Genomic DNA, 45,477 nt, shown 5'->3' on the forward strand with positions numbered 1-45,477 from the left:
GCCCGATTCCAAAGCTTCACTGGTGGCCTTCACGTTCTTGTTCGCGTGGTTCAGCCGCGATCGGGAGTTCTTGAGCCTGTTGCTGCTCTTGCGGATGTCATTTCTGTGCCCGGAGGCCACCCGCTTCTTGAATGTCGCGTTGTCCCGAAGGTATTGATTTCGCGCGACTTCCCTTTCCTGGATAGCCCAGTTGTTGGAAGTGCGCAGATAGGATTCCGTGATGTTCTGCCCGGCCGATGAAGCCAGGTTGGCGTTCGTCAGATTTGCCGTGCCCGAGCTGTCGAAAACCTGCGACTGTTCCTCATATCCCTCGTAATCCGTGAAATTGGTCGGCTGGTTCGCTGCGTAGGTGTAGGGGTTATCCCCTTCAGTGACGGCAGGATCCGGCGAAAGGAAGCGGCCGAGCCAGGGATCATAGGTCCGCAGTTGAATCCAATACTGGTCTCCGGGGGCCTCGAGAACGCCATGGCGGCCCGCGAAGGTGAGGCGATTGGGGACGGTCTCCGTCTCCGAGACAAGTTCACCGAACGGAAGGTATTCATAGCTGTTGACGGTATCGCCGTCGATGTCAGTGACCCGGAGAACGTTGCCGCTCCCATCATAGTGCAGGAAATAGGCACCCTCGCCTTCGCGCTCGAACCAGGAATAGCCGAACCGGCCATATCCGAAGTGGGTCGAGATGGCCCCCTCGTGCACAGCCAAGAGTGTATCCCTCATCAGGGGATTGGGCAGGTAGTCGCTGACCTCGCTGCCCCGGGTCTCCCGGATACGATAACCGAGCGCGTCGTAGTCATACCTGACGTCCACACCGGGTCCCGTCACCCGGGTCAGCTGGTTGAGGTCGTCATACACGTAGGTCCAGACCTCGGATCCAATCGTCTGCTTTGTCAGGTAACCATTGGCGTCGTATTCATACTGCCGCTCCCCGGCGCTGACATAGCGATTGAGGGCGTCCACGGCATAGGTTTGCCCCCCCCCGGGACCAGTAGTCGACTGCCGGCTGCCCACCGCGTCATAGGCGAACTCGTAGGCCGTGTCATCGCGTTCGAAACCCGTCAACCGGCTGAAGTCATCGTATTCGAACGCGTAAGCGGCATTGCCGAAATCGGCTCCGGTTCTCCGCCCCAGCGCATCGAAGGTATAGGTGACGCCCGCCAACGGCGACGCGTCGGGTTTGAGGTGGGTGACTCCCGCCACACGCTGGCCGGCGTCGAACGTGTAGCTCGACTCGGTTCCATTGGCTCGGCTCTCGGTCTGAAGCTGGCCCAGTGAATTGATCGAATATTCGGTCAGGACGTTCCCGTCTTCGTCCAGAAGCGCCCTAAGGTCGCCCCTGTCGTCGAAGGCGTAGCGGACGACATAGCCGGAATCGTCTTCAACCTGCGTGATCCGCCCGGTCTCGTCGTAGGTATAGGAGACCGAGTGTCCGTTCGGAAACGAAACCTCCTTTACCAAGCCATTCGTGGTGTAGTCCAGGGACGTCGTACCCGCCGCATTCCGGGCGGAGACCAGCCAACCCTTCTCATTGTAGGTAAACTCGTCCTTGAGCCCCCCTCCGTAGGAACGCTCCACGAGCCGGTCGTTTTCGTCGTAGACAAACGTAATGACCTTCCCGGCCCGGTCCTCGACCCTTGTGACACGTCCATCATCATCATAGTCGGCCTCGGACCGTTCCCCCAGGGCATCGACTCGGGCAATCCGATTGCCGGAGTCGTCATATTCATAGGTTGTCGACCGTCCAAGCGGGTCGGTGATCTGTGTCAGTTCGAGCGCGTCGTTCAATGTGACATTCGTGACCGATCCAAGCGGATCGACGAAGCGGGTCACCGTGTCGTCTTCGTTGAAGAAGGTTGTCCGGGAAAGCCCTCCGGACACGATGAAGCGCTCGGAGCCGGCGCCATCCTTGAGGTCGGACCGAAAGATCTGCTTTCCGTTCAGCAACACCTCGACCAGTTGCGCGAGCGTGCCGAAACGCTTCTCCATGACGTCGCCTGAATCGGACGAGATCACCTCCAATCCCACTCCAGGATAGGCAAAGGAGACGGCTGCTCCGTTGGAGTCTGCGTCGACCAGTCGGCCAATATCGTCGTAAAGGAAATCGTGGACTTCCCCGTTGTTGCCCTTGAGGGATCTGACCCGTCCCGATCGATAGCCGGTTTCGAAATAATCCAGATCCGCAGTCAGGCCGGTCGGGGCAACCACCCGGGTCAGATTGCCGGCGGCGTCATGGGTCAGAGTCGTGTCCAAGCCATCGGGACCAGTGATCGAATTCACCATGCCATTGCCGTCGTAACCGATCATGACCAGGTTGCGGTCACCGTCGCGCACCGCGACGAGCCGTCCGCTGTTGTATGCAAAATCCAGCCGACCCGTTGCCGGATCGCTGAAGAAAGCAAGGTCTCCGTCGGGCTTGAAGACGTAGGCCGCCCCGGTCACCGTGGTGAGTTCGAAGTGGTCGCCCTTGAAGCGCAGCCGGCTCCGGTTCTCCACCATGGGGACCCAGACGGAATCGTCCAGAGTCGGCTGATAGGTCGCGCGTTTGCCCCAGATCCAGACGGCGACATGGTCCCGCTCGACCCGGTAGGCGCGGTTTCGTGTGATGTCCGGAAGGAAATCGCCGATTCGCGTCGGGCGTCCCTGTTCGATCGTCCAGCCGTTGGGATCAACCGCACGGATGCTCTGCATGAGCAGGAAGGCGAAGCGACGCTCCCTTTCGCCCACCCGGCTCAGCTGGGTGGCGTTGCGGGCCGCCGTCGCGTTGACCTCGCCGAAAGTCTCCCCGGCTTCGGATCGGAGCAGTTCGAAGACGTTGTTCCATCCTTCGTCCGGGAGATCGGGCAGGCGCAGGGCGTCCTTGAAGTCATCCCAGCGGAAGGGGCTTCCGGCGAAGTTCGCCGTCTGCCAGAGAAGATCGATGGTCAGGGAGTTGCGGTCGACCGGTGCCTCGAAACTGAGGACATGGGTCTCCGTCTTCGAGTCAGGACGCAGGATGCCGGCGGGTCCGTCGCTGCTGATGCCGAGGAAGTTGTCGATGAAGAGCGGCTCGTCCGCGGCAACCGGGGGACCGTCCGGCGCCGACCGGCTGCGCAAACCCGCCGAGGCGAATCGCACCGGCGGTTCGACCCGCACGGCGGCGTTCAGTTGCATCAGCGGGGCAACCAGATCCACGTTGCCGGTATTACGGTAAAGAACCGTGGCGCCGCCCTTGCGGCCGGCCCGGACCTGTGTGTCGCCGATTAGCCGGACATCCAGCTCGGCGGGCCGGGTCGCGCCTACGGAGACGGTCTGGACCGAGTCGACCGAGGCCCCGTCACGCGCCGCCCGGACCCGGTAGGTCCCGTGGGGAACGCCGTCCAGCGGGAAAGTCGGGTAGGCCAGGTTGGTGACGGTCGAGTAGGTCGCGGTTCCCGGGTAGGCCTGTCCGGTTGCGACCGAGACGAGGGAAAACGCCAGTTGGTCATCCAGGAGGGCGCCGGCGACCTCGAGCGTGGCTGTGCCGCTGTCGCCGATGCTGCGCGGCGAAACCCCGGAGATGCGGAAGTCCACCGCTTCGGCCGAAAGGCTCAAAGCGACATCGGGCTGGGTCAACCCGGATACGTTGACCAGGATGTAGGCCAGACCCCCGCGCGGGGCAAAGAGGCTGACGTCATCCTGTCCAAATTCCTGGTTGCGGCCGTCGAAGTCGGTCGGTGACGGCAACCGGTCGAAAGCCCAGTAGAGTTCCGGGAGGGCGAGGCCATTGCCGGCTGTGATGGCTTGCAGGATGGCCCCTTCCTTGCGGGTATCGATTACGAAGACGAACTGGTCGCCAGTTTCCCGCAGGAAGACGGACTGAGGCTCGCCTCCGATCGCGACGGCGGGAACATCAATCCGCGTAGTCCCGGCCGAGGTGCGGTCGTTGTTAGCGCGGTTGGCCCCCTCGAAGAGCGAGCCCGGCGCATTGGTCCGCACCTTCCAGCGGTGCAGGCCGACGGTCGATCCCGGAACCGCAATCTCCTCGGTGAAGGTGACTGATTCGCCCGGTTCCAGCCGCAGGTTGCTGCCGACCAGGACGGTGCGGGATTCGCGAAGAATCTCCGAACCAGTGTCCGGGTTGGCGACCAGCCAGACCTCGTCGACCCACGGGCCGGCCACGGTGACACTTCCGTCGTTGCGCACCGTCCAGGTGAGGACGGCGGATCCACCGACCGTTGCCTCAGCCGGGGCGGTGACGGCGGTCACCACCAGGTCGACTTCCGAAGCGGCGCCCTCGGCATACTCGTATGCCCCGATGTCGGCAATCACTCCTCCGGCACCCGCGACGCCCGTGTCGGCCACGGTGGGCTCGTTGAAGCGTGGCGCGCCGTTGCGATCGGAATCCGGCGCCACCGTCGTGTCGGCGGCATCGATGGCCGGGGAGTCGGCCTGAAGGCGGTACTCGCCCCCGGCCCCGTTGAGAAAGCCGGGGTCGGCGGCGATGTTGCCGTCCGTGCCGATGACGTCGGCCACCGAAGCGGTGTTGCCCTGAGCCGCCCGCGGATTGAAGAAGAGGTTGTGGCTCATCGTCTTCGTGTCGCCCCCGAAATCGCGGAGCAGCCCGGCGGTGAAGCTGTTCGAGATGATCGAATTCGCCACATCGAGTGTGCCGCCGTGGATGAGCAGGCCGATACGGTTGCGGTCAAAGGTCGAGTTGCGGATGGTGACCGCGGATCCGGGATGCGCCGAAACGGCCCGGTCGATATTCCGGAACACGCTGTTGCGGATCGTGACCGGGCCTCCCCAGGCGAGGACGCCGTCGAAGAACGAGTCCGAGACAAGGGAATTGTCGATCAGAACCTCGGAGCTGCCGGTCGTCCGGATGACGCCGGTCCCGGACCAGGAAGTGCCAGTCCCGCCACCGTAGAGGATCTTGACATGGTCAAAGGTCGCCGGTGAGCCGTTGACGTAGATCCAGCGCCAGTCTCCGGCCGCGGGAGCCGTGGTATTGCCGTCCTCGTTGGTGTCACCGCCGTGGGCGTCGTCCCGTTCCGACGTGAAGATGATCGGCTGGGCGAGCGTCCCTTCCGCCACCAGGGTCGACCCCGGCGAGAGGATGAGCCCTTTGTACTGGCCGAACTTGATGATTGCCCCCGGTTCGATGATCAGGGTCGCGCCGGTGGCCACCGTCACGTCTGCGGTCACCCACTGGAGGGTACCGGTTCGCCAGCGAACGGTGCCGTTGATCGTCTTGTCCGGCAGGTCGACGGCATAGAAGAAGGACACAAGTTCGTTGGTGTTAAGCTGGCTGCCCACGGCCAGGGCTATCCCGCGCCAGTCCCCGGCGCCGGGCACGGTTCGGTTGCCGTCGCGGTTGCTGTCGCCGACCCGGGCGTCGTCGAGGAATGAAGTGAAGACGATGGGAAGGGCCTCGGTTCCCTCGCCGTTGATGGACGCGCCCGGCCGCAGATCGATCCTGGACTTCGGGGTCACCTTGATGACCGTGCCCGGCTCGATCGTCACGGATACACCGTCCGCTATGACAAGGTTTCCGCGAACCACGTTGAGCCGGTCGGCCGGCCAGGACTCATCGGCCTCGATTGTGCCGCTGTGCCAGACATACTCGTTGGCCACGAAGACGTCGGCCTGCAACTCGCCCACCAGATCGCCGTCTCCGTTCACCACGGTGACCATCAGCGAATAGTCACCATCGGGCACCGAGGTCGTATCCCAGGCGAAGGAGGGAACGATCGACGAGGAATTCAGAAGGACGGTCTCACTCTCACCGTCGAGAAGTCGGAGCGTGGAGGTGACGGACAGGTCGGAGGAGAGGACCACCCAGGAAACATCGACCGCTCCAAAGATGATCGGCGGGAGGTCGGAGACCCACGAGACGGCTTCGATCGTCTCGAGATCCTGGATACGGACCGTGCCGGCTTCGGCCGAGTCGTCGGTTGGCCGTGCCTCGATCCGGTTCAGGTCCAGCTCCATCGCACCGGTCGTCCCGATGGCGATGCGACCGCCGGCGCTGCCCCGGTTGTTGCTGGCGGTCCCCTTGGCCGAGGCGTTGGCCTGGACCACCCCGTCGCCCGAGACGGATCCGGCCTGGATCCAGATCGAACCTCCGGTTGTGCCCGAATGATTCGCGCCCGAGACGACAATACCGTTGGCGGTGATGGCGCCGTCATGGGTCAGTTGCCCCGGCACCACCAGCCGGACCGCGCCGCCCGCCCGCAACTGGCTGCCGAAGACGCCTCCGGAGGAACCGAGATCAACCGGTTGCTCAGCGTTGCCGTAGACCGGCGCACTGGCTCCGCCCCCCTTCCCTCCGTGGCTGCCGCCGACAGAATTGGAGGTGGATCCGCCGGGTCCCTTGGACGAAGGGTAGCCAAACCCGTCGGCGGTGATCGTTGCTCCCGCCCCGATAGTCAGGTCCTTGGCCAGGATGGTGACGCCCCGTCCCGTGTAGACTCCCCCGCCCAGATCAACGGCATCGACCGACTGGGCCTCGAGAACGGCATTCCCGGCCAGTTCAAGCTCGCTGGCGACCGCCAGAATGGACCCGCCGCCCAGTTCGAGTTGTCCGTCGAGTTCGACCGTCACCCGGCCGAATGCCTCGGACGATCTCTCAGGGAAGGCCAGCCGGTCGAGCACGCGGAGCGCCAGATTGGGAACGGATCGGTCGATGAAGACGACTGATCCGTCCTCCGCCCCGGGACCGCCCGCGTCGGCCGACGTAGCGACGAAACCCTCGAAGTCATCCGCGGTGTCATAGTAGACGGCGATACGGCCGCCGGAGCTGTCGGAGTTTGAGCCCATGCCCTTGGTGGCCGCGTTGGCGCGGAAGAAGCCGGTGCCGCTCAGCGTGTCCGCATCCACCCAGATCGATCCGCCGGCGGCTCCGGAATGATTGGAACCCGAGGCGGTGCCGTTCGCGGAAATCGTGCCGTCGAGGTCGAGGTTGCCGTCGACCACGATGCGAATGACGCCGCCGCCGCGGGTCGTTGACGCAAAGACACCCCCGGCCGCACCCGCAGTGCTCGGCTCGAGCGGATCGCCGTACTCCCGATTGTTGCCGGAACCCCCTCCGTCGCCTCCGTGGCCGGCGCCGACGGTGTTCTGCCCGGCGGTCGGACCATCGGGACTCTCCCCGGGGCCGTAGCCGAGGCCGTCGGCCAAAATCGAGGCGTTTTCAGCCACAGTCAGGTTGCCGGCTTCGATCCGGCCACCGACGCCGTCCCATTCGACGAATATCCGGGCGGTTCCCGCCAGAGCCAGGGTGTCCGCGATACTCAGGACGGCCCCGGGGCGCATTTCGACACGCCCGTTGTTCACCTCCATTGACTGGACGGAAAAGGCGGGTCCGGGCTCAACGACCAGACGTTTCAAAACCGTAAGGTGCCTTCCCCCGACGCCATCCCGGGCCAGGTAAACCGTGCCGGCTTCGGCACTGCCCTGGCCGTTTGCCTGGATGTTGCCAAGGTTGGCAAACCCGGAGGCGTCCGCGTAGTAGACGGCGACCCGGCCGCCGCTGCTGTCATTGTTGCCTGAAGATCCCCCTGGCGCCGCGTTCGCGCGGATGGTTCCGGAGCCCGCCAGGGTATTGGTGGTGATCCAGATGGATCCGCCGGCCGCTCCGCTGTGGTTGGTGCCGGTAGAGGTGGCGTCGGCAGAGAGGGTCCCGTTAACTGTCAGGGTGCCCGAGACGGTCAGCCGGATGGCGCCGCCTCCCGCCGTGACCGAACCAAAGACTCCGCTGGCCGAGCCCAGATCGACCGGCTCTGTCATCGAGCCGTAGGCGGATTTGACCACGGAGGCACTGCCGGTGGCCCGGCCGCCATGGCTGGCTCCGACCGTGTTTGCGCCTTTGCCGGGTCCGCCCGGCCCAAGGCCGCTCGGGTAACCCTGCCCGTCGGCATCGACGTGGCCGTCGAGATCGACGGTGAGGGTTGTCGCGGTGATCGAAACCCCGGCACCGGCCCAGGCTTCATTGACCTGGGCGTCGCGGTTCTTGCCTTCGGCCAGGACCACGCCGCCACCCTTGACCCGCAGAGTCCCGGTCACCGTGAGGGAACTGCCCCCGCCCAGTTCGAGGACACCGCCATCCTCCACCGTGATCGCCGTTTGGGTCACGCTTGTGTCCGGATCGATGCGCACCCGACCGTGGACAATGAGCGATCCGTTCCCGGTCGTCGTGTCGCGCAGATAGACCGTCCCGTCCTGCGCGCTGCCCTGCCCCTTCGCCTGGATCGCGGACAGGTCGGTAAAACCCGAGGCGTCTCCATAGTAAAGGGCCACCCGGCCTCCGCTGCTGTCTTTGTTTCCTGAAAATCCCTTCGCCACCGCGTTGGCCTGAATGGTGCCGGAGCCGGCCAGGTTGACCGTGGTGATCCAGATGGATCCTCCGGCGGCCCCGCTGTGGTTGGTGCCCGTGGCGGTGCCGTCGGCGGATAGCGTCCCATTGACCGTCAACGTGCCCGACACGGTCAGCCGGATGGCGCCGCCTCCCGCCGTGACCGAAGCAAAGACTCCGCTGGCCGAGCCCAGGTCGACCGGCTCGACCATCGAACCGTAGGCGGATTTGACCACGGAGGTACTGCTGGTGGCCAGGCCGCCATGGCTGGCTCCGCTATTGTTTGCGCCGGCGCCGGGTCCGCCCGGCCCGAGGCCGCTCGAGTAACCCTGCCCATCGGCATGGACGCGGCCGTCGAGATCGACGGTGAGGGTAGCCGCGGTTATCGAAACCCCGGCACCGGCCCAGGCTTCATTGACCTGGGCGTCGCGGTTCTTGCCTTCGGCAAGGACCACGCCGCCACCCTTGACCCGCAGAGTCCCGGTCACCGTAAGGGAACTGCCGCCGCCAAGCTCGAGCAGACCGCCGCCCTCGACCGTGATCCCGGTGTAGGTTGGCGCCTCGTCCGGTTGGATGCGCACCCGACCGTGGACAATCAGCGAACCGTTCGAGGTCGTCGTGTCGCGCAGATAGACCGTCCCATCCTGAGCATCGCCCTGCCCGTTGGCCTGGATGGCGGACAGGTCGCCGAAACCCGAGGCATTCGCGTAGTAGACGGCCACCCGGCCGCCACCGCTGTCGTTGTTTGCTGAAAAACCCTTCACCGCCGCGTTGGCGCGGATGCTGCCGGAACCGACCAGGTTGGCTGTGGTGATCCAGAGGGAGCCTCCGGCGGCCCCGCTGTGGTTGGTGCCCGTGGCGGTGCCATCAGCGGAAAGGGTTCCATTGACCGTCAACGTGCCCGACACGACCAGCCGGATGGCGCCGCCTCCAGCCGTGGCTGAAGCAAAAACGCCGCTGGCCGAGCCCAAGTCTACCGGCTCTCTCATCGAACCGTAGACCGTTTTGAGCAGGGAGGCACTGCCGGTGGCACGGCCGCCGTGGCTGGCGCCGACCGTGTTTTGGCCGGCACCGGGACCACCCGGCCCCAAGCCGCTCAGGTAGCCCTGCCCGTCGGCATGGAGCCGGCCGTTGAGGTCGACGGTCAGGGTCGCCGCGGTGATGGATACACCGGCTCCAGCCCAGGCCTCGTTGACCTGGGCGCCGGTGTTCTTGCCTTCCGCCAGGACGACGCCACCGCCCTTGACCCTGAGGACGCCGGTCACGTTGAGGGACGTGCCGCCGCCCAGTTCGAGGATACCGCCATCCTCGACCGTGACTGCGGTGTGGGTCACGTCCGAGTCCGGTTCGAAGCGCACCCGACCGTGCACGATAAGGGACCCGTTCGAAGTCGAAGTGTCGCGCAGGTAGACCGTTCCGTCCTGTGCACCGCCCTGCCCCTTGGCTTCAATCGCGGACAGATCAGTGAATCCCGAGGCGTCTTCAAAGTAGACGGCCACCCGGCCGCCGCCGCTGTCGTTGTTTCCTGGAAAGCCCCTTACCGCCGCGTTGGCACGTATGCTGCCGGAGCCTGCCAGGTTGGCCGTGGTAATCCAGACGGAGCCTCCGGCCGCTCCGCTGTGGTTGGTGCCCGTGCCAATGCCGTCGGCGGAGAGGGTCCCGTTGACCGTCAACGTGCCCGACACGACCAGCCGGATGGCGCCGCCTCCGGCGGTGGTTGAGGCGTAAACGCCGGCGGCCGAGCCCAGATCCAGCGGTTGGCGCATCGATCCGTAGACCGGTTTGAGCAGGGAGGCGGTGCCGGTGGCACGCCCGCCGTGGCTGGCGCCCGTTGTGTTCGCGCCAACGCCGGGTCCGCCCGGCCCCAGACCGCTCAGGTAACCCTGACCGTCGGCATGGATCGTACTTCCGGAAGCAACGGTCACCGAGGCGGCGGTGAGGCTGGAGCCCTCCCCCAGCCACTCCCCACCGACCTGGGCATCCACGTTCTTGCCGGCAAAGACAATGGACGCGTTGCCCGTGACGGTGACCGCCCCGGTGACCGTGATGTCCGATCCCCCTCCAATGGTAAGGACCGCACCATTGGAAACTGAAATACTGTCGTAGCTCGCAGCCGAATCCTCAGGCAGATCGAGGTCTGTCGTCACGTTCAGAGGTGCCGCCAGAGTGTTCGTCGATCCAACCAGAGCCAATGCCAAGCTGAATGCGCAAAAATGGTGACGGGTAGAACGCTCGCGGGCCAACCGGGCGACCGCACCCAACGGGAAACGGAGAAATCGCATTGTGGGATTTTAGCAAATCCCCGACATCCCGTATATGGGCCAAAATGCGTAGGGGAAACCCTTACCGAACACTTCCCCAGCACCGCAGCTCAACTCCGGCAACGCTGATCCAGCTGGTGGCAGATGCGCTCGATGGCGGAATCCGCAAGGACCGGATCCTTGGAGGTCACGAAGTTCCGGATATTCCTGGGATTAAGGACGGCCGGGTCACCCCGGACCGACGCCTCCACAAACCATCCCGGCAACGCCACTATCGGTGAAACCGACACCGGTTCCCCGGTCGCACCGGAAAGGAATTCCGAAAGACCGGCGGCCTGCCGTTTGGCCTGCTCCAGGCAGCGCTTCTCGGTCCAGCGGGGAAAGACCAGCTTTTGTCCATCGTACCTGACCCGGTATTCCGGGGTCTGGCTGCCCAGCTTCGGCTTGCGCCTCGCCTTGGTCTCAACCGCGAAGGCTCCGGTCGGTCCGACAACGACGTGGTCGACATTGAACCCGCTCATCGGAACGTCATGGAAAACCTGATACCCATCGGCCAGCATTTGATTGAGTTCCTCACCCACGGCGCGTTCCCCGGCAAAGCCGAGGCGCATCCGCTGGAGGATCCGGATCAGCCGGACAAGCTTGCGTCCCTGAAGCATTGCCAGGGGGACTGCCAGGGCCAGGAGGAGAGCCCCCGTCACCACCATCTGGTGCGGCGGCATCATCCTCGTGGTGAGCCCAAAGACCAGGCTCATCCCGAGGGTCCAGAAAAGGAACTGGACAATGATGTCATCAAGTTCCTCCTCCAATTCCCCGATACGCAGACGCGTGCTCTCACCGGGCGGTCGCAGGAGCTGGTCGCGGAAGGGATCGGCATAGCGGCGGTTGAGTTTCACCTTCCGCTGCTTCAGGTCATAGACGTATCCAATGGCCGGCACGGCAAAGAGCAGGCTGACGCCGAAATGGGTGATCCAGTTCATTTCCAACGGGATCCATCGGCGATAGGGGCGGAAAATTGAGTGCCTGGCGCCCGACTACGACCATAGAAGTCAGGTCGGGACGAACCAATCCGGCTTCTCATGGCCACGCCGCGACAAGCCGGGCCGTCCGCCGAAGCAGGTGTAGACCCGGCAGTCTCTTGCCGGGCTCATTGCACAGCCTTTCGGGCCTCCGTCAGGAAGCGCCCCATCAGACCCACCTCTACTGGGCCGTTGATGGGATCAAAAGAAAACGCAGCGACTGTGCCGCCTCCATTACGAGCTAACTCTGACCCATGCTAAGTTGCCTGAAAACAATCAGTTGCATAAGTTTGTAACGTATTATGTGACAAACTGCCTTGACCAGGTGGGTCTGTGGTTTACTTGGGCAGGTCCGACGTCAATGGAGCGACGTCGCTCCATCTGAACGATACTCAACCTAGCCCAACCAGCGCCAGCTCCAGGCCACCGCCGCGCAGATGATGACGCCATAGACCACAGGAAGGATCGTGGCCACCGCCGTCCATTTCACGCTCTTCGTTTCCCTGTAGATGGTATAGATGGTCGTCGAACAGGGGTTGTGACAAAGCGAGAAGAGCAGCAGGCAGATCGCGGTCAAGGTGGTCCATCCACCGGCGACCAACAACTGGCGCAGAGCGCTGTTGCCTGTCTCGAACATGACGCCGGCGCCCTGCTCGCCCACTCCGGTCAGTCCCGTCACCAGCACCGTCAGCATGAGGATGGTGGGGATGACTATCTCGTTCGCCGGGATGGCCACGATATAGGCCACCAAAATCACGCCATTCAGGCCGAGAAACAGGCCGATCGGATCGAGTCCTCCAATCATCCAGACCGCCACTGATTGGTCGGCGATCGTGATATTTCCGATCAACCAGATGGCCGCGCCGGCCGGCAGGGCAAAGACGATGGCACGCCAGAGGACGAAGATCGTCCGGTCGATCAACGAGGTGTAGAGTGTGTTCAGGATCCGCGGCGGCCGATACGGGGGAAGTTCCAGACTGAAACTCGACGCCTGTCCCCGGAGAATCGTTCTGGAGAGCAACCAGGACGTCCCGAAGGTCAGCAGAATCCCAAGCATGGCCACTCCGAAGACCGTTCCGGTGGCCGCGATCCCCGAAAGTGCCGGCGGCACCAGGGCCCCCACGAAGACGGCGGCAATCAGGATCTGGGTGGGCCAGCGGCCGTTGCAGAGGGCGAAGTTGTTGGTGATGATCGCGATCAACCGCTCACGGGGAGAGTCGATCACCCGGGCGGCGATAACCCCGGCCGCATTGCATCCAAAACCCATGGACAGGGTCAGCGCCTGTTTGCCATGGGCACCAACTGACTGAAATACCCGGTCAAGATTGAAGGCCACCCGCGGCAGATACCCGAGATCCTCCAGGATGGTGAAGAGAGGGAAGAAAATCGCCATGGGCGGAAGCATGACGGAGACCACCCAGGCCGTGGTCAGGTACATCCCGTCGACCAGAACCCCGCCCAGCCACCAGGGGAAGTGCGCCCAGGTCACGAAATCCTTCAGTATGGGATGGAGTGTCTCGATCAGTAGCGAGGCCAGCATGGCCGACGGTTTGTTGGCCCCGATGATGGTGATCCAGAGCACGGCTGCGAAGATCAGCATCATGACCGGAAACCCTGTCCAGCGATTGGTCAGGATGCGGTCGACCCGTTGTTGCCAGCGAAGACGGGCCGAGTCGCCCGCGTCGCGGCTGTAGTCGCGGGCCAGTCCCGCCGACTGGCGATAGATATCCTCGACCGTCTTGTCATGGAATCCGCGGGGAACCCGCCAACGCAGGCGATCGGCCTCCTCGATCAGGGCCGGACCGGAGAGGGCGTCTTCGGAAACCGGACCGTCTCCTTCTTCGGCTGCGAGTGAGGTCAGACGACCGTCCATGACCGCTTCCTCGATCGAACGGTCGCCCTGAAGCAGGCGCAGGGCGATCCAATCGGGATGGCGGAGCCCCGGATAGGCCTTCCGGATATGGCCAACCAGGGGAGTCAGGGCTCCGTCCAGGCCCGGGATGTTTGGTGACCATCTCCGACCCTGCGGGCGGATCTCTCCGGCAGCGACCTGGTGAATGGTCTCGAGCAGTTTTGGAATGCCCACGCCCTGACGGGCGGCAGTCGGGACAACCGGCACCCCGAGAGCTTTGGAAAGACCCTCCACATCGATCTCGATTCCATGCATCCGCGCCTCGTCCATCAGGTTGAGACAGACCACCGGGCGCTCGGAAATCTGCAGGATCTGCAGGGTCAGGTTAAGATTGCGTTCGAGGGCGGTCGCGTCGACCACCACGAGGGTGACATCCGGTCGGCCGAAAAGGATGAAATCGCGGGCGACTTCCTCGTCCGGGGACGCGGAGAGCAGCGAGTAGGTACCCGGCAGGTCGACGACCTTGTAGCGACTTCCTCCAAAGGAGAAACCGCCTTCCGCCCGGGCAATGGTCTTCCCCGGCCAGTTGCCGGTATGCTGGCGCAATCCGGTCAGACGGTTGAAAATGGTGCTCTTCCCGGTATTGGGATTTCCGGCGAGGGCGATCACGAAATCAACCCCCTTGATGTCGATGCCGAGGCGTTCCATGGCTGCCGACGCGACCGGACAGGTGGCACAGGCGGGTGACGGCAGAGCACTCATATCGCGGTGTCGCGGGCGACGAAGATGTTCTCGGATTGATCGTGACGCAGGCCGACCAGGGTACCGCGAATCCGATAGCCACGGGGGGAGCTGAAGGGACCCGTCAGATCCACACGGACCCGACTCCCGGGAACGACACCCAGATCCAGCAGCCGCAGCCGCTCGGCACCCTGGCAGACGGCGGAAAGCGCGCGGATGGTGGCCCCCTCCCCATCCCGCAGTTCGGAAAGACGGATCCAGTCCGCCTGGATGGCATCCTCCTCGGCTTCCGCCACGACCTGGATATGGGCGGCCTCGACCCGACTCAGGCGATGAGTTCGACTCTCCGCCTCGATTTCGACATCCCGACCTCCAGATCGGCGGACCTTGAGAATGACGCCCGGGGCGAGGCCCATCGAGGCAATCTTGCGAAAGACGGTCGCGGGCTCATCCTCAATGTGGGTGATGCGAACGAGCGTGTCGGGATCCGCTTCGAGCAGGGCGATCTCACCCAGTTCCGGAAGGGTCAGGTGTCGGGTCGGGATGGGATCCCCGTGCGGGTCAAAACGTGGGTGACCGAGACTGGCCGAGAGTGCCTCGGTCTCTTCCGCAGAGAGAAGGTGTTCGGCCTGCTCGGCCTTCCTGTGCCACGAAGCCGCCTCGGTCCCGGTTTCCCGGGCCAGCCAGGTTTCAAAGAGCCGGTGGGCGCGGACGACCTGCAGGGCATAGCGGCGCCCGGACTCGGTCAAACGAAAGCCCCGTCCGGCCGGTTCAATGAATCCATCCTCCTGCAGACGGGCCAGCAGGATACCGGCTTCCTCCAGGTTCCGGACGACCGAACCCGAGAGCACATCCGCCACCACCATGCGCCCCTCATATTCGGCGCGGTGGAACTGCTTCAGCGCATCCTCAACTTTGAAGCGTTGCCTCATTCAAGTCCGGAACATTGCGGAGTTCAACGAAACATGCAACCCTCCATTGACTGTCGCAGGGCTCAGCCTTTCGGGATGGTGGCGGATGGCGATGAGAAACAGAATCGCTTCAGTCGGGTTATTCTGCTCTCTCGGACGTTCCGAATCTCCCTGAGACCCTGATCGTGACGGCCAAAACCCTCCACCCACACCGGCTGACCTGGCTCTGCTATGGCTCGATGATGGCCCTCGCCATCGGGCTCAACCTGCTGCCGGTCTTTCTGACTTCGATCAGCGCAACCTATGGGGGAAGCGAGGGGCTCAGCGGTGAAGAACTCGGGCGGCTGGGTGCGATGGCTTTCGCCGGGCTTGTTCTCGGCATCCTCATCACCGGCCCACTGGCCGACCGATACGGCGCCAAACTCTTCGCTCAATTGGGAAATCTGCTCACGATCCTGAGCCTGCTCCTGGCGGCGTGGGCGCCGACCTACCTCCTCCTCAGCCTGTCCCTCTTTCTCCTCGGAAGTGCCGCGGGTATGCTGGACATGATCCTGAGTCCGATCGTCGCGGCCCTCAATCCGGAGCGACGGACGGTCGCCATGAACTGGCTCCACTCCTTCTACTGCATTGGCGCCGTCGTGACCATTCTCGCCGGGATGCTCGTGCGACAGGCCGGAGGCGGATGGACCACCGCCTGCCTCGCCCTCATTCCACTGCCGCTCTTTCTCAGTCTGGCCTTCGCTCCATTGAGGTTTCCGTCGCTCCAGGCCGAAGGGGCGGTCCGCACCCGTTTGCGAACGTTGCTCAAAGGCCGATGGTTTGTTCTCGCTCTGGTCGCCATCTTCCTCGGTGGCGCAACCGAGCTCGGCATGGCGCAGTGGCTGCCGGCCTATGCGGAGACTGCCCTGGGCTTTCCAATCTGGATGGCGGGCGGTTCCCTCCTCGCCTTCTCCCTGGCCATGGCCGCCGGCCGGATATTCGTCGGCATCCTCGGCCACCGGGTCGGGCCCTTTCAGATCGTCTTCTGGGCCTGCGCGAGCTCAACGGTGCTCTTCGCGGGAGCATCCTTTCTCCCCTCCCCGGTGGGGGCCCTCGCCTGCTGCATCGGGGTCGGCTTCACCGGCAGTGCCCTCTGGCCGACCATCCTGGCCATGACGGCCGATCGGTATCCAAATGGTGGAGCCACCATGTACAGTGCCCTCGCCGCATTCGGAAACGCCGGGGGGATTTTCATGCCATGGGTCGTAGGCTGGGTCGCGGACCGGAGTGATCTTCACTGGGGCCTCTTCGTTTCGGCCCTCGCCCCATTTCTCATGCTTCCGCTCGTCGTCGCCATGAGCCGGGGATCGAGAACCTCCGGATAGTCCCCGTCCCGGGGGAAGCGGGCCATCCGTGCATGTCATGGACGGCGCCTTAGGTGGATTTCCTACCAAGGAACACCCACCGTTCCCTCAGGACACGATTCGGGTCCGGGGAACTTGCCAATCCGGTCAATGCCCCGGATAATCGTAAGGCTATGCGCCGTGCTGAAGACTCTTCGGGCCATCCGGCGGGGATTCCGCAGCGTCTCTCGCTGGTCCAGCAGACCCTCGAGATCCTCCGCCGCGATATCGCCCGGGGGAGATGGACCAATCGATTGCCGGGCGAGCGGCTGCTCTGCCAGACCCTGAGGATCAGTCGGCCCACCCTGCGCCAGGCGCTCCGGATTCTGCAGGCTGAAGGCCGGATTGAGTCGGTCCGTGGTGTCGGGCACCGGATCGTGTCTGCGGGACCGGGCACGAAACGGAAGGGACCAGCCGACCTGATAGTCCGGCTTCTCCTGCCCGATTTCAACAATCAGACGCTGGCCGAGCGCGACGGATGGATCGACGAACTCAAAACCCTGCTTTTTCAGTCGAACGCACGGCTCCACCTCCATCAGGGTTCGCATTTTCTGAGTAAAGACCCGACCCGGGCAGTGAGACACCTGGTCGATCAGAACCCGGGAAACGCCTGGATTCTCTGTCGCTGTCCTCCGGCCGTCCAGAGCTGGTTCGCTTCCCGCGCAGTGCCCTGCCTGGTCGTCGGCCACTCTGAGGATGCCATCCCCTTGCCCCGAGTTTTCATCGACGAGGCCGCCGCAGGGGTCGACGCTGTCAACCGGCTGGCCCGACTCGGACACCGCCGGATCGGCCTGATCCATCGTCCAACCAGTGACCGTTCTCACCCCCTGGTCAGCGGATTCAATTCGGCCATTGCGGATTCCGAGGCGCTCTCCGGACGAGTCGTCCAGGTCGGAGGCAACTATCAGGACCTATGCCGGTCGATCGGACAAATCCGGCAGAGGGAACCGTCCATGACCGCGATTCTGATCGGCGATGCCAGGACCTACGCCACGGTTTCCACTTTTCTCATCCGGGAGGGATCCGCCGTCCCCGGGGACATTTCGCTTGTGTCACTCCGGCACGAGCCCTTTCTCGACTCCCTCGTTCCCCGGCCGTCGTCCTATGCCTTCGAACCCGCCCGCCTCGGCCGCCTCATCCATGCCGCCGTCCTCGGCCTGATCGATGGCTCCCCGCTCCCGGCGGAAGGCCTCACGATGGGCCCCACCTACCGGCCCGGCGATTCGATCGGGCCGCGAAAGGGGTGAGGCAAGCGGCGCACCCTGGCTGAGAGCGTATCGGGAGGGACGGACCGCCGGGCCGTCGAAGCACAGCCGAGGCCCGACATGCTCCCCTCTACGTCTGAAGAACAAGCGCCATTCTTTTTGGCGACGGAGCCTCAATTTCGAGACGAGTTCTGCATGGGTCCGGAAAGGCGCGCCCGGCGGTCGCGCCCTACCTCAGGGCAAATAGGCAGGGACGGACCGGTAATCCGTCCGTCGACCTGTCCCGGCCCATGGGGATGTCGTCGGGAAGAGTCCTCTACCAACGGACCCACGGCAGAGCCATTCGGCGAGCTCATGGCAGAGCGTGGTCGCGCCATGAAACAAAACGTAGTATAGACGAATGGCGCTTAGTTAAGGGTGTTGATCGTTGTTATGTCCCGGACAATCGTTGCGGCTGGCCGGGGACGTCCAGCCCTATCCATGTATGCTCCGTTTTCAGGTGGTAGGGCGGGGCCTCTGGACCCGCCGTCGAAGAGCAAACAGAGCTTTGTTGGCTCATTGCGCCTTGGCGCTATCGAAGCGCCATTCCAGCATGGACGGGTTTGTTTTTCCTCAACAAACAAAACGTAGCATAGACCGTATTCTTTTTCACTTCGAAACAAAACGTAGCCAACTACGTATTGTTTGCATCTCAATCCGGGACTTCATAAACCTCGACCAGGGCGACGCCTTCGGTGCCTCCGGCCCCCGCGACCTTGACCGTGTAGCTGCCCGGTTCGAGGGTGACCAGGACGGCGGCGTCCTTGCTGCCGGCATCCAGGGCAAAAGCCCCGACCGTCTCGGCGGCCGCGGCCAGTTCCGCCGCGTTGGCCGCGTCGCTCCAATTGTCGTTGGTCAGCATCGGCGTGGCCTCGCCGGCGCGGAAGAGCCGCAGCGTGGGATCCTCGAGCACCCCGGTGACCTCATAATCGGCCAGTTTCGGCCCGACCCCGCGGATCAGGACCGTCTTGGCGCTCTCGCCGCCGATGACAAAGCCGGGAATCATGATGGCTGAGCCGACCCCGACCTGGCCTCGGTTGGAGATATTGACCAGCTTTGCGCCGGGATTGGCCGAGTCGTCGACATCGTAGACTTCGACCAGGGCCACCCCGGTGGTCTGCCCCACCCCGAGGGCCTTGACCGTATAGCTTCCGGGTACAAGGTCGAGCAGCGCCGCCGCGTCCTTCGAGCCGTTCTGCAGCGGAAAGGCGCCGACCTGGTTGGCCACCGTGGCGATTTCCGCCGCATTGGCCGCATCGGACCAATCGTTGTTGGTCGCGATGACCGTGCCGGCTGAGACCACCCTGAGTTCCGGATCCCCAAGGAAACCGGTGACGCTGTAGGTCTCCAGTTCCGGACCGACCGCACGCACCAGCACCTTCTTGGTCCCGGTGCCATTGATGACGAAGCCCGGAATCATGATATTGGGTCCGGTCCCCACCCCACCGCGATTGGCGATGTTCACCAGGAAGGAGACACCCGCAATGGTCTGCGCCTGCGCCGTCGGTGCCACCGGATTGGCGAAGCCAAGCGCATCGGTCGCATGGACGTAGAACGCATAGGTCGAACCGGCCGCGCCGGCGAATTCCGCCTCCGTATCCCGGGTACGGGGGAGCCAGAGTGTCCACGGTCCTCCGTTTTCCGATACATAGACGTCGCAATAGTCAACACCGGCGCCGCTGGCATCGTCACCAGACCAACGTACGGTGAAGTTTGCTCCAGAGCGCTCGGACAGCGGCACGATGGACGCGCTCGGCGCCCTTGAATCAATCGTGTTGACGGCCTTGTTGGTCACGATCGGGTCATTCAGATCGAAGACGATCTCAGCCGTATTGAGGATTTGCGATCCATCGGTCAAGCCGGCTACGGGCTTGACCAGGAAGCTGACAAAACCCTCGCCTCGTCCAGTCTCATCGTTGGGTGGCAGGAAACCAGCAAACGGATCTTCTGGCAACTCGCCTGTGATCGCATCGACCGACTGGATCACCAACATGACCACGCCCGAGTCCGGATCGAGTTCAAAGTTCACCTCGATCGGGTTGGGATCGCTTTCAACCGTGGCCCGGGTCGACCAGGTCTGGAGTCCCGTCATGGGCGGCACCAGGATCTCCCCGTTGAACCCGACCGACAGCAACTCGACCGTCGACCAGTCCAGGTTGTCCGGCAGCGGATCGGTCACCGTGACCACCTGCGCCGCAGCCGCGGCACTGGATAGGTTCTCGAAATTGATTGTATAGACGATGGACGAATCCGGCGTAATGAACCCGCCGGCTCCCGCGCCTGTCGTCAACTTCTCGTTGGGATCGAACGAGCCGATCCCCGTGGTGGTATTCCCCGGTCCCGGGGGAGGATTCGGCTCGTCGGGCGGATCAGGATCACAGTCTTCGACCGCCGGGTCACAACAGTCTTCCAGCAAGGGGTCACAGCAATCTTCCATGCACTTGTCCCGCAGCCGCATAGCCTCGTCCCAGGCATCGTCCCTCCGCCGCAGAAGTTCAAAGTAGAGATCGGCACTGATGGTTTCCATTTCCAGCCGTTCAAACGCGCCCGCAATGGTGTTTATCGCAGAAAGGAGTGCTCCGAGCGAATCGGTGAACGCACCCAGATGACCGTTTGGATCGATGTCGGTCAGGTCCGACTGCGTCAACAGGTTCAAGATCCCCATCAGATCGAGAACGCCGCCGGCAAGGGCTTGGAACTTGCCCACGGTTTCAGAGATCGCATCGAGACTACCGAAGGCCGCCACCGGGTCGGAGAGCGAGCCGAGGATTCCGTACAGGCTGTTGATGCTCCCGACGATGCCTCCGTCCTGATTGTATATCAGTTCAAGGTTGCCCGATGCAAACCCCGCGCCCCCGCTGACCACGTCCCAATACCTGTTGGCCGCATCGATGAGGTCCTTCTGATGAGCTATCCTTTCCAGAAGTTTGGCGTAATAAGCCGCGTTGTCCGGGTTGATACTCGGAATATCGTCGGCAAGCTTCATCAAACCGCTGAGTCCGTTCTCCAGGGACTGGACCGCCTTCGGCGCCTGAGCTCCAACCGCGGCGATGCTCGTGGCCGCCTTGGCCAGGGCGAACCCGAATTCGCCGATGTCCGCCCAGAGCTGATCCTGATTCGCCTCCCATTGATTGTTCCAGTTGTCCCACTGCTCAAATGCCATCCGCTGCCACTTCAAGGCTTCCTGTAGTTTCGCCTTGGCGGCTGCACAATCACAGTTCGGGTCCCATTCCACATGCGGCAGATTGCGGACCTTGTCGGGCGGGGCATTCAACAGATCACGCAACCCTTCCCAGATCACAGTTTGAACCTGGTTGATCCAATTCGAGTCAAACAGCCCTCCTCCAGACATCGGTCCCGCGAAGCCGTCCGCAGCCTCGATTTGCGGCGTTCGGAGTGATCCCGCCCGCCAGGTAGCGAGGAGATCGATACCCACGATCGGATTGCCGTCAAAATCCAGGGTGCGGGACTCCACGCTGAACGCTGCGGTCTGGGCTGTCAGCCGGTAGGTTCCCGGAGGGACCATGGGCAGGGAAAACCGGCCGTCCAGCCCCATGTCACCACCGGCTACGGATCGCCCGTCCGCGTTTACAAGGGACAAGCGACCGGCAGTTGGAATGGATCCGTCGGCAGCGGAGATTCGTCCGGAAATACGAGGCGCCGCCTCCTGCACTGTCGCGACAAGGCGTGCCGTCTTCCCGGCAGCGACCTCAACACCAGGCTCAACGACGGATGTCGTCAGGTCGCCACCCGAGGCTCCGGCAGGACGTGAGACAATCACGGTATACACGCCGGGCACCATCCGTTCGAAGACAAAGTAGCCGTCATGCTCCGAGCGGGACGTCCAGATGGCACCCGGATCGTTCTCCGCATACGCCAGGACGGTCAGGTCTGCTCTCGGTGCTCCCGTTGGATCCCGGACATACCCCGCGATCGAGCCGGCGGGCAGGGCGGGAACGACCAGTGTATTCGCCCCATCCTCAAGGTCGAGCACCAGGCTTCCCGTGCTTCCCTCATGGATCACCGCTTCGAGTCGGTATGCACCTGCGACCAGACCCGTGAACGCAACAACGCCTTCGCCGCGAAACGGCTCAATACGAGTTCCGGCAAGCAAGAACAGGGGATCCGATTCGGAAAGCCTGACGTAGCCGACGGAATCGACCGGGCTTCCATTCATCCGGACTTCCACCGCCAGCGAGGCATTTCCAGCTGTGACGGAAGGCGCCGTCACGACGTCCCCAGCCACGACCTCCACCGATTCGATCGCATTGAAGAAATGCTCCGGGTGCGAGAAGCGCAGACCGTATGTCCCGGGGCGCACATTGGGCACAAGATATTCGCCGTTGCTCCCGGTCAGGCCCTCGAGTACCGGCACGCCACCCACAAGCAAAGCGACCCGAACATCGGGAAACGGCGTCGCCCCGTCCGGTCGGTAGACCGTACCTTTGAGCAGGCCCGTATTCAGTTCGAACAAGATATCCGGGTTCGAATTTCCGTCCGTGATCGTGAACTCCTGCCGCTGGGACCCATCGAGCAAAGAGATCGCGTACTCACCCGGGACTTCGAGGCCGAATTGGATCCGGCCGGTGGGCTCAAAGAAAACAAGGGTTTGGTGCCCGTCCGGATGCGTCAACCACGCATGAACACCACGCAGGGACTCTTCACCGTCCGTAACCCGGCCGGTGAGTGCCGCCGGGCGCTCCAGTTCGATGTCAAAACTGTGGTCATGACCGGAAACCAGGATGACCGATCCTTCGTATTCCGAGAACCTTCCCGGGACCACGGTGAGCGTCCAGTCTCCGGCCGGAAGGTCGGATAGGGTATAGGACCCGCTTGCATCGGTCTGGGCCACCCGAACCAGGTCGCCATTGGTCGCATTCACGAATACACCTTCAACTGGGATCACTTCCATGGTGACCTGTCCCGTGATCGAAGCCCCCGCTTCCAGAGGGAGTGCCGGCACCGAGGCAACAGTGCCGGCCGTGACCTCGATTCCAGACGACCCGGCCGGAACGAATCCAGCCGCCACGGCGGCCACCCTGTAGGTTCCGGGAGCGAGACCGTCGATGGTGAACATGCCGTCTGCGCCGGATATTGCGGCGCCTCCACGGCCCTTCTCGTCACTGGCCAGAACCCTCGCTCCCTCCACCGGCGCGTCGTCTGATGCCCGAACCACCCTACCGGATACGATGCCCCCGATCCGGGCCGAGAAAACCGGTCCCTCGGTGACCCGGTCCTCTTCGAGAATCACGTCATGCACCGTTTCGCCGACCACGCCCGCACCACCGAGGGTAACTGCGTAGTTACCTGCGGGCAATCCTCCGAACGCATACCGGCCGAGATCATCCAGTCCGGAAATATCCAGCATGCCGTCCGATCCTTCTACCTGAACAACAAGATCATCCGGATCGAGAGATGCCGGTAGACGTACACTGCCGCGCAGCTTGGCGCCCCCGCCGAGGATCCAGGTGATGGGTCCGGCCTTCTCCTTTGCCTCCAATACCACGGGCTCCAGGTCATTCGGTGGCAAGTAACCGTCGAACGTAATCGTATAGCGGCCGGCGCCTGCCTCCATGAATCGGGCGAACCCATCCCGCAAGGAGACGGTTACGTCCGCGAGGACACCGTCGCCATCGTAAAGTGAAACATAAACCCCTCCAAGCGGCTGCCCCGTGCCCGCCAGTTGCAGCCGTCCCTCAAGACGTGCCCGCAACCCGAGCGCCTTGTCCGTTATATGGTAACGGAGGGCTTCCGTCGGATTGGGGGACACACGCCCGGTGCGGCTCTGCCAGAGCTCCAGCGCATCACGGGCCCACCGCACAAAGTCTCCCGCTGTATCGCCATAATCGGCCACCATCATCTCCCAGGCGGCATCCCAATCGGCTACCGGGTTGCCCGGGCGCAAGGTGCCCTTGATGTCGTCCCAATCGATCGCGTCGGTCGAAGTTGAAATCAACGGACGGGTGACAATCCGGTTGCGGCCCGACAACGCAGTTATCCTGACCGGTACCCGGCCTCTCTGACCGGGCCCCAGGATCCAGGGCACCCCTTCGGGAGCCAACCCGAGGAAGATCAGTTCCGTGACAGGATTCGCCTGGCCCTCCAGGCGCATTTCCTGTTGGCGGGAGCCGGTCAACCCGACCATGGGCATGATCAGGTCAGTCCCTCCTGTGTTCTCGTACTCGACCCAGGCGGTGAATTCGCGACCGGTTCGCACAAAGTCGGGCATGAGGATGGCGGTCCGGAGTTCACCGGGCTCAAGGTCGGTCACGGCAAAGGCAGCTTCGAGTTTTCGCGTGAATCCGTCCTGGCGCAGTAGAACGTCGTAGGTCCCGGTCGATGCCCCCACCAGGTCAAAGGTTGCATAAAGGCTCACGGCATCGACCACCCGCACCTCCCCCGCCATGATGGCCGTGCTTCCCTGTATCAGGGATGCCGTGACGCCTCGGCCCAAACCCGTTCCATAAATCGGCAAGGTGACTTCGCCTCGGTTCGATCCTGACTCGAGTCCGACCGATTTGATTTCGAAAGCCATCGGCAGAGCCCTCAGGGCAAACCCAAGGGGCGAGCTCGGCAGGTGCACGGGAACGGCGAGAATATAATAGACTCCACCCGAAGCACCGGAAATGGCCAGGTTGACGTCGGCCGAATTCCACTGGCTGCTATGCAGCCCGGCTTGGGCAAGTGAGGGCACGACTTCCTCCGAGACCAGGAGTCGGGTCTCCCCACCTTCTCCCTCCCGGTCCAGAGACAGGACAATGTCCGAACCGGCTTCCGGTTGAATCTTGAAGACCGCGGCTTGACGGACCCCGAGAAAGGTGCCGGTCACGGTGCCTCCGATCTTGAGCTCGCTGACCGAAAGCTCGGTCGTGATCGGCGACCGACCATGATTGTTTTCCCTGTGCTGTCCCTCGAATACGTCCCCGCCTACGTTCGTGGTCACGGCCCAGGCGTAGCGCCCCTCAATTCCGGCCGGAACCACGACCGTCTTCGAAAAAACGAGACTTGCCCCCGGGCCCAGGGTGAGGCCATCGGCCACGGTCGCATCCGTCGCAAACAGGCTGCTCTCGGCATCACCGGCAGCCGGCTGCAGGGATATGCGATCGCGCCAGGGGCCCCGGATCGGGATCGGACCCAGGTTGCGCACGGTCCAGCGAATGATCGCGGATGAACCGGCCAGGACCGATTCCGGGCCCTCCACCGATACAACCGCCAGATCCAGATCGGATGTCGCACCCTCCACAAACTCGAATGCGCCAATGTCCGCCGCCATACCTGAACCGGTGTTGGCTGTCCGCGGATCATCAAACCGCGCCATTCCGTAATAGTCGGTCAGCGGGGCGATCGCTCCATCGGCCGCATCGATGAGAGGAGACCCATAACCGGGACGAAGATCATTGTTCGACCGCCCGCGATACATTGGGTCTGAAGATATATTGCCGCTGGCTCCCGTCTGATCGATCAGCCCGCTGTAAGCTGTGGCTCCGTCATCCGGGCACCAGACGTTGCAATGGGTGACCTGTATGTCATTCGGGTTGTCTGCATGAATGCCCGCACTGATGCAGTTTGAGGCAACACTATTGATCGCGTCGATCGTTCCGCCGTGACCGAAGAGGCCCAACCGACAATCATCGACAGTTGTATTCAGAACAACGATGTGCCCGCCTCCGAACGCATTGATCCCCCGATCGCACAGGGAAACCACCGATCCAACGATCGCGACCTCCGAACTCCGGACAAGGATGCCGTCAAACTGCGCCTCACGAACCACGCAGTTCGAAATGGTGATCTCTGCCTGGCCCCCGGTCCGGACGGCGGCCGAACTGCTCCAGGTGCCGCTGGCGGACCCTCCGGCGAACAGCACGTGGGCATGGGTCAACTCCGCGTCGCCATCCAGGTCAAGCCCAAGCCAGTCACCTGCCATGGCTGTAGTCGAGTCGCCGTCTTCGTTCGTGTCACCGCCCACGGTATCATCGGCCTCAGAGGTCAAGATGACCGGACTGATCAACGTGCCGTTGACCCGAAGCGACCCACCAGGCGCAACATGCAATCTCGTGTTGGCGGCAAACTTGACCACCGCGCCTGCCTGAATCACCAGATTCGCCCCGGCGGGTACGGTTACGCTGGCCGTGACATGATGCAGTTGATTGCCGACCCAGATCTCGCCCGAAGCCGCCAGCGTCCCGGCATGTTCCTGAACCAGGTAACGAAGCTCGGCGGTTGCCGGAAGGTCCAGGGTTCCGCCTCCCGAGACCACCAGGCCGGACCAGCTTCCCGGCAGGGGAATAGACCGCGAGCCGTCGAGATTGGTGTCACCACCGACGGTGTCGTCCGCGATCGCGGTCAGGACGGCGTTCTTCTCGGTTCCGGCTTCGATCTTCAGGGTTCCGCCATCCGCAACTTGGATCCTTGCTCCCGGTACGAACTTGACCACGGCGCCAGCCTCGATGGTCACGGAGGCCCCGCTTTCGATGACCAGGGATGTATCTACCACATGCACGAGTTCGGCGGACCAGACCTCATTGCCGACAACAGTCCCGTCATGCCAATTGGCTTCATTCAGGACGCAGACGTGGATGCTGTCATCATCGGGTATATTTCCGTCGGCTTCGCGGGCCGTCAGCCTGAGCTCGTACCAACCGTCGGCCAAGGGCCTGGTGTCCCAGAAAACCGTTTGATCAAAAGGAGCTCCTTCCGCCATGAGGAATGACTGGTCCTCATTCGACAGAGTCAGATCCGCCACAGTCGCACCAAGGTTGATGGAATAAGTCGTAAAGATAATGGATTCTTCCCCACGCAGATACGTTCGGTGCGGTTCGCTCAGGATGACTTCAGGAGTATTCCGTCTTAGGACGGTTCCATTCCCTCCCGGATAAACGGTACCTCCGCCCGTAGGGACTCCACCGAGGACGGTGATCTGTTCATCAGACAGACCATCCGCCAACCGCGTATAAAGGGCGATCCGGCCCCCGGCGCTTCCCTGTGTCTCACTGGCCCAGCCGTTTGCGGAGATCCTGCCGGCCCCTGTGATCGATCCCACGTCCATCCAGATGGAGCCTCCGCTCCCCCCCGGATAATTGCTTGAGCCCAGACCGTCAGCGGTGATGTTTCCGTCAAGTTGGAGAGCCTCATCAACGATGAGCCTGATCGCACCGCCTCCGGCCGACCACGAGTTCCACCCCACATTGCAGCCGGATCCGAGAGCGACGGGATCCCGTTCCGAACCGTAAACCGGCTTGGGGTTCGGATGTCCTCCGAGGCCACCGTGCGAAGCCCCGCCCGACGAAGGGGTTCCGGGTCCTTTGCCCGTTGTGTAGCCCCAGCCGTCCGCCGTGAGGTCCGAACCTTCTTCCAGGGTGAGTTGGCCGGCCCGGATGGAAACGCCCCGTCCCATCCAGAAGCCGTCGATCGGGTCTGTCCGGTCCGCACCCCTCGCCGTGATCAGGGATGCTTCTTTCACTGCGAGGAGCCCTCGGACATGAAGGTGGGACCCTCCGCCAAGAACCAGCTCCGCACCGTCGTCCACGGTCAGTTCTCCGAACGTGGTCACACTGTCTTCGAGCAACTCCAGCCTTTGGGATACACGCACGGCGCCATCGGTCACCGCCTTGTTCACAAAGACGAGCGTTCCGGCCTCGCCCGCGGCCTCGGTGGCCTCGCTCGCTGAAACAGACGCTTTCGTGAATCCGGTGAAAGCGGATGCCTCCCGGTAGTGGACGGCAATCCGGCCCCCGCCACTGCTGCGAACCAAGGGGCCGACCGGACCGCTGTCGGCCTGAATGATTCCCGAGCCGCTCAAGACATCGGTATCGATCCAGATCGAACCTCCAGTCCCACCCGCGTAGTTCGGCGTCCCCATGCCGTTGGCGGTTATGGCGCCGTCCAGTTGCAGGGTGCCTTCAATGACCAGGCGGATGGCGCCACCTCCGGCCGACCAGGACGCATAGCCCACATGACTGGCCGAACCGAGCTCAACGGGCGCTGCGAAAGAGCCATAAACACCCGTTGTTCCGGCCCCCCCCAATCCTCCATGAGCGGCGCCATAAGTGCCGGAATTCCCAGGTCCCTTGCCTGAAACATAGCCCTGCCCGTCGGCCGTGATGGTCGAACCCTCTTCAAGGATCAGATCTCCAGCCCGGATGGTGACGCCTTCTCCAACCCATTCGCCATCCACCTTGTCGCTGCGGTCCTTCCCCTGGGCCACCACCGTCGAGTCTCCTTTGATCCGGAGCAGTCCTTCAACCCGGAGTTCGGTACCTCCGCCCAGGACGAGTTCTGATTCGTCTTCCAGGATCAGTTCCCCGAAGACCGTCTCGCTGTCCTGGAGCAGTTCCAGCCGCTGCGGAACCCGCACCGACCAGTTGGGCACCGACTTGTCGATGAAGACCAGGGTGCCCGCCTCACCGGAAGCAAGTGAAGCCAGGCCCGGAGCCACGGACGCGGTTTCAAAGCCGCCGAACTCGGACGCATCGCGGTAGTAGACCGCCACCCGTCCGCCGCCGCTGCTGCGCTCGCTCGTGCCCACCGTCCCGCCTTCGGCCGCGATCAGGCCCGACCCGCGAAGCACATCGGTCTCGACCCAGATCGATCCGCCGGAGCCACCGGAGTAGTTGACCGAACCCAGGCCATTGGCCGTGAGCGTCCCGTCAAGTTGCAGGGTGCCGTCAACCACCAGCCTGATCGCGCCGCCCCCCGCCGACCAGGACGCATAACCCACATCGCACCCGGAACCAAGGTCCACCGGTTGATAGATGGAGCCGTAGACCCAATCAGCACCCTCGCCTCCGCGACCGCCATGTGACGCCCCGTAGGCGTTTGCATTGCCAGGCCCCTTGTCCGAAACATAGCCCTGACCGTCGGCCGTGATGGTCGAACCCTCTTCAAGGGTCAGATCTCCAGCCCGGATGGTGACGCCTTCTCCAGCCCATACGCCGTCCACCTTGTCGTCGGCGTTCTTGCCTTGGATCAGGACGGTTCCGCCATTTCGGACCGTGAACCCACCGGTTACGGTCAACACAGAACCTCCACCTATCGTCAGGGTGGCCCCTCCATTGACCACTACCGAATCGTAGCTTAGCACGGTGTCCTCGGGCAGCGAAAGGTCGGACGACACCTGGAGTGGCGCGGCATGCAACCCTGCCGTCAGGATTGCAGCTGCTGAAAACGCGAACCAGAATCCCCAGGAACCTCGATGCCCCATATGAAACGGGCGCTCGTTCTCCATGTTGAAAACATGGCCCGACTGCGCAAACTAGGCAACGCTCAAGAGCTATATAGAGCCAATTGTATCGGGTACTTAATGAGTCTATTAGTTCGGTTTCTCGAAACCGCAGCAGCTCCTGCAGTCCGTCGCCTTGGAGCGGGCCGCCAGCGCTGAGCTATGCCCGCAGTTGCACCTCGTAGCCGTCGTAAAGTTCGGCCGGCGAGAGTTTGTCTCCCCCCAGTCTGAAGATGAGCGGGGTAACGCCATCCCCGACCATGCTGTGGATGACTCCGGCTGTCTTGCCAAGAATCGTCCGGTCGGTCACCGGAATCAGCGGCGAATCGGTGTCTTCTTTTTCCGCCAACAGGTTGCCGACGGGGGTAGTTCGAACTGGCGCATAGACCGTATTCTTTTTCACTTCGAAACAAAACGTAGCCAACTACGTATTGTTTGCATCTCAATCCGGGACTTCATAAACCTCGACCAGGGCGACGCCTTCGGTGCCTCCGGCCCCCGCGACCTTGACCGTGTAGCTGCCCGGTTCGAGGGTGACGAGGACGGCGGCGTCCCTGCTGCCGGCATCCAGGGCAAAAGCCCCGACCGTCTCGGCGGCCGCAGCCAGTTCCGCCGCGTTGGCCGCGTCGCTCCAATTGTCGTTGGTCAGCAGCGGCGTGGCCTCGCCGGCGCGGAAGAGCCGCAGGGTGGGATCCTCGAGCACCCCGGTGACCTCATAATCGGCCAGTTTGGGTCCGACCCCGCGGATCAGGACCGTCTTGGCGCTCTCACCGCCGATGACAAAGCCGGGAATCATGATGGCCGCACCGACTCCGACTTCGCCCCGGTTGGAGATATTGACCAGCTTTGCGCCGGGATTGGCCGAGTCGTCCACATCGTAGACTTCGACCAGGGCCACCCCGGTGGTCTGCCCCACCCCGAGGGCCTTGACCGTATAGCTTCCGGGCACAAGGTCGAGCAGCGCAGCCGCGTCCTTCGAGCCGTTCTGCAGCGGAAAGGCGCCGACCTGGTTGGCCACCATGGCAATCTCCGCCGCATTGGCCGCATCCGACCAGTCGTCATTGGCCGCAACAACCGTGCCGGCTGAGACCACCCTGAGTTCCGGATCCCCAAGGAAACCGGTGACGCTGTAGGTCTCCAGTTCCGGACCGACCGCACGCACCAGCACCTTCTTGGTCCCGGTGCCATTGATGACGAAGCCCGGAATCATGATATTGGGTCCGGTCCCCACCCCACCGCGATTGGCAATATTCACCAGGAAGGAGACACCCGCAATGGTCTGCGCCTGCGCCGTCGGTGCGAGGAGGGTCGCGTGTCCCACTCCATCGGTGGCATGAGCAAAAAAGGCGTAGGTATGCCCCGATGCACCGGCGAAATCAGCCGAGGTCTCGGACATGTGCTTGAGCCAACGTTCCCAGGCTCCGCCGTCAATCGAGACATAGATGTCGTACCAGGCGACCCCGGAACCTCCGGGATCGTCTCCGGACCACGAAACGGTGAAGTCACTTCCAGATTGATCGGGCAGCGTCGCCACCGAGGCTGTCGGCGGCGTCGCGTCAATCGTATGCAGGGCCTCCTTTGCCGGATCCGTTCCCTTGGAGGCATCCAGCGGATCGACCTGGTTGGTGTCGATCTCGAGACTGAAGTCGAACTGGATGGTGGCCACGTTACGGATCTCGGTGCCGTCCGCCAGGTTCGGCCTCGGCCGAACCGAGTAAGTCAGATGGCCTTGTCCGCGCCCCTGCCCCGGCACGGCGTCCGCCTCTCCTTTCGCGGGTTCCGGCGGAAGGAAGCCGACATCGACCGGGGGCGGCAATCCGGTGGCCGGATCGATGCTGTAAAAGATGGCGGAAATCTCTCCGTCCTCGATACCAACCTCCACGTGCACCTCCACCTCGAGTTCGTAGTCTTCATCCTGATACGCATAGTCGACCACGGTCTCGAAGAACCGGGTCCCGGGGGCGATCGGCACACTGATGTCGCCGAACCCGACCTCGACCAGTTCAAAGGTGGTCCAGTCGGTCTCGGCCGGAAGCCGGTCGCGGATGGTCACCACCTGAACCGGGGCGGTCGCGTCCGGATGATTCTCAAAATCGATCCGGTAGACGAGCAATCGATCACCCGAGACATAGTTCGCCTGACCATAGCCGGCGACACCGAGTTTCTGATTGGGATCCTGGGATCCCGCCCAGGCGGGTCCCTGGAGGGACTCGCCGGTGACATCGAGGCCATCCTTCCAGATCCAGAAGGCCTCCTGCCAACTCCTCCCGGTCAGGTCACTGATCATGGTCACACACGCGGCGGCCACCGCTGCCGCCGGCCGCCGCCATTCCGAGCAGGGTCATGGCCCCGGTGGCGAGGCCGTGACGGATCTTCATGGTCCCGCCGTCCGTGCTGCCGAATGGATTGAGGACGTCGTTCATGTCGATCGAACGGTTGTCGCTCCAGGTTTCGCTGATACCGGTGATGACTTCGAAGCCGCTGAAGACGAGACCGAAGCCGTTCAGGACGTTGCCGAGCCGGTCCCCGGTCAGCACCTCGAAGACTTCCCCGCCCCACTTCGTCACGAAATCCGGGGGATCCATGATGACGACCTCGACGCTGAAAAGGTCGCCAAGACCGTCGGCCACCGAATTCAGCCCCCCGAACAGACCGGTTAACCCGCTGACGAACCCAACGTCGGCCATCAGCCCCCCTTCAGCCGTATCTGAATCGGACATCGTGCTGAGGACCTGATCGACAAAGCTGCCCTTGACGCCGAAGCCAGTCGGGCTGATCGCCCGCCGGATATGCGGCCCGGCCATCTCCAGCAGCATCCACGGGGTTCCATAGCCGAAATCACCGGGCTGCGGCAGATCGAATCCCGGGAACCGGTAAGGCGGTTGGAACATCGGATACAACGGTGGCTGGTCGTGCGCTACGGGGTGGTCGTCACCCGCAGTTGAGCCGGTGCTACTCAGGGTCAGGGCCAGCACCGGATCGCCCTCGATGGGATCGTACTCCGGCAAGTAGGTCTTCCCGTCATAATGAACCACGCTCATTTCAAGCCCGTTCTGGTAGGTCCGGATCGGGTCGCCGTCCGCTTCGTACTCACCGACGAGCATTGATTTGCGCAGTCCGTCGTAGAGGTAGTTCACTGACATGCCGGGGCCGCTCACTTCGAGCGGTGTCCCCAGAGCGTCGTAGCGGATCTGATAGTCACCGGCGCCGGTCTCGATCTCCACCACCTTCCCGATCGCATTGCGGGAATAGTTGATGGTATCGGATCCGATCTCACGGGACGCCAGGTTGCCCACGGCATCGTAGGTATGTTCGTCAGAGCCGAAACCGACGTACCGCCCGGCGGCGTCGACCGTAACCGCTGTTTCCTGACCGTTGATGACCAGGCTCTCCAGCAGTCCGTCGGGATCGCGATTGTACTGGACGGTTTCGGTCGGCCCTGAGGCCGGCTCAAACGCCAACGAGCTCAGGTGGCCGGCCGGATCGTAGGTATAAACGGTGACACCCTGGGGCGTCTGGTAGCGGGTCAGCAGGCCGCTCGAGTCGTAATCGGCCCTGAAGTCGGCCAGGACGGCTCCCGATCCATCCCGGGTGGTCTGTCGGGTGATCTGTCCCCTTCCGTTTCGCTCGTAGACCGTGGTGACATCGTCGGGCAACTGCTTCTCCACCAGGCGGCCCGCCCCATCATACACATAGCGCACGAGGACGTTGCCATCCTCGTCCATCAGTCGATCCACCAGACCGCCGGCATTGTAAGCAAGCCGGCTGGCTTGACCGTTCGGATCGATCGAGGCCACCAGCCGATCGGCATCATCATACGCATACTCGAGGTCAAGACCGTTCGGGTAGGCGACACGCACGAGGTTGCCCACGGCATCGTAGGTGAACCGGGTGGTGCCTTCGGCGTTGGTCGCCTTGACCAGGCGGTTCTTCGCGTCGTACTCAAACGTCCGGGTCGAGCCATCCGAACAGCGCTTTTCCACGGCCTGACCAAATGCATTGTAGGTGGTTTCCTCGGTAATCCCGAGGGCATTGGTATGCCCACTCCGCCAACCGGACGAGGTGTGAGCGAACGCCGCAGTCGTCCCGTCCGGCTGGACCGTACGGGTGAGGTTGCCCCTGACGTCGTACTCACGTCGGAATGTCCGACCGGTCGGACTTGTCGTGATGCCCGGCTGATTGAAGGCGCCCGTCTCAAACTGCCACTCGGCCCCTTCCTGGTTGATCATCCGCCTCAGGGCTCCATCGCGGTCATAGACCTGCAGGACGGAACTGCCGTCAGCCGACCGGATCCGGACGGAGCGATCCTGCGGATCCTCCTCGATTGTGGTCAGACCGCCTTCGGCGTCGATCATCCGGGTCAAGACCCCCCGGTGACTGTAGGAGGCCGTCGTCGAGAGCCCCGCCCCGTTGGTCACCGTCAGGTTTCCCTGATCGTAGGCGAAGCGGGAAACCCCGAGCCCATTGTGATGGGTGGCCAATCTGCCCTGTGTGTCGTAGGTGAAGGTCTGCACAACCCCGCCCGGTTGAGTGATCCCGGTAAGGGCATGCCGCTTGCGAGGATCGTCCGAAGGCGCGTAATCGTAGGTGGTCTCGTTGCCCTTGCGGTCCGTGACCGCGACCAGGTGCTTGTCCCCGTCGTAGGTGTAGCTCACCCGGTGCCCCAGCGAGTCATCGATTCGGGAGATCAGCCCCGAACCATTGTAGGTGATGGTGATAGACAGGCCGTTGGAGTGCTCCAGATGACTCAGGCGTCCGGAGGTGTATTGAAGGGAAATGGCCAGGCCATGGCGATCCTCGGCCCGGGTCAACCGGCCCGAGGCGTCGAAGAACAGCATGGTGCCGTTGGTCAGGGTAAGGCGGTGGCCGTCATTCTGTGCTGCCAGCTTCGACCGGTCGCCCTTGGTCGAGAAGTAGGTTCCGCTCCGACTGTCGGGTTGGTAGGTATGAGTGGCCCCGTTACCGCGCGTGAGAACCACCGTACCGTCAGCCTCTTTTGCCAACTGGACCTCCCATCCGTGATTCCAACCATACCCCAACGGACCCAGCCGGTAGCGCTGGGTCAGGTTTCTCGGGAACGAACGTAGGACGTTCAGGCTGATGAGCCCCCGGTGCGTTGCGAGGTCCACGGTGCCCGTAAGCTCGGACATCGGGCCGATCAGGCCTCGGGCCTTCTGCAGTTCAAAGGTGAACAGCTGGCCGACGTCCCGAACATCCACGCCGATCCGCGAAAGATAGACGGCGTTCCGTGAGAGCATGGTGACGAAGTCGCCCATGGTGGTTCCGAGCGCTGTTGACAGGTTCTGCCAGACGGCATCCCAGGCGGCTTCGCTTTCGGCCTCCGGCCTGAGAGCATCCTTGAGCGAGGTCCAGGGAACGACCTGGTCGTCGTCGGCCGTCGAGGTCACGACGTCGAACTTGAAGGGCGGATACGAAAAATCCCAGGGTTTCAACCAGCCGGCATAATAGACGGGAATCCGCATCGATTCGCCCGGCATGAGGACACCGGGTTGTTCTCCTCCGGCCAGCAGCCGGATGGACGTGGCAAAACCCCTGGGGATGGCCGAGGTCCAGAATCCCTGGGAAAGGAGCGACCGATCCTGAGTCAGAAGGGCGCCTGGTTTCTCGTTCTGACGTGGCGTCAAGACGAGCAATGGTGCCGGCATGGGAGCGGTTCCTCGGTTCTCATACTCGACAAATAGCGTCGCCAGTTGGTGGTAACCCATGACCGACGGGGTGATGACATTGACGTGGAAATCCGGTGCGCCTCCCGAAACCATTTCGACGGCGTCGTCGAGCATGGACGAATGGCCACCCTGGGTGACGCGGACATGATATCGACCTGCCGGCAGCCGGCCGGCGGCAAAGACCGCCGTCGCATTGGTGAATGATGCGACTATGGCCGAATCCGCGGCAAAGTCCGCTCCACCCGACGAGACGAGGTCCACCTCGATCGAACCCGCGAAACCGGCGCCCACCAGATTGAGTTCCAGTTCCGCGGCACTGTCCTGCATCCTGGGAGACACGGATGTCAGGGCCAGGTCAGCCTCGCTGTATTCCAGGGTGAAATCACCCTCCTCCAGCAGGCCGTCTCCGTAGACCAGGATATACCAGTCGCCCTTCGTCGCAGCGGGAATGACCAGGGTGCCATCCTCGAGCAGGTGATCGTGCACGCTTCGGGTCGGGAGTGTCCCGAACTTGATGACGGCGGTCAGCCCTTTGACGTCATGACCAAAGGTCACGAGAAGACTCTTCCCCCCTGTCGCGGGAATGCGGAAATACTGCTCGGAGCGGCCAACGGGATGGCTTCCGGAAAGAACCTGGCCGGCCTCAAGTCCGGGCACGGTGATGCGGACCGACTCCGCGCCTTCATTGTTCAGGCGATGGAGTTCGACTGGGCTCCATTCATCATTGACCGAGACAATCAGGTGGCGCACGCCGTCTTCGATGGCCGGAAGCATCACCTCAAATTGGCCGGAATAGGACTCATCTTTACCGAGGCTTCGGGTGACGGATTTCGAATCAACCACCGTATCCGTTGCATCGAGATATTCGTCCTCCGAGACATAGATGGCATCGGTCCAGGTCGACTCGGCGAGCGCACCGGGGCCGACATTGGTGACCGCATAGTCGATCGTCACGGTTTCCCCAACACCCACATTTGCCGGGACCGTCAGCCGATCCAGACGGAGGTCCGGAAAATCCCCGGTGTTCGCCACCACGGCATAGGTCCGGCCTTCGACGAAGGGAGCGATCTCACCGTCGACGACAACCGCATACGCAATCTCAAAGTCACCCGTTCTGGAGAAGCGAACCAGCCCCGGATTCTGGACGGACGAGTTGCGCCCATCACCGAAATCCCACCAATAACCGTCCGCCGCATTGCTTGCCGGCGAACCGATGAAGCGAAGCGAATCGCCGGCCACGATGGTGCCGGAAAGCCTGGGGGCGAGAATTCCTTCGACTCCGGAACTCGTCCGCCACGGCTCGAAGAGGACGCCGTTGCTGACGCGGTCACCGGTTCCGTCCGGATTCAGGGTCGTGTGGAACGGCCCGCTGGCGTCTCCCCACCAATTGGACCGCGCATCCACCTCAACCGAGCTGGAGTTGACCATGCCGTAGTCCTTGTTGCCCTCGAACCGGCACGACCCAATGGTGACCCCCTGGGACGTTTCCCTGACGTGGACACCGGATCTGTTCCCGGTGAAAAGACATCCGTTCACGGATATGATGCCGCTTGCCTGATACAGATAAAGACCGCTTTCCCCGCCACTATGGATTGTTGAGTCGGCAAGGTTGAGAGTGCCGTCGCCTTCCACCTTGACTCCGCCATATTCGTAATAGCCGGTGTAGCCGACCCGACAGTTTTCCAAGGTCGCGGATCCTCCGGGATTGACTTTGACTCCCGCCCACCAATGCGGCGCAGGCAGGCTGGCATCAGCATCGTGGTTGGAATCGCCGCCGACGGCGTCATCTCGATAGTCCGTGAAGTGGATCGGACTGCCCGGCGTTCCGAGGGCGAGCAGTTCACCACTCACTCGAAGACCGGCATAATGGACTGCCTTGACGACCAGGCCCGGCATCAGGGTGAGCGATCCGGCAGCTCCGACCAGCTGACTGTCAGCCAGCACGATTGAGTAGGAAGGTGACAATTGCCAGCTGACATCGGTCGTATGGGTTCCTCCATCAGCCGCCACCGGCGCAAACGAGTTCCCCTCAAAGGTCGACGTGGTATCGGAAAACGAGGTGTTCAGGCCCAGGCGGATCCCGTCGGCATTGTCCCGGAAGGCATTGGATTCGGAGAGGAATGATCCGTAGCCGCTGGTGAGCTTGAGACCAGCGTGACTGCTCTTGCGCAGGGTCGAGTGTCGCAGGCTGAGGTTGCCCGTCCCGCTCTTGTAGACGCCGGCGTAGTTGTAGTAGCCGCAATAGGCGATCTCGCAATGGTCCAGGCTGGCCGAGCCCGTATTCCGAACGGTGATACCCGCCCACCAGCCGGGGGCCGGCGACGAGTCCGTTCCGTCATGGCCGGTGTCCCCTCCGACCGTGTCGTCGCGGTAATCGGTGAAGACGATCGGCTTGACCGCGCTACCTTCCGCGGTCAGCTGGCCATCGACATAGATCCCCGCGTAGTGGGCGTGCTTGACCACCAGGCCCGGTTTGAGGGTGAGCGACGCCCCTGCATCGATGATCTGGCTGTCCTCGATCACGATGGCGTAGTCCGAGGAAAGCTCCCAGCTGACCGCAGTGGTGTGATGCCCCCCTCCGATCACAACCGGGGCATAGGAATTCCCGGAAAAAGTGGACGTTGTGTCGGTGAACGTTGTGTTCAGGCCCAGGCGAATCCCGTCGGCGTTATCGGTGTAGGCATTGGATTCGGAAAGGAATGATCCGTAACCGCTGGTGAGCTTGAGACCGGCGTGACTGCTCCTACGCAGCGTCGAGTGGCGCAGGCTGAGGCTGCCCGTCCCGCTCTTGTAAAGGTTCGCGTAATAGTAGTAGCCGCCATAGGCGATCTCGCAATGGTCCAGGCTGGCCGAACCCGCATTCCGCACGCTGATCCCCGCCCACCAGCCGGGTGACGGCGCGGTGGCCGTTCCATCGTTGGCGGTGTCACCTCCCACCGAATCGTCCCGATAGTCGGTCAGGACAATCGGCTTGGAGGTCGTCCCTTCAGCCACGAGTTCGCCGTCCACGACAAAGCCTGCGTAATGCACAGCCTTGACCACCAATCCCGGTTTCAGGGTCAGAGAGGCTGCTGCATCAACGATCTGGTCGGCTGCAATCACGATGGCATAGGACGCGGAAAGCTCCCAGCTGACCGCCTTGGTGTGGTGCCCCCCAATGGCCGTGACCGCGGCAAAGGTGTTCCCTGAAAAGGTGGAGGTTGTATCCGAAAACGAAGTGTCAGTTCCCAGGACGATGCCGTCGTTATTGTCTTCAAACGCGTTGCTCTCCGAAACGAATGTCCCGTAACCCGCGGTGAGCTTGAGGCCCGCATGGCTGCTGCGGCGCACCAGGCTGTTTCGCAGGGTCAGATCGCCCGTGCCGGATTTCATGATCGCGGCGTAGGTGTAGTAACCGCCGTTGGAAATCTGCAGGTGGTTCAGACTGGCGGAACCGGCATCTTCGACGTGAATTCCACGCCACCAACCAGGACTTGCCGTTGAACCATCCATCACGATCGGATCCGAATCCGTGCCTGCGGCCGACAGCGAACCCCTCACGATAATCCCTGAGTAATGCGACGCCACCAGCTGCACGCCGGGCTCGATGGTCAGGGTGACCCCGCTGTTCACCACGACATTGCCGACCAGGTTGTAGGGGTTTCCGGCCGCCGTCCAGGTGGTGTTCGCCGCGATCACTCCCGACACGTCGGTCGCGCGCGCCTGGGAACCTGCCATCATGATCACGCCCAGAAGCACTAATCCGGGCCACCTTGGGTATCGATCCGAAGTCTTCATATCAGGTCCTCCTGTCTGTCCCGACTCGAGGCTTCGGAGCCCAACCGGATTTGCCTGATACCGGGGGGCCGAACGTCGCCGGCCAAGCCCCTCCAGGCTGTGGTGGAAGTGCCCAAAGCCCATGAATCGCGAGCCTCACTGAGCCATGCTCCGAATCTATCCGATCCACCTAAGGTTAACGAGTACAAACAGCTCTCCTTAACTGCTATAAACCTCTCCTTACGAATAGGATAAGAATATCCAATACCCCGGGCGAATCCCCATGGAATTCCGCCCATTCTCCCCATGCCCGTCTCATGGTTTTCTCCGGAATCATCCGATCCGCACACGCCCTTGCCGATCACCGCCCCGGGCATCGACAGAATCGCCCGGGCCGCGTCGAAATCGTGATCCATGATTGAGTCGGACCGATGAATCGGCTTGAGTCTCTGCCACCATGACTGCCGAACCCCGCCTGCAATTCATCCAGATCAACGACATTCACTATCGTGATTGCCGGCACGAGCTCGATGTCCCCACCTACGCCGGAGCCAATGTCCGGGCAGGTTGGCTCCTCGAGGCCCTCCGCAAGCCGGGGCTGCTTCCTCCCGCCGACTTCATTCTGGCCATCGGTGACCTGATCCACGGCGAGTCCCTCACAGCGGCAGAGAGGGAGTGTCCGTTCATGGCCGCCGCCTTCAACGAGCTCCCGGTTGAGGTTTTTCCGGTAATCGGAAACCACGAAGTGAAGCAGAACGAGGGAGACCCGAAGTGGGAGCTGCCCTTCAAAGATGCCTTCAGTGTGGCCGATCACTACAGCTTTGAGCGCGAGGGCATCGCGTTCATCGTCTTCAACAACGCCGGTACCGGTGAGCAACTCCCGCGACCTGTTCGGGAGCGGCGTTTCGCGAATCTCAAACGGCTCCTCGACCGGCATCGCGGCCAGCCCAAGATCATCGCCTGTCATGTACCGCTGGTCTGCCTGCGTGAGGAGACTATCCTCGCGGCCAGCATGGACTTCCCTTCCTACAAATGCCTCGAGCCCGAGATCCTTGAAGCGATTGAGGCCGAATCCGATTCCGTTCTGGCCGTGCTCAGCGGCCACATTCACATCACCGGCACGGTGATCCAGAAGGGTATCTGTCACCTGGCCGCCACCGGACCGGCTTCATTTCCTCACGACATCGTCCATTTCGCGGTCTTCGACGACCGGATTGAAGTCAACGTGATTCAGCTTCCTTCTCACCTCTGGCAGCCGGAGACCAATATCCACGGGGCAAGACGACACGGCCGCGACTTCACCGACGGCCGGCATCCGAACCACCTCGCCTACCTGATGGGCAATCCCGACGAACGAAGTTTCACCCTATGCCGAAGCACCCAATCCTCCTGATCCTCACTGTCGGCGCCACCCTGTCGAGCGCCTCTGGCGAGTGGGCATCCCTCTTCAATGGACGTGACCTGACCGGCTGGCACCAGGCCAACGGTGCGGCGGACTATGCTGTCGCCGACGGCGCGATTGTCGGAACACCGGTATCGGATTCGCCCAACAGCTTTCTCGTGACCGATGACGTTTTCGGCGACTTCATCTTCGAATGCGAAGTCAAGGTCGACGGCATCATCAATTCCGGGATTCAGTTTCGCAGCCTTTCCACTGCCGATTTCAAGGACGGCCGGGTCCATGGCTACCAATGCGAGATTGACGAGAAGACGGACCGGAACTGGACCGGTGGCATCTACGACGAAGCCCGCCGGGGCTGGCTCTACCGGCTTGAGTTGAATCCTTCCGCCAAGTCCGCCTACCGTCCGGGCGACTGGAACCATCTGCGAATCGAATGTGTCGGGTCGTCCCTGCGAACCTGGGTCAACGGCATCGCGACCGCTCACCTGATCGATGATGCAACCGCCCGGGGCGTCATCGGCCTGCAGGTGCACTCGATCGGAAGCCGGTCGCCCGAGGGCAAACGCATCCATTGGCGCAATCTCAGGATTCGCACCGATGTGGCCGGGCCGACTCCGCCGGAGGGCGTATTCGTCCGCAACACCGTGCCCATCTCCTGGCACCCGCGGAGCAGGCCCTCGGGTGGCGTCTGCTTTTCGACGGATCCACCCCGACAGGGTGGCGTGGTGCCGCCTCCGAGGCCTTCCCTGACCGGAGTTGGCGGATAGAAAACGGCGAGCTGATCGTCATCGGATTGAAATCGGACGATCTCGCGACCACCGACCGATTTGGTGCCTTCGACTTCCAGCTGGAATTCAAGCTCACCGAAAAGGCCAACAGCGGCATCAAGATTTCGCAACGGAAACGCCGGGGTCCTACAACTTTGCCACCGGGCTCGAATATCAGCTGCTGATCGATGACGACTGGCATAAGCCGATGCAGGAAAAGGTGCGGCCGCAACCGGACCCTCGCTTCGCTTTACGACCTCATCCTCGCGAAGGGAGGTCGCGAATCAGGAGGTTCCGCGAAAGCCGGGGCCCGGCATCACGCCCGGATCGTCGTGCACCCCGACAAGACGGTGGAACACTGTTCGATGGGTCTGGGCGGTCGAATTCGAACTCGGGTCACCCTTGAGGCCTCGGCGCGCAGCAAGTATGCGGAGATCGAGGACTTGCCAAGGTCGCGACTTCCCGATCTTTCTCCAGGATCACGGCGACGAGGTCCATTTCCGAAGCATCAAGATCCGGACCTTCGACTGAGTCCGCCCTCGCTTCTCCCTTTCGGCAACCTCAAAAAGGGTGGCGGGAGAATGGGATGCTGTCTTGCCATTCGGCAGGAATCCTCAAGGAATGGACAAGCGCTCGATACCATTTCGATCTTCACCCATGCATCGGCGATTACGAATTCCGCCACGCGAACCCCATGGATCTCGTGAAGATCCAGGGCCTGCTTGAGGACAATGATCTTCCCGATCGTGGGTTGGACAGCGTCATCGGCCATTGCCTCGTCGCCGAGGTCGACGGGCAAGTCGTCGGCGCGATCGGCCTGGAACCGAAGGGGCGAAGCGGTCTGCTGAGGTCGCTGGTGGTCGCCGGCGGCCACCAGGGTCAACGCCTGGGAACGGCCCTGAATGCCCGGATGGTCAACGCCGCCTGTTTGCTCGGCATTGAGCGGCTTTACCTGCTGACAACATCGGCCGAGGCCTTTTTCGCCCCGACCGGCTGCGAAGGTGGTCGAGCAGAGCAGGGTCCCCCGGAACCAAACCGAGGAATTCAAGAAGATGTCGCCCCATTCGACCTGCATGGTGCGGGATATCCGGAACATCCCCATCCACGCCACCCGCGAGCTCCTGCACATGCAACCGGCGGTGCCCGGCGCCCGGCGCTGGGCGGTCAGCCTGAAAGATACCATGCTCACCTATCTTGAGGTGGAACCGAACAGCCGCTTCGAAACCCACTCCCACGAAAGCGAGCAGATTACCATGGTCCTGTCCGGACTTCTCATATTCCAGATCGGACAGACCATCCACCGGGTCGTCGCGGGCGAAGTCATGGCGATCCCGGCCAATGTGCCCCACAGCGTCTGGACCGAATCGGAGCCCGCAAAAGTCGTCGATGCCTGGTCTCCGGTCATCGAAGAATACAGCGCAAGAATCCAGGGGTGAAGCACGGCACCGGCCATTCCGGACTGGAATCCCCTCAAGCCTGCGGCGGTCCTTCACGATTCCGTTGGAGACCGGTGCCCGAACGAACCCTCGCCTGGATCCTATTCCTTGGACTGAACATGACGATGGCGCCGTCGCAGCAGGCCGGCGAACAGCCCTACACCCGCGGAGCCCTTCGCTATTTCGCCGCGCTCTCCCGTGCCGGAGTCCCGGCCGGCCTCCACCTCTACCTGGGCAACAACCACGGCTACGGAATGCGGGCCGGACCATTGACCCGATGGCCCGAAGCTGCTCGTCTCTGGCTCGAGGATCTCAATCTGATAGCGCGCCCCCGCCCCTCCGAATACTGATCTTCATCAACCCCCACGCCCCATGTCGTCAGAAGTCGAAAAGGATCTCGCCGCCATCTCCCACGCACATTCCCGCGGCCGGGGTGCCACCATCGCGACCTACCTTCGCCTGGCGGGACCCGGCTGGCTGCAAAGTGCCGTCACGCTCGGGGGCGGATCCCTCGCCGGAAGCCTCTATCTCGGCATCCTCGCCGGGACCAACATGCTCTGGCTGCAGCCGCTCGCGATGGTCTTCGGCATCGTCATGCTCTGCGCGATCAGCTACGTCAAATTTCTCGACTGGAGAGCCCCCTTTCAGACGGTCCGCAAGCACATCAGCCCGGTCCTCCGCCTGGGCCTGGCTGGCTGCCACGGTCCTGGCGAACCTGGTCTGGTCCATGCCGCAATTCAGTCTCGGCGGAGCCGCCATCCGTCAGAACCTGGCCCCCGGCCCTGCTCGGGTCCGGGCGTCCTGCCGGATTTCCTGGAGCAAGCTGATTGTCGGTGTCCTGATGGCCGTGATCGCTGTATCCATTGTCTGGAGATACGGAGAAGGCAGCCGCGGGGTGAAGATCTTCGAAGGGATCCTCAAGGCAGTGGTCGCCTTTATCGTCCTCTGTTTTGTCGTGTGGTCGTCCAGACTGACCCCAGCCGGGGATGCCGTCTCGTGGCTCGAGGTCTTCAAGGGGTTTGTTCCCAACCTGAATCTCCTGACCCAGCCCGCCCCCGGCTATGCGCCCGTCCTCGCCGCGATGGAACCGGCCTCCCGTGTCTTCTGGTCGGAACTGATCCTCGGTCAACAGCGGGATGTCATGATCGCCACGGTCGGCACCGCGGTCGGCATCAACATGACCTTCCTCATGCCCTATATCCTTCTGGCCAAGGGCTGGACGAAGGGGTTCCGGGGATTGGCCAGCTTTGATCTCTCGACCGGACTGCTCATCCCCTTCACCATCGCGACAAGCTGCGTGGTCATTGCCGCGGCTTCGCAGTTTCACACCCGACCGGCCCCGGGGCTGCTCGGAGAAACCGACGCTCAGGGCCAGGCCATCATTGCTCCCGGCCCCATCCAGGCCTCCTACAACAGCCTCGTCCAGGCCCGGATCAAAGCCGGAGGGGCCGAACTCGAATCAGCCCCCCTTCCCCTTCCCGAACGGCAGGTGGCCGCCATGCTGGCCAAACGCGATGCCTTCGACCTGGCCAACGCCCTCACGCCGCTGACCGGAACCGTCTTCAGCCAGTTCATCTTCGGCTTCGGGGTCCTGGCCATGACCCTTTCGACCATCATCATCCTGATGCTGATCAACGGCTTTGCAGTGGCCGAGGCCGTGGGTGCCGCCAAGGGCAGCCTCACCTACAAGATGGGAACCCTCATGCCTCTGGTCGGCGTCCTCGGCCCCTTTCTCTGGAGCAAGGCTGCCTTCTGGCTGGCCGTACCCACCTCCGTCTTCGGCATGGTCCTCCTTCCCATCGCTTACGTGAGCTTTTTCCTGCTGATGAACAGTCGCCGGGCGCTGGGAGCCGAACGACCGGCCGGCAGCCGTCGCCTGCGCTGGAACCTGCTCATGGTCCTGTCGATTGCGCTGGCGACGCTCGGAAGCCTTTTCAGCATCTGGTCCAAAACCCGATGGACCGGCATCCTCAGCCTGGTCGGCCTGATCGCCGTCGCGGCCATCTGGCACTTTGCCAGGAACAACCGATCGGAACGCTGAACGCCGGACAGAGGCTCCTGCCCTGCACGGCACGGCACGATGATCCGGTTTCCCAACATTTCTGTTGCATCGCTTCCCTGTTTAATAATTATAAACCGAAATCCGGCCTCCCTGGCCACGCGATAGCCCCAAAACACCCCCTTCTATGTTTGGAACCAATTTGAACGGCTGGGACCTTCTGGTCATCGTCTTCTACTTCTGTTTTCAGCTCAGCCTTGGCCTGATTTTCCGGGTCTTCAGCAAGGATGCCAGCGACTATTTCCGGGGAGGGGGCAGCATGTTGTGGTGGCTTGTGGGGGCTTCCGCGTTCATGACCCAATTCAGCGCCTGGACTTTCACCGGCGCGGCGGGCAAGGCCTACGTCGACGGAGTGCTGGTGGCGGCAATCTTCTTCGGCAACGCGGTCGGCTACCTCTGCAACTACTTTGTCACTGCGGCCAAGTTCCGGCGGATGCGCACGATCACCGCCATCGAAGGGGTGCGTGACCGTTATGGACACACCAACGAGCAGATCTTCACCTGGCTGCAGGTGCCGATGAGCGTTGTCTATGCCGGCATCTGGCTGAACGGCCTGGCCATCGTCGCTTCGGGATTTTTCAATGTCCCGCCCAACCTGACCATCTGGATTGTCGGCGCAGTCGTCGTCTTCATGGCCGTGTCGGGCGGTTCCTGGGCCATCGTCGCCTCAGACTTCATGCAGACGGTGCTCCTGATGACGATCACGATCGTGGCCTGTTTTCTCGCCCTCAATCACCCGGCCGTCGGTGGCCTTTCCGGTTTCTTTGAAAAGCTGCCCGCCAGTCACTTCAAGTTCTGGGAAGCTCAGGATGCCACCTTCGTTTATGTCTGGATTTTCGCGGCGTTCGTCATCCAATCCTTCAAGTTGAACAATATGTTCGATTCCTACCGCTACCTTTGCGTGAAGGACGACAAACAGGCCCGCAAGGCGGCCCTGATGGCGGCCGGCCTCATGTTCATCGGCCCCTTCATCTGGTTCATCCCTCCGATGGCCGCGCGGATCATCCAGCCCGATCTGGCCATCGTCTTCCCCCATCTCGGCGAAAAGGCCTATGAAGGCGCCTTTGTCTTCATCGGAATCGAGCTGATGCCGGTCGGGATGCTCGGTCTGCTTCTTTGCGCCCTCTTCGCCGCGACGATTTCCTCAATGGATTCCGGCCTGAACCGGAATGCGGGCATCATCGTGAAGAACTTCTATCAGCCGATCTTCCGCAAGGCGGCCTCGCCCCGGGAGCTTCTCGTAACCGGGAAGGTCGCGTCCGCCATCTTCGGAGTTCTTATCATCTTCTCCGCCCTGGCCATCCGCAAGATCGAGGGCTTCGATCTCTTCGAAATCATGATTCTCTTCGGCTCCCTGATCGCGATCCCCTACGCCATGCCCCTCGTCTGGGGTCTGTTCTTCAAGGGTGCTCCGCGCTGGGCTGCCTGGAGCAG

18 protein-coding genes (1 of these 18 cut by a window edge) are annotated in these 45,477 nt (G+C 62.7%); 8 read left to right on the top strand and 10 right to left on the bottom strand.

The window, feature by feature from the left end:
- The 4 genes from R3F07_18980 to R3F07_18995 form a co-directional block, all read right to left on the bottom strand.
- A protein-coding gene (locus R3F07_18980) for an RHS repeat-associated core domain-containing protein (protein ID MEZ5278474.1) crosses the window boundary here: on the bottom strand, nucleotides 1-10,590 show its 5' portion. 2,001 nt of this gene lie to the left of the window's left edge; 10,590 of the gene's 12,591 nt are visible here — the first part of the coding sequence; its start codon is at nucleotides 10,588-10,590; its stop codon lies off the left edge, out of view.
- 89 nt (nucleotides 10,591-10,679) lie between these two features.
- Nucleotides 10,680-11,549: a nuclease-related domain-containing protein gene (locus R3F07_18985; GenBank protein ID MEZ5278475.1), complete on the bottom strand. Its 870-nt coding sequence runs from the start codon at nucleotides 11,547-11,549 to the stop codon at nucleotides 10,680-10,682.
- A 436-nt stretch (nucleotides 11,550-11,985) separates the two neighbouring features.
- Entirely contained in the window at nucleotides 11,986-14,202 is a 2,217-nt protein-coding gene (feoB, locus tag R3F07_18990) for a ferrous iron transport protein B (GenBank protein MEZ5278476.1), read from the bottom strand.
- A complete protein-coding gene (locus R3F07_18995) occupies nucleotides 14,199-15,113 on the bottom strand; it encodes an iron dependent repressor, metal binding and dimerization domain protein (protein ID MEZ5278477.1) in 915 nt (304 codons plus the stop codon). The genes feoB and R3F07_18995 overlap by 4 nt, the downstream gene beginning before the upstream one ends.
- Nucleotides 15,114-15,277: 164 nt before the next feature.
- Between R3F07_18995 and R3F07_19000 the strand changes: the two genes are divergently transcribed.
- Nucleotides 15,278-16,456, top strand: a complete 1,179-nt coding sequence (locus R3F07_19000; protein ID MEZ5278478.1) for an MFS transporter — start codon at nucleotides 15,278-15,280, stop codon at nucleotides 16,454-16,456.
- Between the two features lie 152 nt (nucleotides 16,457-16,608).
- Complete coding sequence (locus tag R3F07_19005; GenBank protein MEZ5278479.1) at nucleotides 16,609-17,721, top strand: substrate-binding domain-containing protein; 1,113 nt, start codon at nucleotides 16,609-16,611, stop codon at nucleotides 17,719-17,721.
- 649 nt (nucleotides 17,722-18,370) lie between these two features.
- Here the strand turns inward: R3F07_19005 and R3F07_19010 are convergent.
- The 4 genes from R3F07_19010 to R3F07_19025 form a co-directional block, all read right to left on the bottom strand.
- On the bottom strand, nucleotides 18,371-28,942 hold the full coding sequence (locus R3F07_19010) for a carboxypeptidase regulatory-like domain-containing protein (protein ID MEZ5278480.1): 10,572 nt from the start codon (nucleotides 28,940-28,942) through the stop codon (nucleotides 18,371-18,373).
- Nucleotides 28,943-29,096: 154 nt separating this feature from the next.
- Entirely contained in the window at nucleotides 29,097-29,285 is a 189-nt protein-coding gene (locus R3F07_19015) for a hypothetical protein (protein ID MEZ5278481.1), read from the bottom strand.
- Between the two features lie 93 nt (nucleotides 29,286-29,378).
- Nucleotides 29,379-31,223 (bottom strand): hypothetical protein, encoded by a 1,845-nt coding sequence (locus tag R3F07_19020; GenBank protein ID MEZ5278482.1) that lies wholly within the window; start codon nucleotides 31,221-31,223, stop codon nucleotides 29,379-29,381.
- Nucleotides 31,213-38,343 carry a right-handed parallel beta-helix repeat-containing protein gene (locus R3F07_19025; protein ID MEZ5278483.1) on the bottom strand — a complete coding sequence of 2,377 codons (7,131 nt, stop codon included), beginning with the start codon at nucleotides 38,341-38,343 and terminating at the stop codon, nucleotides 31,213-31,215. The genes R3F07_19020 and R3F07_19025 overlap by 11 nt, the downstream gene beginning before the upstream one ends.
- A gap of 493 nt (nucleotides 38,344-38,836) precedes the next feature.
- Here R3F07_19025 and R3F07_19030 point away from each other — a divergent pair, with 493 nt between their 5' ends.
- Entirely contained in the window at nucleotides 38,837-39,772 is a 936-nt protein-coding gene (locus R3F07_19030; GenBank protein MEZ5278484.1) for a metallophosphoesterase, read from the top strand.
- Nucleotides 39,748-40,548 (top strand): DUF1080 domain-containing protein, encoded by an 801-nt coding sequence (locus R3F07_19035; protein MEZ5278485.1) that lies wholly within the window; start codon nucleotides 39,748-39,750, stop codon nucleotides 40,546-40,548. The genes R3F07_19030 and R3F07_19035 overlap by 25 nt, the downstream gene beginning before the upstream one ends.
- A 508-nt stretch (nucleotides 40,549-41,056) precedes the next feature.
- Here the strand turns inward: R3F07_19035 and R3F07_19040 are convergent.
- Nucleotides 41,057-41,596, bottom strand: coding sequence for a hypothetical protein (locus R3F07_19040; protein ID MEZ5278486.1), 540 nt, complete (start codon nucleotides 41,594-41,596; stop codon nucleotides 41,057-41,059).
- Between the two features lie 4 nt (nucleotides 41,597-41,600).
- Here R3F07_19040 and R3F07_19045 point away from each other — a divergent pair, with 4 nt between their 5' ends.
- Together R3F07_19045 and R3F07_19050 are read left to right on the top strand one after the other, a co-directional pair.
- Nucleotides 41,601-41,984 (top strand): cupin domain-containing protein, encoded by a 384-nt coding sequence (locus R3F07_19045; GenBank protein MEZ5278487.1) that lies wholly within the window; start codon nucleotides 41,601-41,603, stop codon nucleotides 41,982-41,984.
- Between the two features lie 74 nt (nucleotides 41,985-42,058).
- Nucleotides 42,059-42,334 carry a hypothetical protein gene (locus R3F07_19050; protein ID MEZ5278488.1) on the top strand — a complete coding sequence of 92 codons (276 nt, stop codon included), beginning with the start codon at nucleotides 42,059-42,061 and terminating at the stop codon, nucleotides 42,332-42,334.
- Nucleotides 42,335-42,362: 28 nt separating this feature from the next.
- On the opposite strand, the gene R3F07_19055 is transcribed toward R3F07_19050, so the two are convergent.
- Nucleotides 42,363-42,713 carry a hypothetical protein gene (locus tag R3F07_19055; GenBank protein MEZ5278489.1) on the bottom strand — a complete coding sequence of 117 codons (351 nt, stop codon included), beginning with the start codon at nucleotides 42,711-42,713 and terminating at the stop codon, nucleotides 42,363-42,365.
- Here R3F07_19055 and R3F07_19060 point away from each other — a divergent pair.
- Nucleotides 42,712-44,025 (top strand): divalent metal cation transporter, encoded by a 1,314-nt coding sequence (locus R3F07_19060; protein ID MEZ5278490.1) that lies wholly within the window; start codon nucleotides 42,712-42,714, stop codon nucleotides 44,023-44,025. The genes R3F07_19055 and R3F07_19060 overlap by 2 nt on opposite strands.
- Nucleotides 44,026-44,170: 145 nt before the next feature.
- Nucleotides 44,171-45,477: hypothetical protein (locus R3F07_19065; protein MEZ5278491.1), on the top strand; the 1,307-nt coding region annotated here is incomplete at its 3' end.

Source organism: Opitutaceae bacterium (genome assembly GCA_041395105.1).
GTDB lineage: Bacteria > Verrucomicrobiota > Verrucomicrobiia > Opitutales > Opitutaceae > B12-G4.

Excerpts from the sequence above, each read along its gene's own strand:
- feoB (MEZ5278476.1), bottom strand. The coding sequence starts at position 14,202 with ATGAGTGCTCTGCCGTCACCCGCCTGTGCCACCTGTCCGGTCGCGTCG.
- R3F07_19005 (MEZ5278479.1), top strand. The coding sequence starts at position 16,609 with ATGCGCCGTGCTGAAGACTCTTCGGGCCATCCGGCGGGGATTCCGCAG.
- R3F07_19060 (MEZ5278490.1), top strand. The coding sequence starts at position 42,712 with ATGCCGCAATTCAGTCTCGGCGGAGCCGCCATCCGTCAGAACCTGGCC.
- R3F07_18985 (MEZ5278475.1), bottom strand. The coding sequence starts at position 11,549 with ATGAACTGGATCACCCATTTCGGCGTCAGCCTGCTCTTTGCCGTGCCG.
- R3F07_19045 (MEZ5278487.1), top strand. The coding sequence starts at position 41,601 with ATGTCGCCCCATTCGACCTGCATGGTGCGGGATATCCGGAACATCCCC.
- R3F07_19010 (MEZ5278480.1), bottom strand. The coding sequence starts at position 28,942 with ATGGAGAACGAGCGCCCGTTTCATATGGGGCATCGAGGTTCCTGGGGA.
- R3F07_19025 (MEZ5278483.1), bottom strand. The coding sequence starts at position 38,343 with ATGATGGCAGGTTCCCAGGCGCGCGCGACCGACGTGTCGGGAGTGATC.
- R3F07_19030 (MEZ5278484.1), top strand. The coding sequence starts at position 38,837 with ATGACTGCCGAACCCCGCCTGCAATTCATCCAGATCAACGACATTCAC.
- R3F07_19035 (MEZ5278485.1), top strand. The coding sequence starts at position 39,748 with ATGCCGAAGCACCCAATCCTCCTGATCCTCACTGTCGGCGCCACCCTG.
- R3F07_19055 (MEZ5278489.1), bottom strand. The coding sequence starts at position 42,713 with ATGGACCAGACCAGGTTCGCCAGGACCGTGGCAGCCAGCCAGGCCCAG.
- R3F07_19020 (MEZ5278482.1), bottom strand. The coding sequence starts at position 31,223 with ATGATCAGTGACCTGACCGGGAGGAGTTGGCAGGAGGCCTTCTGGATC.
- R3F07_18995 (MEZ5278477.1), bottom strand. The coding sequence starts at position 15,113 with ATGAGGCAACGCTTCAAAGTTGAGGATGCGCTGAAGCAGTTCCACCGC.